The following is a 57,671-nucleotide window of genomic DNA, read 5'->3' on the forward strand; positions in this document are numbered from 1 at the left end:
CGCCCCGACCTGCACGACGAAGAACGCGGCAAGGGCAGTTTCGAAAAGACCGTGGCCGGCATGGAATGGCTGCGCGACAACGGGTTTCGCATGGCGGTTGCCGGTCGGACGGTTTGGGGCGACAGCGATACTGACAGCCGCGCCGGATATGCTGCATTTTTTGACCAGCACGGCTTTGACATCGACGCACAGAACCCGGCACTGACAGTGCTGTTCCCGGAAATGGACGAATCCGTCGAAGTGCCCGAGATCACGACGGCCTGCTGGGGCATTCTGGACAAGTCACCTGACGCAGTGATGTGTTCGAACGCACGGATGGTGGTCAAGCGCAAAGGTGCGGACAAACCCGCCGTTCTGGCCTGTACCATACTGGCCTATGAGCCCGAGTTCGAAATGGGCTCGACCCTGGCCGAGGCCGAGGCGGACGTGCATCTCAACCACCCTCATTGCGCCAAGTTCTGCGTATTGGGTGGTGCAAGCTGTTCCGGCTGATCAGTTCAGTTCCGGCGATTTCCAGTATTTGGTCCCGGTTGCACCAGCCGAGACGCGCCAACCCTTTTTATCAAGCATGAAAAACGATCGCCCGTCGGTGAATCTGATCGCCTCGTCAGTGCGCTCATCACCTTGCATGGTTCCTGCTTCGGCAGTGGCCTCGTATCCTTGTGTGATGAATTTATCCAAATCGGCCTGAGTTTCGAACAAGATCACATATTTCGATTCAAATCCGCCGATCCCAAGCGCGGCACCGACCCCTCCGGTCCCCATGTTCATATAGACATGTTGGTCTGTTTCCCTCGAAACCGCGACACCACGCCCGTAACCCGCAGAAACCGGAAAAACAGTCACCTTTCGGGAATCGAATGCGGCATATCCCGCACTGACCTGATAGAGCGCGTCCGCCTCGGGATTCTGCGCCAAAAGCTGTGTCAGCACTTCATCCGCCATTACATTCAGCTTCGCACGCGTTTCTTCAGGGGTCGCTTCGTTTTTGACAAGATCGGCTGTCGAATTCACGGTATTTTCAACACTTTCACCAACCTTTTGCGCCCCTTTCTTGATGTTGTCCAAAAGACCATCCGCGACGGCAGGGCCACAGAGCAGCGCGGTTATGGAAATGCAGAAAACAGTCTTGTTCATGTCGCCCCCGAAAATACACCAAACTGGTGCGATCATAGACAAGACAGGTCCAAAATCCACGGCATTGCATTCACAAATTCACAGTCTTTTTCAACTGTAACCGAAATCACTGAAGAAATGGTCGCCTCTCGATAGGTTAAGCTTCGGGTGACGTACAAAAAGGCTGCCAAAATGAGATGGATGTGGGTGATCTATTTGGTGTTTCTTGCCGTACCTGCGTGGGCGCAGGACCGGTTGGCGCTGGTCATCGGCAACAACCAATACGAGTCCGTCCCTGTCCTGCAAAAAGCCGTTGCCGATGCCGAAGCGGTGTCGCGGCAGCTTCGGGCATTGGGGTTCGAGACGTTCGAGGGGTTGAACCTGGACCGGCGCGGCATGAACCAACGAATCTCGGAATTCACCGCGCAGCTTGAGGCAGGGGATACAGCTTTTGTTTTCTTCGCCGGGCATGGAGTTGAAATTGACGGCGAGAACTATCTTCTACCCACGGATATCGAAACCCCCTTTGCTGGTGAGACCGATTTCGTCAAATCCGAATCCATCGCCCTGTCGAATCTGCTGAACCGCGTGCGTAGCACCGGGGCGCGGACATCAATCGCCATTATCGACGCCTGCCGAGACAACCCGTTTGAAACCACTGCCGGACGTAGCATCGGCGGCACCCGCGGTTTGGGTCGCATCGACGCGCCGCAAGGCATGTTCGTGATATTCTCGGCCGGGGCGGGCCAGATGGCGCTGGACCGGCTGCATGATAACGAGGCCGAACCAAACTCGGTCTTCACCCGCGCCTTGCTGCCACGTCTGGCGCAACCGGGGCTAGAGCTGCGCAGCATGGTCGCCGATCTCAGGCGCGAAGTCCGAGATCTGTCTCGCACCGTGCAGCACAATCAAGTCCCAGCTTACTATGATGAGCTGTTGGGCGAGTTCTATTTCACCCCGGCCGCTGTCGCCGCGCCTTCCGTCGATACGGTCACGCTGCCGATTGAAAAGATGCGCGCCGATCTGGAATTAGCCCGGTCCGTCGGTACGGTTTCGGCGCTGGACACGTTTCTTGAGACATACGCGGACCAGTCCACTGACTATACCTATGAAATCGCGTTGCAATTGCGTGCCGGGTTGCAGGACCCCGAGACCCCTGCACCCGCTGTCATTCAGGATTCAAAGCAGGTGATGCAGGCGACTCAAGCGGCCTTGAACGCGCTGGGATGCAATGCGGGCGGGGCCGATGGAGTCGCAGGTCCCCGTACCAAACGCGCCTTTGCGGATTACCGACGCGCCAGCAAATCCAATCTGGGTGCGGACGATCTGGGCACGCGGCACGCGCTGGACGAACTGGAAGGCAAAAGCGGCACTATCTGCGTCGCAGCACCTGCACCTACAGCCCCCCGCACCACAGCATCTTCGGCCGTGTCCCTAAGCGGAAGTTGGAGCTTCAAAGCAACCTGCGCGCTGGTCGTCAAAGTGACCGGTTCAGTTAGGTACACCAGAGCGGGTAGCAACAAATTCACGGGCAGCCTGACGGATTCGTTGGGGCAAAAAGCCAACACGGTCGTCTACCTGAACGAGCAAGAGCTTAACGGAACGGATTATTTCCCCGGCATCACCGTGACATGGCGCGGCCGCCTGTCCGAGGATGGCAACAGCTTTACCGGATCGGGATCGACCGGCTGCTCGGTCTTTGCTTGGCGGGTCGGCTAGTTTACCCGAAACTCACCCACCATGTTGCGCCATTCACCGGGCGCGATCATCTTGCGGTGCGTGTAGCGCACCGAATGCAGTGGACCTTCAATCTCACGCTGCCAGAATTCGATGAAATCGAACAGTTTCGGATGGTCCGGGGCAAGATCGTAATCCTGCCAGATGAACGTGTTTAGGACGTGGATATAGTCGGGCATATGGTAGAAGAATTCCGCCGTCGTCAGCCCGTACCCTTTCAGCATCAATTCGGTTTCGCTTTGCGTCATATAGACCCCCAATTTCTTGCAAGGTCTCTTCAGGGTAGCACGCAAACGCCCTAACAGGCTGATAACAATATGTTACCCAGCTGTTACCGTGGCTTTTTTGCCGGAAAGGATCAGCTTGCTTGCACCTTATGTGCCGGGTCTGATAGAGTGCATCCACAAGATATAGACCCAAGCTAAAGATCGGGCAGTTTACGTGAGCGATACGCCAGAAACCCCAGAAAACATGGATGAAACCCCGCCCGAGCGTCCCGTCTATGACGGTCCGACGGTGTCAATCGAATCCGAGATGCGCACCTCGTATCTGGACTATGCCATGTCGGTCATCGTCAGCCGCGCGATCCCCGATCTGCGCGACGGGCTGAAACCGGTGCATCGGCGGATTCTGTATGCCATGCACGAAACCGGGAACACCCACGACAAGGCCTATCGCAAATCGGCCCGTCCGGTCGGCGATGTGATGGGTAAATACCACCCGCACGGTGACAGCGCGATCTATGACGCGCTGGTGCGGATGGCGCAGGATTTCTCGATGTCGCTGCCACTTCTGGATGGTCAGGGCAACTTTGGCTCGATGGACGGCGATAACCCGGCGGCCATGCGCTATACCGAAGTACGGATGGACAAGCCTGCCGCTGCCCTGCTGGCCGATATCGAAAAAGAGACTGTTGATTTTCAGGACAACTACGACGGCAAGGACAAAGAGCCAACCGTCCTGCCTGCCCGGTTTCCAAACATGCTGGTCAATGGTGCTGGCGGTATCGCTGTTGGTATGGCGACGAATATCCCTCCACACAATCTGGGCGAAGTGGTCGATGCCACACTGGCGCTGATCGACGATCCGGACCTGACGTCGGAGCAACTGATCGAATACGTCCCCGGCCCTGATTTCCCGACCGGCGGCGTCATGCTGGGTCGGTCCGGCGCGCGCAAAGCTTATCTGGAAGGACGCGGCAGCGTCATCATCCGCGCCAAGACCCGCGTGGAAGAGTTACGCAAGGACCGTTACGCCATCGTCGTGGATGAGATTCCCTATCAGGTGAACAAGGCCTCGATGATTGAAAAGATCGCCGAGGCGGTGCGAGAAAAGCGCATCGAAGGCGTCGCTCATGTGCAGGACGAATCCGACCGCAACGGCGTGCGTGTTGTCGTTGAACTGAAGCGTGACGCAACGCCCGAGGTAGTGCTCAACCAGCTGTACCGCTTCTCACCGATGCAGACGTCCTTTGGCTGCAACATGCTGGCCCTGAACGGTGGTCGGCCCGAGCAACTGACCCTGCGCCGGTTCCTGACGTCGTTCATCGACTTCCGCGAAGACGTCGTCGCCCGCCGTACCGCCTATGACCTGCGCAAAGCGCGCGAACGCAGCCATATCCTGTGTGGTCTGGCCGTGGCCGTCTCGAACGTGGACGAAGTGGTTGCCACCATCCGTTCGTCGGCTGACGCGGCTGAGGCGCGCGAGAAACTGATGACGCGCCGCTGGCCTGCGGCCGAGATCGAAGGCTATCTGCGCCTGATCGACGATCCTCTGTCCAAGATGAACGACGACGGCACCTACAACCTGACCGAGGTTCAGGCCCGCGCCATTCTGGAACTGCGCCTGCAACGCCTGACCCAACTGGGCGTCAAAGAGGTCACGGACGAGCTGGAGCAACTGGCCGCCAAGATCAAAGAATATCTGGATATTCTGTCATCGCGCGAGCGAATCATGTCGATCATCGGCGATGAGCTACGAGAAGTGCGCGATCAGTTCGCCGTTCCCCGTCGCACCGAGATCGTCGACTGGTCCGGCGACATGGAAGACGAAGACCTGATCGAACGCGAAGACATGGTCGTGACCGTCACCTCGGGCGGCTATATCAAGCGCACACCGCTGGCCGATTTCCGGGCGCAAAAGCGTGGCGGCAAGGGACTTTCGGGGATGCAGACCAAAGAAGAGGACGTGGTCACCACCCTCTTCGTGGCCAATACCCATACGCAGCTTTTGTTCTTCACCACGGACGGGATGGTTTACAAGCTGAAGACCTGGCGCCTGCCGCAATCGGGCCGCACCGGCAAGGGCAAGGCGATCGTCAACATCCTGCCGATCCCGACCGGGGTCTCCATTGCGGCGATCATGCCGGTGGATGTTCCAGACGAGGAATGGGAGAACCTTCAGATCATGTTCGCCACCAGCGCGGGCACCGTGCGGCGCAATCGCCTGTCGGATTTCACCAACGTCAAACGCAACGGCAAGATCGCCATGAAGTTCGAGGACGAGCACGCCGAGACCAAGCTGATCAACGCGCGCATTTGTTCCGAAGATGACGACGTGATGCTGGTCACCAAATCCGGCCGCGCGATCCGCTTCCCATCCACGGATGTGCGGGTCTTCAACAGCCGCTCGTCGGTTGGTGTGCGTGGTGTGCGCCTGAACGGCGACGATGAGGTCGTGTCGATGTCGATCATCCGCCACTTCGACGCCAGCTCGGACGAGCGTGCAGCCTACCTCAAGATGCGCCGCCTGATGGCCGGTGTCACCGATGAAGCCGATAGCGATGAGGATGAAGGCAACGCCGACAGCGTGCTGCCGCAGGAACGTTACGCCGAAATGTCGGCGGCTGAAAACCTGATCCTGACGATCACCAAGGGCGGTGCAGGCAAGCTAAGCTCAAGCCACGATTACCCCGTGCGCGGGCGTGGTGGCATGGGTGTCGCAGCGATGGACAAGGCCATGCGCGGCGGCGATCTTGTGGCCTCGTTCCCGGTTGAGATCGACGATCAGATCATGCTGGCCACCTCCAAGGGGCAGTCGATCCGGGTGCCGGTTGACGGGATTTCCTTCCGGTCGCGCAGCGCAGGCGGCGTGCGGGTGTTCAACACCGGCAAGGGCGAAGAAGTCGTCAGCGTCGCTTGGATCGCCGATCAGGGCGATGAAGAGGCCGAATAGTCCAAAACCATCTGGTGACCTCGCCGCGCAACCCATGTTGAGCGGCGAGGTCATACTTTGACACACACGTAGCGGGATGGCTTGTTAAGCTTGTGCTCGCATAAGATCCTGAAGCACCCAAAGCCTGTCCTGACCCCAAACGCTTTGGCCGTTCAGATGAAAGCTGGGAACCCCCCAAAGCCCGATTTGGAGAAGACGTTCCTGGTTGGCCTCGACCCAGGTCCGCCAGTCAGAAGTGCCAATCAATGTCTTGGCCGTTTGCCATTCCAAACCCGCTTGACGCACGACCTCCGCAAGCCCGGTATCGGTGCTGGCATCCAATCCTTGGGCCCAAGCGCCGGTCATGAAAGCCGCGCAATATTCCGGCAGGCGACCCTCGGCTTCGGCATAATCCAATAGGGCGTACCCCCTTTCAATGCCCGCGCCCAAAGGGTCGCTAATACGACCAAACGGGATGGCCAGACGCCGCGCTTCGCGCGCGCAATCCCCTAAAATATATGATGATTTCGCTTTGGGAACGGGCAGTCCACGCATCAACATCGGAAGCACCGGACGCAAGATCAAACGCGCATTGGTCCGCGTGGCTAGATCGCGTACACGGTCGAAAGCCAGATAGGAATACGGGCTTCGAAACGAGAAAAAGAACTCCAGTTCCTGCCCTGTTGCATCTGGGAAGGGCTCGGAATAGTCCGGCACAATGGGCGGGTGCGACGGCCCAAGCCCAAGCGTCGCCAAACGCCCGTCCAGGTATCCAAGCCGGTCCGGCCCCCAATAGCATTCGCCCCCATACGCAAAGCTGCCGCCAAGGTAGTGCCCGGCGGCGGCAAGAGCCTGATCCCCTGCCCGCCGCGCCACATTCGGATCAGAGTGCGCCCCTTCGGGGATATCCAGACCGGACCACAGCGCAGTGCTGATTTGCAGTGCTTTTGAGGCGAAGTCCTGATCACCCAACAGGGCCGCAAGACGCTGCTCGGCTTGCGCAAAACCCGCGTCAGACGGGGCCGGCTGCTGTGGCGCTGCAAACCCTAAACGTCGCGCCCATCGCACAGTGTCGGCCCATGAATTCTGCCAGTATTCGGTGGGCAACGGCTGGATATCCGAAGCCGGGCGCGAGATCAGATGCGGCTCGATCTGGACATCAAATTTGTTCTGTAACTTAAGCAAAAGCTGCAGGCTGAGGTGGCAATAGGGATCAGCAACGTCGTGAAAATACTGTACGGTATGAGGCTCGCCGCTGAGCCTCCGTCGCACCTCGGCAATACGCTGCCTTGCGCCGTGCAGGCCCTCGCTGGTCAGCACAACCGCAGCTTGGGTTTTCAACTTGTTTTTGATCGACACGTGCCCCTCCCAAGTCGCCTCTGGGGCACTCTATCGTCTGGCACAAAGATTCCCACGGCCGAACACTGAAACGTGAGGGTCAGAGGCCGTAGAGCTTGCAGAATTTGTCTTCCAGATACGTCAGCAACGGCTCTGGCCCCGGTTCAACCCCACTGGCGCGGGTTATGACCTCGCGCGGGGCATAAAGCCCGCCATGGCGCTGCAGGTTCTCGCGCAGCCAGCCGGTTGCGCCCGTCGAGTCACCTTGCGCAAGCTGCGCGTCCAAATCTGGTAGCGCCGCGCGCAGCGCCTCATACAGGCATCCGGCGTAGACATTGCCCAGCGAGTAGGTCGGGAAATAGCCAAACAGCCCCACCGACCAATGCACATCCTGTAAGCACCCGTTTGAAGGCTTGTCGACCGCATAGCCGAAATCGGCCTTGAAACGGTCATTCCACGCGGCCTCCAGATCGCTGACCTGCAGGTCTTCGGCCATCAGGGCGCGCTCCAGATCAAAGCGCAGCATGATGTGCAGGTTATATTGCACCTCATCCGCCTCGGTTCGGATATAGCCGTTATGAACACCGTTGACGGTGGCATAGAATGCGTCGGCGTCACTAATCCCGAAATCGCCAAAGGCCGCTGTCATCTGATCGAAAAGCCAGCCGGTGAACGCACGCGAGCGGCCCAGCTGGTTTTCATAAATCCGGCTTTGGCTTTCATGCACGCCCATCGACACCCCACTGCCCAGCGGGGTCAGCGCATAAGCTTGGTCGATGCCTTGCTCATAAGCGGCATGGCCGACCTCATGAATAGTCGAGTAGAAGCAGTTGAACGGGTCGGTTTCGCTGGTGCGGGTGGTGATGCGCACATCCAACCCACTGCCCGAGCTGAACGGATGCACCGCCTTGTCCACGCGGCCCGTGTTCAGGTCATAGCCGAAGGTGGTCGCCAGTTTCTGCGACAGGCGCATCTGGGTTAGTTCGTCAAAAGTGCCGGTCAGGGCTTGCGGCGCGGGGCGATCCAGAACAGCGGCGCGCAGGGCCACCAGACGCGGGCGCAGCTGGTCGAATATCTCGGCAATTTGAGTGCCCGTGGTGTAGGGCTCATAATCCTCGACCATGGCGTCATAGACGTCACCGCCTTGCGCCAGCGCCGCGCCCTCTTCACGTTTCAGGGCAACGACCTCATGCAGCACGGGCAGGAACGTGGCCACGTCTTCGTCCGCACGGGCTTGCGCCCATGTGCCCTGCGCAGCGGATGTGACACGCGCAATCGACTTGGCCAGATCGGCGGGCACTTTGACCGTGCGCTCATAAGACCGGCGGATTTCTCGGATCTGCGCCTTGCCAGCTTCATCCTGCGGGTCGGCCTGTTCTAGCCACTCGGCCACGCGCGGATCAGACCGGCGCGCGTGCAGAACAGCTTCGATGGCGGCCATTTCTTCTGCCCGTTGCGGGGCCGCTCCGCGCGGCATCACCGTTTCCTGATCCCAGCCCAAACGCCCGGCAATCTGCCCCAGCGCCGAAGTTTCGCGTTGAAAGGCCATCAGGTCGTCAAAGGCGGTCATGTCAGACTCCGCGGATCGAGGTTGCGATTGGGTAAGCGGTCAGGAAACGCGCGCGCAGGATCAGGGTCCAGACGACCACGGCCATGAACTGATGGACAATCGCGATCTGCCACGGCGCAGCATAGACCACGGTCACAATCCCGATCACCACTTGCAGCGCCAGCGCTGCAAAAGCCGCGTTAAAGGCAAACCGCGTCTGCGGATGTGCGCTGGAGCCACCGCGCCTCCAGACGATGAAGCCGAAAATCAGCAGCAGATAGCCCGCACAGCGGTGAGTGAACTGCACCAGACCGGGGCTTTCGAAAAAGTTCCTCCACATCGGCTCTAGCATCGTTGCATCGGGCGGCAAAAGCTGCCCGCCGATCAGAGGCCAGTCGGTATAAGAGCGCCCCGCGTCTATCCCGGCGACCAGTGCGCCAATCAGAATTTGCAGGAATGCGAAATGCATCAAACCGGTCGAGAGCGAGAATAGCTTCGCCTCTTTCGCGCGGCGGGCCTGCATCAGGTCACGCTCCTCGCGGCCCAGCTCAAAGATGTACCACGCAAGGAACCCGAGGATCACAAAGGCCAGACCCAGATGAGTGGCCAGGCGATAGCTGGCGACGGCAGTCATCCCCTCGCCCTGCGTCACGCCCGAAGCGACCATCCACCAACCGACAGCGCCCTGAACTCCGCCCAGAACACCGGGGATCAAAAGCTTACTAGTCCAACCCGTAGGGATTTTCCGCGCGGCCAAGAAACCAAAGAACCCGATGGCCCAGACCAGACCGATCACGCGGCCCAGCTGACGATGACCCCATTCCCACCAGTAGATGAATTTGAAATCGTCCAGCTCCATCCACTGGTTCTGGATGCGCCACTGGTCGATTTCCTTGTACTTGTCGAACTCGGATTGCCAATCCGTCTCGGACATCGGCGGGATAGCCCCGGTGATCGGTCGCCACTCAGTAATCGACAACCCGCTATCGGTCAGGCGCGTCAGGCCACCCACAGCGATCATCACCACGACCAGCGCGAACAGCATCATCAGCCACGCCCGGATTGCCTTGCGCGCGCCGCCCCGGCCACGGTCGATCATACCGGGCTGAACCGCCTCTTGTTTCTGGTCGCCCGAGACCTCTTCGAAGATGCTGCGCTTGCCGCTCATGCTGTCCTCATGTCCTTGTTTTGTCGCACGCTAGGGTGAAGCGGAAGATAGGTCCAGCCTTAGCCCTTGTCCTTCCAGCGGACCATCTGCCGCATGATCCCGTGCAGCATCTGCACGTCCGCCCGCGTCATCCGCATACGCGACCACAGGTTGCGCAGGTTGGTCTTCATCCCTTCGGCCTTTTCGGGCGGGTAGAAAAACCCCGCCTCCTCCAGCCGGTCCTCGTAATGTTCGACCAGTTTTTCAACCTCGATCCCTGTCGCCCAATCGCCCTTGCCCAAATCAGTGGCCTCATGCACCACATCGGCGCTTTGGCGCATCCACTCATAAGCAGTCAGCAAAACGCATTGCCCGAGGTTGAGCGAGGCATATTCGGGGTTCACCGGTACCGAGATGATGGCGTTGGCCTTGGCGATATCTTCATTCTCAAGCCCCGCGCGTTCAGGGCCGAACAATACGGCGACTTTTTCACCCGCTGCGACCTTTTCGGCAGCGATCTGCATGGCGCGTTCCGGGCTGTAGACCGGCTTGGTCAACCCGCGCTGGCGTGCCGTGGTGGCGAAGACAAAGGTGCTGTCAGCCAACGACCCGGCCAGATCGTCAAACAGCTGCGCCTCATCCAGCAACCGCCCCGCCCCGCTGGACATGGCTACGGCCTTGGGGTTCGGCCAACCGTCACGCGGGGCAACAATCCGCATCCGGTCCAGCCCAAAATTCCACATCGCCCGCGCGGCAGCACCGATGTTTTCGCCCATCTGAGGGCGCACGAGCACAAAGGAAGGCTGGGATTTGTCGCTGGGCATGGCTGTCTCCGAAAGTTCCGCCTGCTGTAATCGGCACATTGGCGCAGGGCAAGCCGTCCGGGCGGCCAATTGCGCCAATATCCGGCTAAAAAGATTGCTTCCCCGGCCCAATCCGCTAAACCGCGCCAAAGACTGAAAGCGAAGGACGCGCCGATGGACACCCCCGAGCAGCCGCAGATTTACCTGATCACCCCGCCCACGATCACCCTGAGCACCTTCCCCGAGCAGTTGGGCCGCGTGCTGGACAGCACCGAGATCGCCTGCATCCGCCTCGCCTTGGCGGGTAGCGACGAAGACACCATCGCCCGCGCCGCCGATGCCTGCCGCGAGGTCGCGCACGCACGGGATGTGGCGATCGTGATCTCGAACCATGTCCTGCTGGCGCAGCGGCTAGGGCTGGACGGGGTGCATCTGGATGACGGTGCGCGCTCGGTCCGGGCGGCGCGCAAAGAACTGGGCGCGGATGCCATCGTCGGCAGCTTTTGCGCGGCCTCCAGCCATGACGGCATGACCGCAGGCGAGCATGGCGCGGACTACGTAGCCTTTGGCCCAGTGGGCACATCGGCCTTAGGCGACGGCACCATTGCAGAAAAAGACCTGTTCCAGTGGTGGTCGGAAATGATCGAGGTTCCGGTTGTGGCCGAAGGCGGTTTGACTCCCGACCTGATCCGCGAACTGTCGCCGCACACCGATTTCTTTGGCATTGGCGACGAGATCTGGTCGCAGGACGATCCTGTTGCCGCGCTGAAAGCCCTGACCGACGCGATGTGAGCGTTATCCCTTGCACCTGCCGTGACGCTGCGGCATGACACGGGCATGACTCAGACTAGCGAAATACTGTGTATCGGCTCGGTCCTTTGGGACGTGATCGGGCGGTCTGCCAGCGCCATGCGGCAGGGGTCAGACGTGCCGGGTCGGATCACCCGCCTGCCCGGCGGCGTGGCCATGAACATCGCCATGACACTGGTGCGGTTCGGTATGACGCCTACACTGCTGACCGCAATTGGCCGCGACCCTGAAGGCGACGAACTGGTCAATGCCTGCGCACGGCTGGGCATGGTCACGGATCACGTCTACCGCTCGCAGGATTTGCCGACCGACCGCTATATGGCTGTCGAAGGTGCCAATGGTCTGATCGCCGCCATCGCCGACGCGCATTCGCTTGAGGCTGCTGGGGCCAAAATCCTACGCCCGCTGATGCACGGACCGTTGGGCTACGAGAACACACCGTTCGAAGGCCCCATCGCATTGGATGGCAACCTGACGCTAACTTTGCTGGAAGAAATCGCCCAAAGCCCGGCCTTTTCAAAAGCCGATCTGCGCGTGGCCCCTGCCTCACCCGGTAAGGCCGAGCGCCTGTTGCCCTTCCTCAAACACGCCCGCGCGACGCTTTATGTGAACCTCGAAGAGGCAGGGCTCCTGTGTCAGCGCGAGTTCACCGATTCCGAGTCCGCCGCCAAAGGTTTGCTGGATCGCGGCGCCTTGCGAGTGCTGGTCACAGATGGCGGCAACTCGGCCACCGTGGGCACTGCAGATGAGATTCTGACCCAAACACCCCCGTCCGTTCTGGTGACACGCGTAACCGGCGCGGGCGACACTTTCATGGCGGCGCATATCGCGTCCGAGGCCGCCGGGGCCGCCCCCGACGCTGCCCTGACCCGCGCCTTGCACGCCGCCGCCACTTACGTTTCCGGAGAAACCCCACTGTGATCGACATCCACTACTCGGCCGAGGTCCGCGCCGCCAAAGACGCAGGCCAACCCATCGTTGCGCTGGAAAGCACCATCATCACCCACGGGATGCCCTACCCTCAGAACATCGAGGTCGCGGCGCAGGTGGAACAGGATATCCGCGACGCAGGCGCCGTGCCCGCCACTATGGCGGTGATCGACGGCAAGCTGCATGTGGGGCTTGAGGCCGATCAGTTGAAGGCGCTGGGTCAAGCGCAGGGCGTCGCCAAACTGTCCCGTGCGGACATGGCCGCTTGCATGGCCACTGGCGGGACCGGTGCCACCACCGTCGCAGCCACCATGATCGCCGCGCATCACGCTGGGATCGAGGTCTTTGCCACCGGCGGCATCGGCGGTGTGCATCAAGGGGCCGAGACCTCGTTCGATATCTCGGCGGACCTGCACGAATTGGCGCAAACCCCGGTGACGGTTGTGGCCGCAGGCGCCAAAGCGATCCTTGATCTTGCGAAAACGCTTGAAGTGCTAGAGACGCTAGGCGTGCCCGTCATCGCTTATGGTCAGGACGCGTTCCCCGCCTTCTGGTCGGCGCAATCGCCTTATGCGGCCCCCCTGCGCATGGATAACGCCACAGATATCGCCAAGGCCCATGCGACACGCCGCGCCCTTGGGCTGCCCGGCGGGCAACTCGTGGCTAACCCGATCCCCGCCGAAGACCAAATCCCGGCGCAAGAACTGGCCCCGATCATCGCCTCCGCCCAAGCGGACGCCGACGCGCACCGGATCACCGGCAAAGGTGTCACCCCTTACCTGCTGCAGCGCATCTATGAACAGACCGAGGGGCGTTCACTGACCGCAAACATCGCATTGGTTAGAAATAACGCAAAATTGGCCGCCAGAATCGCCCGCGCCCTGTCCGAGTGAGCAAAGCTATTGTACCAAGGCCCCGGACTGCTTAACTAAATCGGCAAATCACTCAGGACCGCAATGAACACGCCCTTTGACGAAGAACCTCACCGCGGACCGGGCCTGTTTTCCCGGCTGCGCGCGTCATTTCTGACGGGCATCGTTGTCATTGCGCCGGTCTGGCTAACCGTCTGGCTGATCTGGTCCGTGGTTGGCTGGATCGACAGCGCCGTTCTGCCGCTTGTGCCGCAGCAATTTCACCCGGAACAGTATGTAGGAATCAATCTGCGCGGCGTCGGCGTGGTGATATTCCTGATCTTCACGGTGATCGTCGGCTGGATCGCCAAAGGCATTCTGGGCCGGTCGCTGATCCATTTCGGCGAAAGCGTCGTGAATCGGATGCCAGTGGTTCGGTCGGTCTATTCCGGGATCAAACAGATCTCGGAAACGGTTTTCGCGCAAACCGAACGGTCGTTTGAAAAAGCCTGTCTCATCCAATATCCCCGCCGTGGTATCTGGGCTATCGGCTTTGTCTCGACCACCGCGCGGGGCGAGGTCAGCGACCGTGCCGAAACCGGCGGTGCACTGCTCAGCGTCTTCGTGCCCACAACACCGAACCCGACCTCCGGTTTCTTGCTGTTTTTCCCTGAAGAGGACGTGATCCTGCTGGACATGTCCATTGAGGACGCCGCCAAACTGGTCATTTCAGCCGGTCTGGTCTACCCGAACGAAAAAGACCCGACCCAGCCGCCCGAGTGATCAGCCGAACATCTCCGGCAGGTTGACAGTGCTTTGCTGGCCCAAATCCGCCTTGTGATCGGTCAGAAACCGATTAGCAGCCTGACGCCCAGCCTCTTTAAGCTTATGTAGGATGACCGGGTTCGGCACCGTCTTGGTCGCCACGGAAAGATCATTCATCAGCTCATCATCCGCGATCATATGCACCAACACGCGGCTCATCTCACCCGCCTGCAACTTGCCCTCGGCCAACAGACGCTGTACGAAACTGATCGCTCGCAACTCCCGAAACAGGGACGAGTTGAAACTGATCTCATTCACCCGATTCTGGATTTGCTGCGGGGTCTTCGGCACCTCGTCCCGCTCCAGAGGATTGATATTCACGATCACAACATCATCGGGCAAACCCCTGTCAAACAAAGGGTAAAGCGCCGGATTGCCGGTATACCCACCGTCCCAATAGGCCTCAGTCCGCCCCGTTTTTGGATCGAAAATCTCCACCGCCTGAAACAAGGTCGGCAAACAGGCCGAAGCCAAAATCGCATCGGTCGAAATCTCGTCCCCCGTAAACACTCGGATCTTGCCACTGCGCACACAGGTCGCACACACAAACAGGGCTGGTCCCAGATCCGCACAGACCTCATCAAAGTTGAAGCGATCAATCACCGACTCCAACGGGTTCTTGTAGAACGGCCCGTATGCATAAGGCGACACCAACCGCGACCACGTATCCCCCACGGAAAACGGCAAGGAATACTCCATCGCCTGCGCGACCGGAGCAGGCTCAACGGCCTGCATCCAATTGGCCAACCGCATGTCGCCCACGGCCCCCATACGCGCCCAAAGCCCGTTCAGGTTGGCACGCGCCCCATCGCGCCCATCCCGAACCATTCCTGACTTGTACGCGGCACCATTCAAAGCCCCGGCCGAAGTCCCAGTGATCGCAGCGACCTCGATATCCTCTTCGTCCAAAATCCGGTCCAGCACACCCCAGGTAAACGCCCCATGTGCACCACCACCCTGCAGGGCCAGATTGATCCTCTTCACAACGCTCACCCCTTCTTCTGTTCAAAAATACCTCGGGGGTGTGGGGGCCAAGCCCCCACGCAGTCTCACAACGCCGTCCAACCGCCATCCACGGAAATCGTCGTGCCGGTGATTTGCGCTGCAGCGTCCGAGCACAAAAACACCGTTGTGCCTCCCAACTGCTCAACCGTGGCAAATTCTTTCGACGGTTGCCGCTCCAGCATGACGTTCTTGATCACGTCATCGCGACTCATGTCATATTCCTTCATCGTATTGGGAATTTGCGCCTCGACCAGCGGGGTCAACACGTAGCCCGGACAAATGGCATTGCAGGTAATCGGCTCTTGTGCCGTCTCCAGCGCCACGGACTTGGTCATACCCACTAAACCGTGCTTGGCTGCGATATAGGCCGCCTTGTAGGGCGACGCCGTCAAACCATGGGCAGAGGCGATGTTGACCACACGCCCCCACCCGGCCTTGCGCATCATCGGCAAAGCGGCGGCCGTAGTGTGAAAAGCCGAGTTCATGTTGATCGCAATGATCGCATCCCATTTGTCGACTGGGAACTGATCAATCGGCGCCACATGCTGAATACCCGCATTGTTGACCAGAATATCGCATACGCCCACGGTCTCGATCAGCGCCCGGCATTCGTCGCCTTTAGACATATCGGCCTTGACATAGCGTGCGTTTGTTCCCGTCTGATCCGAGATCTCGGCAGCCAGCGCGTGATCCTCGTCGCGGTCGGTGAACGAGTTCAACACCACATCCGCCCCGGCCTTCGCCAACTCGCGTGCGATACCCAATCCAATACCTGAATTTGACCCTGTGATAATTGCCGTCTTGCCCGAAAGGCTCATGGTCGCTCTCCCTCGAAAACCGAATTTCAGCCACAGTGCCATGCTGCACCTGCAAAGAAAACGGCGAATGACAAAAGCACGAAACAGCGCCAAAAATCTGCACAAAAAAAACGCCCGCACGAAGCGGGCGTTAAGTTATTGAGGCAGGTTTCATACAGGCAAGAAACCTATCGAGCAGTGCACCCTTTATAAGCAATTCCACGCCTCCGTCCAAGCTAAAAGTTTGAAAATAAGAAAAATCATCGGTACGATGAATCCCAACAAAATAAGGCCAGAGCAGGATTGTTTCCAAAATGCGCCCCAATATTCTCCGCCCCATTCGCTCTGTGATCACGGGAATCACCCTGCTTTTGAGCAGTGCTATCGCTAACGCAGAATCGGCTCATGGCATAGCTATGTATGGCGCGCCCGCGCTACCACCGGATTTTGTGTCATTGCCTTACGCGAATCCCGACGCGCCAAAAGGCGGCAAAGTCGTTTTTGGAAATACCGGCGGCTATAACAGTTTGAACCCGTTTGTGCAAAAAGGCACCCCACCCTGGCAATTGCGATTTTGGACCCATGAAAGCCTCATGGGGCGATCCTGGGATGAGCCATTCTCGTTATACGGGTTGTTGGCCGAATCGGTTGAAACAGCACCAGACCGTTCTTGGGTCGAATTCACCCTGCGCGAAAACGCCCAATTTTCAGACGGAACTCCGGTGACTGTCGAAGATGTGATCTGGTCGTACGAGATTTTGGGCACCGAAGGCCACCTGCGATATCGCGGATTGTGGGGCAAGATCGACAGTATCGAACAGACTGGCCCGCGCTCGGTTCGGATCACCTTTAACGACCCCGACCGAGAGCTGGCGCTCATCGCCGGTCTGCGCCCGATCCTTCAAAAGGCACAGTGGGAGGGCAAGGATTTCGCAGACGCCACCCTGCATGACATCCCCGTCGGCACCGGCCCCTATGTGATCGATGACTATGAGGCCGGCCGCTATGTCACCCTGCGCCGGAACCCGGACTATTGGGGCGCGGACATCCCGTTCCGACGCGGAACCATGAACTTGGATGAGATGCGGATCGAATTCTACGGAGACGGCACGGTCCTGTTCGAGGCCTTCAAGGCCGGTGCTCTGACCGCCGTGCGCGAATTCAACGCCGACAAGTGGGACACGCAATACACCTTCCCCTCGATCCAGCGTGGCGACGTGATCAAAACTGAAATCCCGCATGGCAAACCTTCGGGAATGACAGGCTTTGTCATCAATACCCGCAAGGCCTCGTTCGATGATTGGCGTGTGCGCGAGGCGTTGACCCTTGCCTTCAACTTCGAATTCATCAACGACACGATCACGGGTGGCGCACAGCCCCGGATTACCTCGTATTTCTCGGGCTCGGATCTTGCCATGCAACCAGGCGAAGCATCGGGCCGAGTCGCTGAATTGCTGCAACCCTTTGCAGACACGTTGCCGCCTGGCGTGCTTGAGGGTTACAGCCTACCCGAAAGTGACGGATCAGCGCGTAACCGGTCCAATATCCGCAAAGCCACCGCTCTGCTGGCCGAGGCTGGTTGGACCATTCAGGACGGCGTGCTGCGCAATGCAGCTGGCGATGCCTTTACCCTCACCGTCCTTCTGCAACAGGGTGACACCGAAAGCGAAACGGCGATCGAGATTTACAGTCGCGCGCTGGAGCGTCTGGGTATTCAGGTCACGACCGAGATGGTCGACAGCGCCCAATATACGGGTCGCACTTCCGAGCTGGACTTCGACATGACCTTCTTCCGCCGGGCACTGTCACTGTCTCCAGGCAACGAACAGCGGCTCTATTGGGGCAGCGAGAACGCCGACACGCCGGGGACGCGTAACCTGATGGGCGTTGCCTCGCCTGCGGTAGATGGGATGATCGACGCCATGCTTGCCTCGGAAAGCCGCGAGGATTTCGTGGCCGCCACCCGCGCCTTGGACCGGGTTCTGACCGCCGGGCGCTATGTCATCCCGATCTGGAATTTCGACGTTGGCCGCATCGCCCACGCGAAAGAGCTAAAATTCCCCGACACTCTGCCGATTTACGGGGACGGGCCGGAATACATGCCGCAGGTCTGGTGGTTCGAAGAATAGCCCAAATGGGGCGCTTTCGCGCCCCATTCCGCCCTCCGAGCCAAGGTCTGATCTCGCCCGTCGCAGCCTGTCGGCGAAAATTGGCACATTCGGTTTTCTGACGACATAGAGTAGTCACTGTTTTCACTACCACAAAATCTGCGGGTCCGCGAATTTTCGTCCAAAATCGGCGCAGTCTCAAAAAGAGCTTTACCGAATACATCTTTGCCGCTAGCCTTCGGCCTATACTTCGCTCTGTGTGATAAGATTTTTGCTTTTATTCTTGAACTTTAGCCAATTTCGTACCCCGCAGCGCGTCTGAGAAACGGACCTGCCTCCACTCACTCCAACCTTAGGTCCGACAGCCCGTTGCGGTGCGGCTGCAACGGGCATTTCCATTCCGAAAATACGCAAGCGCAAGGTGCGACATTTTGTCATGCAACGGGTCGCGCAGGGGCTTCGTAACCTGAATATAGGCCGGGCAGCCTTGAAACCTGGAAACCGGAAAGCTTGCACATGCTGAACTGGACTGACCTGACGCAAGACTGGGATGCGATGTATGCACGCGCCAAACGGCGGTTTCCGAACCTGCGCGATCAGGATAAGCCAAAGCTGGGCAAGGATCGCAAAGGGTTCGAAGCCTATCTGGCCGAGCGGCACCAACTGACCGTAAACGAAGCCCATGAAGAGCTAGAGGATTTTCTGTTCACAGAAGGTCTGAACCGGGAATTCAGCAGCACTTTACGTAAGTGATGTTACCCACAGGATCGTTGCGTCCTCATCGCTGACAGACACGACGTTGTGGCCCATGCTGCCGTCGTAATAGGCGCTATCACCGCGACGCATCTCAACCGGTTCATAGAATTCCGTATACAGCCGCACGACGCCGGTCAGGACATACAGGAACTCTTCACCATCATGGCGTACCCAGCCCTCGAACTCGTCCATCGAGCGGGCCCGTACGCGCGCACGATAGGGCAGCATCTGTTTCTTGGTCAGTGTTTCCGCCAGCAACTCATGTTCGTAAGTCGCGGTCGCATGTGCCGCACCCTGACCCATCCGGGTGACAGACATCCGCCCGATCACCTGCTCGCGTTGCGGGGGCGTGAACAACTGCGGCACCGAGATCTCAAGCCCAACCGCCAGCTTCTTCAGCGCGTCATAGGTGGGCGACATCTGACCGTTTTCGATCTTGCTGAGCGTCGAACGCGCCAGCCCTGCCTGCGTGGCCGCCTGTTCCAGCGTCCAGTTGCGTGCTTTGCGCAATTCGCGGACACGGGCGCCCAGATCCAACGGCTCAAGCTCGGTATGGTCTCCGGATTCCCGCGCGATGCGGATCAGCGATGTCTGCTCTCGGGTGCTCATGCGTTTTTCTATAGGGCCAGCCCGTCCTGCTTGCAACGCGTCAGACGTCACGTTAGCCAAGGTCCATGATGTCTGTCTTCGATCAAGGCCCGCCACCAGCTTGCCCCGTACCATTCAATTTGGCTGCGCATGTGTTGCGTCACGCGGATGATTTTGCGGAAAAGACCGCTTTGTCAGTGCTGGGTGCGCAGGGCGCGCAACATTGGACTTATGCCGCGTTGAAACGCGCCATACTGGGCACAGGCGCCGGCTTGCTGCAGGCGGGTCTGTTCCCGGGTGATATCGCGTTGATGCGGTTGGGAAACACGGTTGATTTTCCGATTGCGTATCTGGGCGCAATTGCGGTGGGGATTGTCCCCGTTCCAACCTCGTCTCAACTGACCGAGCCAGAAACGACGAAAATCATTCAGGATCTGAAACCAGCGGCTGTGCTGCGTGACCCATCGGTGGCTTGTGCTCCTCATCCGGTTCAAGTTTCCTTGTCCGACCTGATCATGATGCGGGACCTCGCACCCGCCACAGTCCAGATGGGCGACCCCGAGCGTTTGGCTTATGTCGTCTACACCTCTGGCACTTCGGGCAAACCCCGCGCCGTTGCCCATGCCCATCGAGCGATCTGGGCGCGGCAGATGATGGTCGATGGCTGGTACGGGTTGCGCGAAGATGACCGGTTGTGCCACGCGGGCGCCTTCAACTGGACCTATACGCTGGGCACCGGGTTGATGGATCCCTGGACAATCGGTGCCACGGCGCTGATCCCAGAACCGGGCACCGATCTGACCGCCCTGCCCGGCTTGCTGCGCGACCACCAAGCCACGATCTTTGCCGCCGCTCCGGGGGTGTTCCGCAAGATCGTATCGTCCCGTGATGACCTGCACCTGCCCGATTTGCGCCATGGATTGTGCGCCGGGGAAAAGCTGTCGCCTACGCTGCACCATGCCTGGATGCGCGCCACGGGAACCGAGCTGTTCGAAGCTTACGGTATGTCCGAATGTTCGACCTTCATCTCCTCCAGCCCTAACCATCCGGCACGGGGAGAGTCATTGGGACAACCGCAACCCGGTCGTCGCGTTGCGATTCTGGGGCCCGACGGCCCTGCACCGCGGGGTCAGGCAGGCATCATCGCCATCCACCGTTCGGACCCCGGCCTGATGCTGACCTATCTGAACGCCCCGGACGAGGCGCAGGCGCGAATGCAGGGCGACTGGTTTTTAACCGGAGATCAGGGGGCGATGGCCGTTGACGGCCAGATCACTTATCTGGGGCGCGACGATGACATGATGAACGCGGGCGGCTATCGGGTCTCACCGATTGAGGTCGAAGCGGTGCTGTCGCAATACCCAGGCATCGCGCAGGTCGGAGCGGCAGCGGTTGAGGTCAAACAGGACACTTTTCTGATCGCCGCTTTCTATACCGGGCCGGAAGAACTGGACGAGGCGGACCTGCGCACCTATGTGGAAGCAAATCTGGCGCGCTACAAGCAACCGCGCGCCTTTATCTATCTGCCCGAACTGCCGACCGGTGGGAACGGCAAACTCCTGCGCCGGGCGCTTCCGGCCTACTTCAAGGCGAGCCAACAATGACCCAGACCGTCAAGCTTGATATCATGTCCGACCCGATTTGCCCGTGGTGCTATATCGGCAAGACCCATCTGGACAAAGCGCTGGCCGCGATCCCCGACCACCCCTTTGTCATCGAATGGCACCCGTTTCAGCTGAACCCCGACATGCCTGATAACGGCATGGATCGTCGTGAATATCTGGAGCGTAAATTCGGCGGCAAAGAAGGCGCCGTGCGGGCCTATGCGCCGGTGGTCGAACATGCCGAGAATGCCGGGCTGAAGATCGACTTCGAAGGCATGAAGCGCACCCCAAATACGCTGGACGCGCACCGCCTGATCCATTGGGCCGGGATCGAGGGCAAGCAAACCGAGGCCGTGGACGCCCTGTTCGACGCCTATTTCGTCCAGGCGCGCGATATCGGAGACCATGAGGTTCTTGGCGATATTGCAGACAGCATCGGCATGGACGCCGCCGTAGTGTTGAAACTGTTGAAGTCAGACGCAGACCGTTCGGATATCAGCAACCGCGACAGCCACTCGCGCCAAATGGGCGTGAACTCGGTCCCGACCTTCATCGTGGCCAACCAGCACGCCGTTCCCGGTGCGCAGCCGCCCGAGATGTGGGAGCGCGTGATCGCGGACATCATGTCTCAACTTGAGGCCTCCCCTGCAAATTAGCACAGGTCTGTGTGCATTGGCATGACTGGCGCCCCCTGACCGCGCGTGATAGCGCGAACGGGTCAGGAGGGCACCATGGCCAGTCGCATGTCTCGCGGAGAGTTCGTCGCACTTGTCGCAATGATGTTTGCAACAATTGCGTTTTCCATCGATTCGATATTGCCTGCGCTGCCCGATATCGGCGCACAGCTTAGCCCCGATGACACCAACAAGGCGCAACTGATCCTGACATCCTTTGTGCTGGGTATGGGTATCGGCACCTTTTTCACCGGCCCGTTGTCGGACGCTTTCGGGCGCAAACCTGTAATCTATGTAGGCTCGGCCCTTTATATCCTTGCCGCTGCCGCCGCATGGGCAAGTTCTTCGCTGGAAATGCTGCTGCTGGCCCGCGTTCTGCAAGGTGTCGGCAGCGCCGCGCCGCGTGTGGTCGCCATGGCCATAATCCGCGATCTCTATTCCGGGCGCGAGATGGCGCGGATCGTCTCCATCGCCATGATGATTTTCACTTTGGTCCCGGCCATTGCGCCCATGATGGGCGCCGGCGTGATCGCCTTGGCCGGTTGGCGCGCGGTCTTTGTCTCCTTCATGCTGTTTTCGCTGATCACCATCATATGGATGGGCCTGCGTCTGCCCGAGTCGCTGACGCCCGAAAACCGCCGCCCCTTGCGCTTGCCGCTAATGCTGGATGCCGCCCGCGAGATGTTCAGCCACCCCACGGTGCGCCTGTCAATCATGGTGCAGACCCTGTGCCTTGGCATGCTGTTTACCATGTTGACCATGGTCCAGCAGGTCTATGACGAGATCCACAACAGCGCCCACAGCTTTCCCTTCTGGTTCGGCTTTGTGGCACTGATGTCGGGCTCGGCCAGTTTGCTGAATGCGACCCTTGTTGTGCGTCTGGGCATGCGGCGGTTGGTGACTTGGGGGCTGGGCGGTCAGATTCTGTTCACCTCATCCGTACTGCTGCTGAATTCGTTCGACCTGTCGGCCAACCTGTCCTTTGCGCTATTCGTCAGTTGGCAGACAGCGGTGTTCTTCATGGCCGGAATGACCATGGGCAACCTCAACGCCATCGCGATGGAACCGATGGGCCATATCGCGGGCATGGCGGCTTCGGTGATCGGTTCGGTTTCAACCGTTCTGGCCGCGCTGATCGCTGGCCCAATCGGTCTGCTCTTTGACGGTTCGATCCTGCCTCTGGGCGCGGGTATACTGACCATGAGCACATTGGGTTTCGGCCTGATGCTGCATATGGGCCGGATCGAAAACAGACTACTCGTCTGACCTGTGCAGCTTGATTGAAACGCGCTAACCTCCGCTCGACCCGAGGGGAGACTGAAATGAGCGACTATTACGATCTGGGCCCATATTCCTGCCCGATCACTACGACTTCACCCGACGCGCAGCTTTGGTTCGATCGGGGGCTGAACTGGACCTACGGTTATAACCATGACGAGGCCGTCGCCTGTTTCCAGCGCGCTGCCGAGGCCGACCCGGACTGTGCCATGGCCTTTTGGGGTATCGCTTATGCGGCGGGTCCTAACTATAACCTTCCCTGGGATTTGCGAGATGACCGCGGGAAGAAAAAGTCGCTCGAGCAAGCCTATGACGCAGCGCAGCAGGCACTGGCTCTGGCCTCAATCTGCAACCCGGTCGAACAAGCGCTGATCAGCGCCCTACCCGCCCGCTATCCACAGCGCGAACCAATTCCCGACATGCACAGCTGGGATCATGACTTTGCTGAAGCCATGCGTGACGCCTTTGCCGCCCAGCCCGGCAATCTGGACCTGCGCACCATTTATGTCGAAGCGCTATTGAACCTCACCCCTTGGAAAATGTGGGACCTGAAGACAGGCCTACCCGCCGAAGGTGCAGCAACGTTTGAGGCGCAAACCACGCTGGAAGACGCCATGGCCGACGATCCCGCAGCCATGTCTCATCCCGGCCTGCTGCACCTTTACGTGCACCTGATGGAAATGTCGCCAACCCCGGAAAAAGCGCTCAAGGCTGGCGACGTGCTGCGCAGACTGGTTCCCGAGGCCGGGCACCTGGTACACATGCCCACCCATATCGACGTTCTGTGCGGCCACTACCACAATGTCGTTCAGTGGAACCAGCAGGCTTCGGTCGCGGACCTGAAGTATTTCGAGCGCGAAGGCGCCTTCACGATCTATACCGGCTACCGGCTGCACAATTACCACTTCACAATATATGGCGCGCTCTTTCTGGGTCAGATGGCACCGGCTCTGGCCGCAAATCAGGCAATGTGGGACACTACGCCGGAAGAGATGCTGCGGATCGAAAGCCCTCCGATGGCCGATTTCTTCGAAGCCTATCTGTCCATGAAACCTCACATCCTGATCCGCTTTGGTCGCTGGGCCGAGGCCAAAGCGCTAGACCTGCCGGATGACCCCGACCTCTACCGAACGCTCACGGCCACAACCCACTATGCCCGCGCACTCGCCCATGCTGCGACCGGAGAGGTTGCCGAAGCCGAAGCGGAAGAAACCCAGTTCCACGCCGCCAAAGCCCGCGTGCCCGAGGCCCGCCGCCTGCACAACAACCGGGTCATCGACCTACTGGAAATCGCCAGTGAAATGCTGCGGGGTGAGATCGAATACCGCAAAGAAAACTATGAAGCGGCATACGCGCATCTGCGGCGTTCGGTCGAACTGGATGATACGCTGCCTTACGACGAGCCATGGGGCTGGATGCAGCCCACCCGCCACGCGCTTGGGGCGCTTTTGTTCGAACAAGGTCACGTGACCGAGGCTGAAGCCGTATATCGGGCAGATCTGGGTCTGGGCGGAACACTCAGCCGCGCCTCGATCCACCCGGACAATGTCTGGAGCCTCAAAGGCCTGCATGATTGCCTCAAGGCGCGGAATGAAACGCTCGAAATCCAACAGATCAAACAACGGCTGGACCTCGCTCTAGCTCGGGCCGATCGGGCGGTCGCAGCCTCGTGTTTCTGCGCCCAAGCCGCGATGCAAAGCTAAATCGCGCTAAAGCGCGATGCCTCCGGCGGGGATATTTTTAGCCAGATGAAGCTGGGATCCCCTGTTCATCTGGCCTTAAACATTCCGGGGGAGTCGCGCGACACGCGCGACGGGGGCAGCGCCCCCTTCCACCGGTTTCAACTGGTTTTGGACTTCTTGTTCTGGGCGATGACTTTCTCGGCCAGATCACGGGCAATCGCAAACGCCCCCTTGATCTTGTCACCGTCATTCTTCCAGTCCCGCCGCACCACAATCTTGTTGTCTTTGACCTTAGCCATGCCACGTTGGTTTTGGATGAACTCGACCAGCCCTTGCGGAGACGCGAATTTGTCGTTGTGGAACTGAATGGTAGCACCCTTTGGGCCCCCATCCAGCTTGGCGATACCTGCGCGTTTGCACATGGCTTTGATGCGAACGACCAGCATCAAGGTGTTTACCTCTTTCGGCAATTTGCCGAACCGGTCGATCAGTTCGGCGGCGAAGCCTTCCAACTCGACCTTGGTCGACAGCGAGGACAAACGGCGATAAAGGCCCAGACGCACGTCTAGATCGGGTACGTAGTCGTCGGGTATCAGAACCGGGACACCCAGATTGATCTGCGGCGCCCATTGATCATCGGCATCCGACAGCCCTTCCATCTCGCCCGCTTTGATCTTGGCAATCGCCTCTTCCAGCATCGACTGATAAAGCTCGTAGCCCACGTCGCGCATCTGGCCGGATTGTTCTTCGCCCAGCAGATTGCCCGCGCCGCGAATATCCAGATCCTGAGAGGCCAGCGTGAACCCGGCGCCCAGCGTGTCCAACGAGCCCAGAACCCGCAGACGTTTCTCGGCTGTGGCTGTCAGGCGGGCACGAGGCTTGGTGGTCAGGTAGGCGTAGGCGCGGGTTTTTGAACGTCCCACCCGGCCTCGGATTTGGTAGAGCTGCGCCAGGCCGAACATATCGGCGCGGTGTACGACCATCGTGTTCGCGGTAGGAATATCAAGCCCGCTTTCCACAATCGTCGTAGCCAGCAACACATCGTATTTGCCATCGTAAAAGGCGTTCATCCGATCATCAAGCTCACCTGCCGCCATCTGACCGTGGGCGACCACATAGGTCAGTTCCGGCAGTTGTTCCTTTAGGAACTCTTCGATCTCAGGTAAGTCCGAGATACGCGGAACCACGTAGAAACTCTGCCCACCGCGATAGTGTTCTCTCAGCAAGGCCTCGCGGATGGTGACCGCGTCGAACTCACTGACATAGGTGCGGATGGCTAGACGGTCGATGGGCGGCGTGCCAATGATCGACAGGTCGCGCACGCCTGTGAGGGAAAGTTGCAATGTCCGCGGGATCGGCGTGGCTGTCAGGGTCAGGACGTGGATGTCGCTGCGCAGCTGTTTCAAGCGCTCTTTGTGGCCGACGCCGAAATGTTGCTCTTCGTCAATGATCAGCAGGCCCAGATTGTTGAACCGAATACCTTTGGCCAGCAATGCGTGAGTACCGATCACGATATCCACGGTGCCGCGTGCCAGCCCGTCGCGGGTTTGCTGCGCTTCTTTCGCTGAAACGAAACGAGAGAGTTGCCGCACTTCAAGCGGGAAACCCCGAAATCGTTCTTTAAACGAGGCCGCGTGCTGTCGGGCCAGCAGCGTTGTCGGCGCGATCACCGCGACCTGAACGCCTGACATGGCGGCGACAAAGGCGGCGCGCATTGCGACCTCGGTCTTGCCGAAACCCACATCGCCACAGATCAGGCGATCCATCGGCGCGCCGGAATGCATGTCTTCCATCACCTCGGAAATCGCGCGCAGTTGGTCGTCTGTCTCTTGATAGGGAAAACGAGCGCTGAACTCTTCCCATGCGTGAGGCGGCGGATCCATCACAGGAGCCTTTCGCAATGCGCGTTCGGCTGCGATACGGATTAGCTTGTCCGCCATCTCGCGGATGCGCTCTTTCAGCTTGGCCTTTTTGGCCTGCCATGCGCCGCCGCCCAGACGATCCAGCAGACCTTCGTCATGGCCGTATTTCGACAGTAGTTCGATGTTTTCGACCGGCAGGTACAGCTTGGACTGTTCGGCGTATTCCAGCAGCAAGCACTCATGGGCAGCACCAGCGGCGGTGACGACCTCCATCCCCTGATAGCGGCCGATGCCGTGATCCACATGCACCACGAGATCACCGGGGGTCAGGGATTGAGTCTCAGTCAGGAAATTTTCGGCCTTGCGGCGCTTCTTTGGCTGGCGGATCAGGCGGTCGCCCAGCACGTCCTGTTCAGCGATAACGGTCAAGTCGGGGGTTTCAAACCCATGCTCCAGCGCCCAGACGGCCAGATGCAGGCCCCGTTTGCCGACGCGGGTGCCGTCGGTAACGGGGATCGCCTCGGCCAAACCTTCGTCTTCGATCAACCCGGTCAGACGTTCGCGCGCGCCTTCGGAATAGGAGGCGATCAGCACCGGGCCTTGGGCCATCTTGTCGGTGATGTGCGCGGCCAGAGCGCCAAACAGGCTGATGCTTTCCTGCTGCCGCTCAGGCGCAAAGTTACGCCCGATCCGCCCGCCCGCGTCGATCACACCCGGCCCACTGGCCTGTGGCAGCGGGCTGAATTGCAGCACCCGACGATCACCGACCGCTTGCTCCCATGCGGCATCATCCAGATAGAGCAATCCAGGCGGGGTCGGCTTATAAACCGTATCCATTCGGGACCGGTTTTCCAGCGCCAAACGCCGGGTCTCATACTGATCAGCAATCGTATCCCACCGCGCCAGACGCGCGGGTGTGACCTGATCATCTACGGTGATCGTTGCGTCGGGAAGGTAATCGAACAGCGTTTCCAGCTTTTCGTGAAAGAAGGGCAGCCAGTGTTCAATGCCTTGATGTTTGCGCCCTGCGCTGACCGCCTCGTACAGAGGGTCATCGGTGCCCGCCGCGCCGAACTCGATACGATAGTTCTGGCGGAAGCGCGTGATGGCGGCATCGTCCAGAATGACCTCGGACACCGGAGCCAATTCTACTACGTCCAGCTTTTCGGTGGTGCGCTGCGAGACGGGATCAAACCGGCGTGCGCCGTCCAGAACGTCTCCGAACAGGTCCAGCCGCACGGGGCCGGATTCGCCCGGAGGGAAGATGTCGATGATGCCGCCGCGAATGGCATAGTCGCCGGGTTCCATTACCGTGGGGCTTTGGGTGAAACCCATGCGGACAAGGAAGTTGCGCAGCGCGGCCTCATCCACGCGGTGATCGACGCGGGCGGTAAACGCGGCCTCGCGCAGAACTTCGCGGGCGGGCACCCGCTGGGTGGCCGCGTTCAACGAGGTCAGCAGCACAAACCGATCGGGCATCTGATGCACCAACGCCGCCAACGTCGCCACGCGCGCGGCTGCGATATCTGCGTTGGGCGAGACCCGGTCATAGGGCAGACAATCCCAGCCGGGAAACACAAAGACCGGCATATCCGGCGCAAAAAAGGCAAGGGCTGCTCGCATCGCCTCAAGCCGTTTGTCGTCGCGCGCCACATGACACACCGGCCCGCCGGACCGGGCGATCTCGTTCAGGACAAGCTGTGCGTCAAACCCTTCGGGGGCGCCGCCGACCGTGACATGGTTCGGAGCCTTCATCGCCTAACCTTTCCGAATTCTCTATCCCAGAACGCCGATGGAAAAGTTCTGATACATACCCCAAAGCGAGGTGATCAAGATCGAAATCATCCCCACGATCTGCGTATAGATCCTACACCGCGTGAGGGTTTTCGCCACAAAGGCCAATTCAGGTTCAACCCGGCTCAACTTGCGCGCGGCCGAGATATTGATGAGCGTTACCAACACCAGTGGAAACATCAGTAAAAACACCGCCTGCGCAAATTCCACGCCATAGACAAAGCCCAGCATGGCCAGCCCGGTGAAGAAAAAACAACTTAGCCCCAGCAGCGCAAGTCCCGACACCTCGACAATATAAAGCAGCCGATTGCGGTTGATCCGGACGATGTCCAGCAGATCCTGCTCGCTTTGCCCCCCGATCCGGCGGGCGCGCTGAACCAGATCAAACGGCACACCCATCGACCAATGGCTGGCGGTCGACCACAAAACGGCCAGCCCAATCCAATACCACAGGTTCGAAAAGCTGCGCATATCGATGATTTCGAAAATCGAAGAAAATAAGTCCACGCGTCAGCCCTTTAATTCACTGTCCTGAGGGACCCGCGTCGATCGTTACCCTTGAGACTACGCCGAATTCATGCCACCCAATGCACGAATATTCAAGGAGAGCGCGACATGAAACCGACCATCGCCCCTTATCCCCTGACGCGCTTTCGCCGGGCCCGCCAGTCTGAAGCCATCCGCGGGCTGGTGCGCGAGAACAGCCTGTCGACCGATGATCTGATCTGGCCGGTGTTTGTGCGCGATGGGGAAGGCGTGGAAGAACCCGTGCCTTCGATGCCCGGTGTCGTCCGCCGCTCGGTCGATATGATCGCAAAAGCCGCTGTTGAGGCTCAAGCATTGGGGATTCCGGCGATTTGCATCTTTCCCTATACCGACCCAAGCTTGAAAACCGAAGATTGCGCCGAGGCGTGGAACCCCGACAATCTGTCGAACCGGGCGATCCGGGCCATCAAGTCCGCCGCCCCTGATATCGCGGTTATGACGGACGTCGCGCTGGACCCTTACAACATCAACGGTCACGACGGATACTTCGTGGATGGCGAGATTGTGAACGATCAGACCGTCGAGGCACTGGTCAAAATGACGCTGGCGCAGGCCGAGGCCGGGGCTGATATCATCGGACCATCGGACATGATGGACGGACGCATCGGGGAAATGCGCCGTGCTTTGGAAAACGCCGGGCATCACAACGTGATGATCCTCAGTTATGCCGCGAAATATGCCAGCGCTTTTTACGGGCCGTTCCGCGATGCCGTGGGCGCATCGGGTGCGCTGACCGGAGACAAAAAAACTTATCAAATGGATCCCGCCAACTCGAACGAGGCTTTGCGATTGATCGAGCGCGATCTGACCGAGGGCGCAGACATGGTGATGATCAAACCGGGGATGCCCTATCTCGATATCTGTCGCCGTGTGAAGGACGCCTTTGGCGCGCCCACTTATGCCTATCAGGTGTCAGGCGAATACGCGATGGTTCAAGCGGCGGCGCAAAACGGTTGGATCGATGGAGAAAAGGTGATGCTGGAAAGCCTGCTGGCCTTCAAGCGCGCGGGCTGTGACGGCATCCTGACCTATTTCGCGCCCACGGTCGCACGCCTCTTGCAAGGATAAAATTCCAGTGTGACGCGGTTTTTCGCCGATTGTGATGAGTGCGGCGGCAGCTTTCCCGTGACAGGACGCCGCAATCGGCGTAGTCTTGCACATAAGATCGGGATCACCCGGCAAATCAGGCAGTTATACAGAGAAAACATATGAGCAGTTCCAACCTTCCCCGACTGAACCGTCGTGGCTTTGCGCTTGGCATGGCCGGTCTGACCGTGACCGCCGCCTGTGGTAATGGCGTCGGCAATTCCAATGCGGCAACGATCGACGCTCGCGTCGATGCGACGTTGACCGAAATGTATGCGAGCTATCCCAACACTGTTGAGATCGCCAACAAGGCTAATGGTATGCTAGTCATGCCACTGATCACCGAAGCAGGTTTTGTCTTCGGCGGCGGTTTTGGGCGTGGCGCGCTGCGCATCAACGGGGCAACAGTAGACTACTACTCAGCCGTCAAAGGCACCGCCGGCTTACAGATCGGCGCCCAGCAGTATGCGCATGTTCTGTTCTTCATGACACAAGATGCGCTGAACGACTTCCGCCGCGCCAGCGGTTGGACCGCCGGAGCCGACATCGGCTACGTGGTCAGCGATCAGGGTGACAGCCTTTCGACCGACACGACGACACTGCGCTCGCCTGTTCTGGCGGCTGTGTTTGGTCAAGCGGGTCTGCAAATCGGGGCGACCGTCGAGGGCACAAAATATACGCGGATCATTCCGTAAAGCTGAAATACCAACCCCTCGCTAAGTGCCCGTCATGGCCCAACGGTTGTGGCGGGGTTTCGCGTTTCTAAAGCAGAGTTAACCCTGCATATTTCGTGGCGTTCCTCTTTCGGTTGGTACAGCCTTCCTTTACTCTGCGAACAAGGTTTGACGGAACGGATTATGGACCGCAGATGGGTATAGTTTTTCGCTGGTTGGTGCGTATCACCTCGGCCCTTGTCATGTTGACGCTGGGGGCTGTGCTTCTGGTTTATTTCTTGGCCAGCCAATCCCTGCCCGAGTATAACCAGACCGTCGCCGTGCGGGGCGTGACCGCTCCTGTCGAAATCGTACGAGACACCGCAAATGTACCCCATGTTCTGGGTCAATCCGACCCGGATGTGTTCTTTGGGCTGGGCTACGCCCACGCGCAGGATCGTTTGTGGCAGATGACCGTCATGCGCCGCACCGCCCAAGGTCGCCTGTCCGAGGTCTTCGGTGCACGCACGGTCAATATCGACAAGCTGCTGCGCCGGTTGGACCTGTACGGTCTGGCGCATCGCTCGTTTCAGGTACAGGACGACTATACCAAAGCCGCCTTGCGGGCCTATGCGGCGGGCGTGAATGCGCGTTTGGACGAGATCAACGAAATGGCCCTTGGCCGCGGCGCGCCCGAGATGTTTCTGTTCAACGCCCCCGTTTCGCCTTGGCAGCCCGGAGACAGCCTTGCCGTCATCAAGCTGATGGCGCTGCAACTGTCCGGCCACCTTGAGGACGAGGTGCTGCGAGCGCGCACTTCGCTTATGCTGAACGACTCGGCTCGGTTGGCCGATATCCTGCCCGATGTACCCGGTGCAGGGATCGCGGCTCTGCCGGAATATGCCACGCTCTTTCCCGGACTTCCGCGCTATGCCCATGGCACGCCGATGCCCGATAGCCCGCTGTCACCTTTCCCCAAGCGCGGCCTTGCAGGCGCGTCTAACGCGTGGACAGCTGCCCCCTCACGCTCGGCTATTGGCGGCACGCTGTTGGCCAATGACCCACATCTGGGTTTCACCGCACCCGGCGTCTGGTATCTGGCGCGGTTGGAGCTGGCCAAAGGCGGCGTGATCGGCGCGACAATCCCTGGTGTGCCTGCGGTCATGGCCGGGCGCAGTGATCGGCTGGGATGGGGACTGACCTCGTCCTATCTGGACGATCAGGATGTGCATATCGAACGGCTCAACCCCGACAACCCCGAGGAATACGAAACACCGGACGGGTTCAAAGCCTTCCGCGCGCGCCCCTCGATCATCGAGATCAAGGACGAAGCCCCGATCACCCTGACCCTGCGCTGGACCGAGAACGGGCCTGTGCTGCCCGGCAGCCACTATGATCTGGAAACGATCACTCCACCCGGTCACGTGACTTCATTGTCGTGGACCGCGCTGAGTGCGCAGGACACCTCCATGTCCGCCGCATTGGCCCTGATGAATGCCGACAGCGTGCGTCAAGGGATCGAAGCAGCCGAGGGCTATATCGCTCCGTCACAGAACCTGTCGCTGGTCGATCGGACCACCATCGGGATGAAACTGATCGGGGCCATGCCACGCCGCGCCCTGCGCAACCAAAGCCGGGGCCGTATCCCGACGCCCGGCTGGCTGAACGAGAACCGCTGGCAAGGTCGCCTGCCCTATGCCGACAACCCCGAATTTGTGGCCCCGGCGGGCGGCATTTTGGGCAATACCAACAACAAGATCATCGACCGTCCCTTTCCCGAACATGTTTCATACGAATGGGGCGACACACAGCGCATTCACCGCTGGCAGCGTTTGATGCAATCGCGCGAAGTGCACACCCGCGACAGCTTTATCGAGGCGCAGCTAGACACGGTCAGTTTCACAGCCCGCTCGCTTCTGCCGCTGATCGGTGCGGACCTGTGGTTCACCGGTGCCTCTGCACCCGAAGGCACGCCCGAACGCCTGCGCCAGATCGCGCTTGGTCTGCTGGCCGAATGGAACGGCGAGATGAACGAGCACCTGCCCGAACCGCTGATTTATGCCGCCTGGTTGCGGGCGCTACAAATCCGCCTGATCTCGGACGAGCTGGGCCCGCTAGCCGCGGAATACAAACATGTCGAGCCGCTGTTCATCGAGCGCGTCTACCGCGACATCGACGGCGCGGCAGTTTGGTGTGACGTCCGTCAAAGCGCACCGGTCGAAACCTGCACTGACATGGCGCGACTGGCGCTGGACGATGCGCTGATCTGGATTTCCGAGAAATACGGTGGCGCGCTGGAATCTCTGCGTTGGGGCGATGCACATCAGGCCACCCATGATCACCCGGTTCTAGGCTCGGTTCCGGTTCTGCGGTTCTTCGTAAATATCCGTCAATCCACCAGCGGCGGCGACAATACTTTGCTGCGGGGGCGTACCTCGGGCGAAGGGCCGGACCCATTCCAGAACGTACATGGCGCGGGGTATCGGGGCGTCTATGATTTCGCCGACCCTGACAGCTCGGTCTTCATCACGGCCACAGGTCAGTCGGGCCATTTCCTGTCGCGCTACTATGACGATCAGGCGCAGCTGTGGCGGCGCGGGGAATACATCCCGATGTCGCTGGATCTTGATCTGGCGCGTGCGGCGGCGGTCGGCGTGACCCATCTGACCCCGCGCTGACACCGGGTTTTAGGCAAGACATTGCCCTGAAAACAAGGTTTCGTGGACGCAGACCCTTGTTCTGGCTTACGATCTCAAGGTGAAACGATTTGAGACCGGGGGAATTGATGGCCAGTATTAGAGATACGATGAACAATCTTGCGCGCGACTATGCAATCGCGTGGAGTTCAGGCGACCCGGACGCCGTTGCAAGTTTCTATGCACCCGACGGGCAAATCATCATCAATCGGGGCGAGCCCATTGTCGGTCGCGCTGCGGTGGCCGAGATGGCACGCGGGTTCTATGCCGACTTCCCGGATCTTGAAGTGCGCTGCGACATGCTGCGTTGGGCGGGGAGCCACGCCATCTTTGTTTGGACCCTTGAAGGGCACCACGCACAGACCGGCAACCACGTCGTTGCCCGAGGCTGGGAAGAATGGGAACTGACCGCGGATAACAAGGTAAAATCCTCGCTAGGCTGGTTCGATGCTGACGATTACCAGCGGCAGATCGACGGGGCATAACACCTAGAGGGCGGCGAACTGCGCCGACTGCTTATCCGTCCACAAGACGGTTATCTGAAAGCCATCCTCAGTCTGCTCCTCGGACCGCACGACGTCCTGACGGAACAGCCACGCGCGTTTGTCGCCCTCGGCAAAGCTGAGCGTCAGGGTGATCTCGTGACGGACGCCTTGCAGCTTGGTGGCGATCTCGGTCAGCAGCGCGTCAACCCCGTCGCCAGTCACCGCCGAGATGGCAAAAACCGCAGGATCACGCTCGGCGCGGGCTATGGCGGCTTCGCGATTGTCGGCGGTCAACAGGTCGATCTTGTTCCAGACCTCAAGCCGAGGGCGCGCGTCATCCACACCCAGCGAGGTCAGGATCGTTTCGACATCGCGGGCCTGTTCGTCAGTCTCTTCATGGCTGATGTCGCGCACATGCACGACGATATCCGCGCCCAACACTTCCTCGAGCGTGGCGCGGAAAGCCGCCACCAGCTCGGTCGGCAGGTTCGAGATGAAGCCCACCGTGTCCGACAGGATCACCTCGGGGCCGTCGGGCAGTTCTACCCGGCGCATGGTCGGGTCAAGCGTGGCGAACAACATGTCCTTGGCCATCACCTCGGCCCCGGTCAGACGGTTGAACAGAGTGGACTTGCCCGCGTTAGTATAACCCACCAACGCCACAATCGGATACGGCACCTTGGCGCGGGCCGCACGGTGCAGGGTGCGGGTCTTGACCACCTTCTGCAACTGCCGCCGCAAGCGAACAAGTTGTTCGTCAATGGCGCGCCGGTCGGCTTCGATCTGCGTCTCGCCGGGGCCGCCGACAAAACCCAATCCGCCGCGCTGTCGTTCAAGGTGGGTCCAAGCGCGCACAAGACGGGTGCGCTGGTAGCTGAGCGCGGCCATCTCGACCTGAAGCACACCCTCGCGGGTACGGGCGCGGTCGCTGAAAATCTCAAGGATCAGCCCGGTCCGGTCGAGGATTTTGACCTTCCACGCTTTTTCGAGGTTTCGTTGCTGAACGGGTGTCACCGGGCCGTCGATCAGCACCAACTCAATTTCATTGTCATGTAGCCGCTCGGCCAGTTCTTCGATCTTACCACTGCCGAACAACAACCCGGCCTGCGCCCGCGGCAGGCGCACGATTTCAGAGCCGACCACGTCGAGGTCGGGCAACGCAGCGGCCAGTGCAACCGCCTCTGCCAGCGCCGGTTCGGGGACACGACGCTGTTCATCTGACTTGATTTCCGGATGCAGCACCCAGGCACGGGTGCGCGTCCTGTCATGTTCCATCAAGAGGCGTCTTCGCCCTCATACAGGTTGATCGGCTGTGATGGCATGATGGTCGAGATCGCGTGCTTATAAACCAGCTGCGACTGTCCGTCGCGGCGCAACAACACGCAAAAGTTATCAAACCACGTGATCACACCTTGCAATTTCACACCGTTGATCAGGAAAATTGTGACCGGGACCTTTGCCTTACGTACGTTGTTCAGGAACGCGTCCTGCAGATTCTGTCTGTCCGAAGCCATATTTTTATAAACTCGCCATTGTTCTTGCTACGCGCTGCGGACCAACGCGCTCCCTCTGGCGGAGTATGGAGTGTCGTTAACCGAGTTTCCAGATGAAAAATCAATCATTAACACGAGTGTTGATTCTCAGTCCCGCCAGAGCGTGGGCGTAATCAAGGCAATAATGGCCAGAGTCTCCAATCTGCCAATCACCATCGCCGCGCACATGGTCAGCTTCGCGTTTGACGAAAGGTCAATCAGGCGCAGAGGTACATCGGTTGCCAGTTCGATCAGCGGACCCGTGGTGCTGAGCGCCGCGACCGTCAGCACCATCGCCTGTTCGAACCCCGCCCCCATCGCGGCCAGCAACATATTGAACAGCGCGGCGGTCAAAGCGAACATCATCAAGAAGATCCACGCAATGAATGCACCATCGCTTTGAATACGTCGGTTACCGCCGCCCACCCCACTGACCGAGGATGGGTAGATCAGCCGGTCAATCTCGCGCGCGCCGTTCAGATAGAGCGCAAACACGCGCAGCAGTTTGACCCCACCAGCGGTCGTGGCGACCCCGCCGCCGATCAGGGCAATGCCCATCAGGATCAGACCCGGCGTGCCAAGGCCAGACAGTTGCTGCGCATCGTTCCAGTTCGCGCTTTCAAACCCTGCCGTGGTCAAAAAGGACAAGCCTGTAAAGAGCATACCCCAAATCACATTGACCGCCTGCATCGGTTCTAACCGGTTGCCGATCTCATTGACCCCCAGCCAAACCCGGACGAACAAAAGCGCAGCGACGGCGCCAACGATCATCAGTCCGATGCGAAATTCCGGGTCTTTGTCCAGGCGCGAATAGCCGGTTGTTGCGGTGTCGGTCGAAAAGGTTAGGCGCGACAAGGCGAAGAACAGAAACAAGAACAGGATCGCCTCGCCCGTGATTCCGGCCTGCGCGCCCTCCATTCCGCCGACGGGGGAAATCCCCGAGGTCGCCATCGTAGACATGGCGTGGCAGATCGCCGTCAGACCCTGCTCGCCCGCAATCAACAGCAGCAGGCAGATCACAAGCGTCAGACCGGCATAGATCGGTGTCAGCGTCCGCGCGACCCGGATTAGCCGCCCGCGCGGGTCAACCTTTTCGCTTTGCGCCACACCCGAGACCGGACGACCGGGTTGGCCACGCGCAGTAACCTCGAACCCGCCTAGCGACAAAGGGGCCAGGATCGCGGCAGCTGAAATCCACATCAGCAGGCCACCCATCCACCCCACTTGCGCGCGCCAGAAATGCAGAGGCGCGTTCAGACGATCGGGGTCGGGAAACAGGTCGGCGCCGGTTGTGGTCAAGGCGCTGACCATATCGAAATAGGCGTTCAGAAAAGTGGTATTCCCCAAAGCGTCATGCAGCGGGATTGCCAAATAGAGGGGCAAAACGGTGAAACAGGCCAAAAGCACCGCCAACTGCCCCAAGGTCCCCCTGCGCGGCACACGGTTCGATGAGGCCAAAGCAATGATGGCCACAATAAATAGCCCAAGAAACCCGGAATAGAAGAACGAGCGCGAGGTGTCGTGATCATCCAGAACCAGCGCATAAATCGCGGGTATCCACATGGACAGCGCGGCAATGGCCCAGATCAGCAGAAACAGCGGCAAGCGCCGCACCAATCCGATCCGCTGTGTCCGCGCGCGCTCCATCAGAAGAAATCAATCGAAACCTGCATCAAGCGCTCGACCTCGGGCACGTCCTTGGCCATGGCAAAAATCGCCAGCACGTCTTTCTCTTCGATCCGCAGGCTGCCCGTGGGGCGCAGCAACTCATCACCTTTGCGAACAGCCCCGACCAGAACGCCCTCGGGAAAGTCGATGTCACGCAGCTTTTGCCCCGCCATGGGAGAGGTCGACAGAACCTCGGCCTCGATCACCTCGGCCTCGGCATCGCCGATGGAATAAACCTGCCGCACGCGCCCATGGCGGATGTGGCGCAGGATCGAGCTGACAGTGGTGGCGCGCGGGTTGATATAGGCGTCAATGCCCAAAGGTCCCATCAAGGCCACCATGCTGGGATCATTGATCAGTGCAATCGCCAGCGCACAGCCCTCGGCCTTGGCCCGCACGGCGGCCAGCAAGTTGGCGCGGTCGTCGTCAGTGACGGCCAGCATAGCGTCGGCACGCTCGATCCCGGCCTCGCGCAACAGCGCGGAGTCCAAGCCATCGCCGTTCAGAACAATCGTGCGCTCCAACGCTTCTGCGGCCAGTTCGGCACAGCTGCGGTCGCGTTCGATGATCTTGGCGCGCACCCGGCTTTCGCGTTCCTCAAGCGTCCTCGCAACCTCGAGCCCGACATTGCCGCCGCCCACGATGACCACGCGGTCCTGTTTCTTTTGCGCCTTGCCGAAAACCTCCATCGTGCGGTCGACGTCTTTTACGTTGGCAAAGACATAGCATTCGTCACCAACGAACAGCTGGTCCTCGGACTCCGGGGCAAACAGAGTCCCCTCGCGCCGCACCCCAACCACGATCGAGCTGAGGGTCGAGAACAGATCGGTCAACTGACGTAGGGGCGTGTTTACGATCGGGCAATCCTCGTCAATGCGGATGCCCAAAAGCTGCGCCTGCCCGTCCATGAACATCTCGGTATCAAAGGCCGAGGGGGCCGAAAGGCGGCGCATGGCGGCGGCGGCCACCTCGCGTTCAGGGCTGATGACCACGTCGATGGGCAAGTGATCGCGGCGATACAGGTCGGAATGGATGGCCTGTAAATAGGATTTAGACCGCAATCGGGCAATCTTGCGCTGGATCGAAAAGACAGAATGCGCCATCTGACAGGTGACCATGTTCACCTCATCGGAATGGGTGGCGGCGATGATCATATCCGCATCACGGGCGCCCGCGCGCTGAAGTACATCAGGATAGCTGGCAAAGCCGGCAATACCCTGAACGTCCAGTGTTTCCGTGGCGCGACGCACCAGGTCCGGGTTGTTGTCAACCACTGTAACGTCATTCAGTTCGCCCGACAGATGCCGCGCAATCTGCCAGCCAACCTGACCGGCCCCGCAAATGATGACCTTCATATACCTGGCCCTTCTGCCTGAAAGGATTGAATGACAGATGGCCCCAAAACGGTCAATCGAATTGTCATTTCCGCCTGCCGAGGGCAAGATAAGCCTATGAAAACAGTTGCCCGTTTCCTGATACCTGTCTTTGCGTTGACCTCATGCGGTCCGCTTTCGATGTATTACCAAGAAGGCGCAAGCGTTTCGCGTGTGCAGACCGAGACTACACAATGTCAGGTTCAGGCACTGGATGACGCTCCGGTGGCGACCCAGGTGCGTCAAGGCCCCCCCACCTATTGGCCGGGCCGTACCCGCTGCGACGGGCGCGGCAATTGTTATCGCACAGCGGGATGGTGGCAGCCTGGGCAGATCTACACCGTGGACGTCAATAAAGGCCTACGCGACCGTGTTGAAGCACAGTGCATGGCGGCCAAAGGGTATCGCCCGATCAGCCTGCCACCATGCAAGCAACGGATAAAAGCCAGTGTACCACCCGCACGCACGACCCAATTTCCGCCGATCGGAACCGAGTCCTGCTTTGTTAAATTCGACGACGGATCGTTTCAGATCATCACACCCGGCCAGACGGGGTGAAGGACCGGCGGATTATTCCGCCGGCTCCGGTTCGTCCAGTTGCGCCACCCTTGCGCCCGATTTGTTCGACGTCACCACACCCAGTGATTTCAGCTTGCGGTGCAGCGCGCTGCGCTCCATCCCGACAAAGCTGGCGGTGCGGCTGATATTGCCGCCAAAGCGGTTGATCTGGGTCAGCAGGTATTCCCGCTCGAACGCCTCGCGGGCTTCGCGCAGCGGCAAGGTCGCCAGCGCGCCAGACAGAACAACGCGGCCGGAATCGTCGGCCTTTTCATCCTCGGTCGGCAGCTCCTTAGCCTCGATCGGCCCCGTGCCGTCGCCCAGGATCAGCACCCGTTCGATCAGGTTTTTCAACTGACGCACATTACCCGGCCATGTCATGGTCTGCAGCAAGGCCACCGCTTCTTCGGAAATCTCGCGAACCGGCAGGCCCTGCGTTTCGTTGCACATCTCGATGAAATGCTGGGCCAAAACCGGAATATCTTCGCGCCGATCCTCAAGCGAGGGCACGTCGATCGGCACCACATTCAGCCGGTGATACAGTTCCTCGCGGAAGCGATCAGCGGCAATCTCGGCATCCAGATCCTTGTTGGTGGATGAGATCACGCGCAAATCCACCCGAACCTTGTCCGACCCGCCGACACGTTGGAATTGCTGGTCGACCAGCACGCGCAGGATTTTAGATTGCGTGCCCAACGGCATATCCGCGACCTCGTCGAAATAGACCACACCGCCATGCGCCTCTTCCAACAGACCTGATTCCACCCCCCGGTCCGAGGATTCGCGGCCAAACAGAACTTCTTCCACGCGCTCGGGTTCGATCCCGGCGCAGTTTACGGTCACGAAGGGCGCGTTGGCACGGTTTGAATGCGCGTGGATATAGCGCGCCGCGATCTCTTTGCCCGACCCTGCCGGGCCGCTCAGCATTACGCGGCCGTTCGATTTTGTGACCTTGTCCAACTGCCCCTGCATCGCTCGGAACGAGGCGGATTTGCCGATCATGTCGGAATTTGTCACCTCTTTGCGCTTGAGCGAGGCATTCTCGCGGCGTAGACGCGATGTTTCCATTGCGCGGCGGATGACCACCATCAACTGGTCAATATTGAAGGGTTTTTCGATAAAGTCATAAGCCCCCTGCTTGATCGCCGCGACCGCAATTTCGATGTTGCCGTGGCCGGAAATAATCACCACCGGCACATCCGGGTTGTCACGTTTGACGGCTTTCAAAATATCGATCCCGTCCATCCGGCTATCCTTCAGCCAGATATCCAGAATCAACAGCCCCGGCGGTTCCGAGTTGATCTGGGCCATGCACTCATCCGAGTTGCCCGCCAAGCGGGTCGTATAGCCCTCGTCCTCCAGAATGTCGGACACCAGTTCGCGAATATCGCGTTCGTCATCTACGATCAGAATGTCGCTCATCTTTGGCCTGCTTTCAGTTTGTTTGTTTGAATTGCCTGCTTTTGGGGCGCGTCAGACGGGGAAAAATTACCCGCTGGTAAACGGATCACGGCCATCGCGCCAAAATGGTCCTGTCCGTCGAAGACCGGCGCATCTTCTAAAGTCAGCGCGCCGCCATGCTCTTCGATAATCTTTTTGACGATGGGCAGGCCCAAACCTGTCCCGGCGTCCCGCGTTGTCACATACGGCTCGAACAGGCGCGCCCGATCTTCGGGCAAGCCAATGCCGTTGTCTGCAATGGTGATGACGGTACCCGCGTCATCGCGTTCTACGTCCACTTTGATTTGTGGCTTCAGGTTCTCGGGGGGGCCTTTTTGCTTAAGGGTTTCTATGGCTTCCCCGGCATTCTTGATCAGATTCGTCAGAGCCTGGTTCAACATCGTCGCATCTAGATCAGCTGGAATCGGATCATCTGGCAATTGCGCTGTGATCTCGACATCGGGCTGCCCTGATTGCTGCAACAAAACCGCCTCGCGCACCAGATCGACAACGTTTTCCTCACGCCGATCGGGCTCGGGCATCCGTGCGAATTTCGAGAATTCGTCCACGATCCGCCGCAGATCATTGGTCTGCCGTACGATCACATCGGTCATGGATACAAGGCTATCGCAATCCTCTTCATCCAGCTTCCGCGAGAATTTACGTTTGATCCGCTCGGCGCTCAGTTGGATCGGGGTCAGCGGGTTCTTGATCTCATGCGCAATGCGTCGCGCCACATCGCCCCACGCGGCCATCCGCTGCGCGCTAACCAGATCGGTCACGTCATCAAAGGCGACAACATAGCCTTCTAGCCCGCCATCCTCACCCCGTCTGGTTGCCATCCGCACCAGCAGGTTTTCAAGACGGCCCTTGCGCGTCACCTTGACCTCACCCTGAACGGATTCCTGCCCGCTTTCCTTAAGGCTTTCGAACAAGGGCAGAAACTCGGGCACCGCTATGCCAATCGCCAGCGTTTCGTCCCCGCGCGACCAGTCCAACAATCGTTCCGCCGAACGGTTCACCAGTGTAACGCATCCATCAGGATCGACACCAACAACGCCCGACGTGACCGAACTGAGCACCGAATCGAACAACCGACGACGACGTTCGATCTGGCGGGTATTTTCTAGCAGAGTGTCGCGCTGTGCATTAAGTTGCCGCGTCATCTGGTTGAAATAACGTCCCAATATGGCAATCTCATCGTCGCTGGCCTCTTCGATGACTTGAACGCTCAGATCACCGGCCCCCACACGTTGCGCCGCTGTAGTAAGCCGTCCGACGGGACGCGACAGGCGCTCGGCAAACCACATACCCAGCGACATCGCCGCCAAGATCAAAATGACCGCAAATCCCAGATAGAGCAGACCAAATTCGAACAGTACCCTGCCCCGTTCGCTTTCAAGCTGTTGATAGAACTGTACCGTTTCCTTGGTGTCATCCAGCAGCGTCAACAACTGACCATCCACCTCGCGGCTGACATAGAGATACCGGTCCAGATAGGCGCGTAGCGGCACGAGCGCCCGGAATTCACTGTTTTGCCAATCGTCGATGATCAGAAGGCCCGTGTCAGAGGCCTCTACGATCTGCTCGGGCGTCGGTGCCTCATAGTTGAACAGGTAAGACCGGTCGCCGCGCGACTTTATTTCCCCTGCTCCGTCAATGACATAAGCCTCACGCAGCCCACGCTGAATTTGCGATTGCCCTTGCGCAAGAACCGCGCGCAATTCCGCGTCCGAGATATAGAAATCCACCGCGCGCGCATTGTTGAGGTACAGCGCCAGAACCGTCGCGTCCTGCCGCAAACCTTCGCGGTGCTCCTGCTCATAGGCTTCGGCTGCGGTCAGGGATGAGCCAACAACCTGCCTCACCCGGTCCGAGAACCAGCCCTCGAGACCGATATTCACCGTCAGGCCAGCGAAAATCGCCACCGTCACTGTCGGCACCAGTGCGAGCAGGGTAAAGGCACCAATCAGACGCAGGTGCAGACGCGATCCGGCCGATTTCGCCCGGCGCGCGGCGATCAAACTGCCCAATTGGCTGAGAACCAGCGCAGCAACCACCAGCACATAGACCAGATCGGCCAGCAGAATCAGGCGCAGCGACGGCGCGGTTGTGCCCAAGTCAAAGGGACCGATGACCAGATAGGTCACCAACGCCAGAACCGGGCCCAGAAGAACCAGACCCAAGGTGCTAATATTGCGCAGCTTTCGGGATTTCCGCCACCGATTAATCGATAGGATCAGCCCGCTCTGTGCTCGGGATGCCACCGTCTGCCCTCATCCTGATGCGCCGTTTTCACGGCAAACCGCCATATTTCGTGGTCCTTGTCGGGGTCGAACCCGAATGCCACGCTTTGTGTGGCGATATTACATCAGTTTGCGGCGGCGTGTCACCTGAATATCGAGGTCTGTGATCTTTTTCCGCAGCGTATTCCGGTTAATCCCCAGAAGATCAGCACATTTTGCCTGATTTCCGCCGGTTGCATCCAGGGCCAACTCGATCAGAGGGGCCTCTACCTCGCGCAGGATGCGTTGATACAGGCCCGGCGGCGGCAGAATATTGCCGTGCAAGTCGAAATACCGCCGCAAGTGACGCGCGACCGAAGTCGACAGTTTCTCGCGCTCACCATCGCCCAGAACAGGTTCGGCTTCGGGCTGGCTGCCCAGAACCGCCTCGACCTCGGATTTCGAGATTTCATCGGCGCGGCTGGTCAGGCTGAGGCGGCGGATCGCGTTTTCCAACTGTCGCACATTGCCCGGCCACGAATAGCGCCGCACCAGCTCTACCGCATCCGGGCTGAGCCAGCGTTTGGTGCCGTGTTCGCGCTCTTCCCGCGCCAGAAAGTGGTCGGCCAAAAGGGTGATGTCATCCACACGTTCGCGCAGCGCAGGCACGTGGATTGTCGCGCCGCACAGACGGTAATACAGGTCCTGACGCACGCGCCCGCTCTCCATCGCGTCGGTCAGGTCCGACTGGCTGGTGGCCATAAAGCGTGGGACGTGGTCGCCGGGCGTGTCCATCATGCGGACGATGCGAGCCTGCAGTTCGTCCTCGATATCGGCAATCTCGTCGATCAGCAACGTCCCACCTCGAACCCGCGCCATCACCCGTGCAGGACCTTCCAGATCGCGCAAATCAGCGGCTGTCGCCGTGACAAAGGGCAGTGTGCGACGGTCCGAGAAATCATGAATAGCCCGTGCAATCAATGATTTACCTGTTCCACTTTCACCAGATATCATCACCGAAAGATCAGTGTTCATCACCCGTGCGACCAACCGGTACAGCGCCTGCATCACCGGGGTCCGCCCGACTAGGGGCAGTTCTTCTGGGCGGTCCTGCGCCGGTTCGCTGGCGTCGGTTTGCACGCGCTGTTTCTGCTCCAGCGCCCGCGCGGTCCGTTTCATCAGATCAGGCAGGTCAAACGGCTTGGGCAGATAATCATAGGCATCGGCCTCGGCCGCCTGAATCGCCGTCATGATCGTGTTCTGGGCCGAGATCACGATGACAGGCAGGCCGGGTCGGTCCTGCGCGATCTTGGGCAGCATCTCCAGGCCATTGCCATCCGGCATAACGACATCTGAGATCACCACATCGCCTTTCCCTTCGCCAACCCAGCGCATCAGCGTGGTCAACGAAGAGGTCGCGTGCACCTTGCACCCCGCCCGCGTCAGGGCCTGTGTCAAAACGGTGCGGATCGTGCGGTCGTCATCTGCGACCAGTACTGTTCCATCCATTGGGTGCTCTCCTTAAGCTCTTCTCGGCTTTGTCCTACGTTGCATCCTTCGGTGCCCGCCTCAGCGAGATACGAAACACCGTGCGGCCCGGCACCGAGTCGGCGGAAATCCAGCCGTCATGGTCCGAGATGATCTTGCTCACCAGCGCCAGCCCAAGGCCGGTGCCGTTTTCCTTGCCCGACACGAAAGGGTCGAAAATATCGCTACGGATTTTCTCGGGCAGGCCCGGACCATCGTCGATGATCTCAACCTGCAGGGGCAACGAATGGCCCGAGCCATCGCTGCGCCGCAGGCGGAAGGAATGTTCGAAATACGTCCGCAGACGAATGGTTCCGCCTTTGGAATCAGCTGCTTCCGAAGCATTCTTCAACAGGTTCAGAATGACTTGGAGAAATTGATCGGGGTCGCCATAGGCCAAAGGCAACGAGGGATCGTAGTCCTCGATAATCTTCATATGCGCGCCGAACCCCAGCAACGCGGACCGTCGCGCGCGGTCCAGAACGTCGTGGATATTGACGGGTTTGAAGTCAGGCTCCGACAGGTTTCCGAATTGCTCAACCTGTTCCAGCAGCTTTACGATCCGGCGACTTTCGGCGACGATAAGATCTGTTAACTCAAGGTCTTGCTGAGAGATATTCATGCTCAGCAACTGCGCCGCCCCAGTGATGCCGGCCAGCGGGTTCTTGATCTCATGCGCCAACATCTCGGCCATACCAATCGCCGACTGCGCCGCCGATTTAACCGTATTGCCCCGCGTCATCCGTCCCGCCAACTCGCGCGGTGAGATGATCATGATCATCGACCCCGGATGCCCGACCAAAGGGGCAATCTGTAGCGCGCATTGCAGCGGCGCACGATTACCCGATCCCGCATCTACATCATTCACGAACAGGGGTGTTCCCTGTGCCCGCGCCCGCTCGAACGCTTCCTCCAGGGGGGCATCAACCGCGATCTGATCCCACACCGGGTGCCCGATCACCGATTTACGCGAGGCGTTCAGGAAGCCCTCTCCGGCTGAATTGACGTCGGATATCCGATCGTCGCCATCAATGATGAAGGCTGGTACCGGAAGCGAAGTCCAAATACTCTGGTCCGAATTCATGCAACCGCCTCCACTTGCGTCCCAAGCGCGTCACCCAGCAGGCGGATCACCTCATCCGTATCGCGAGAAGTCAGAACAGCGCGGCGCAAGGCTGCGGGCGTTCTAGCCTGATCCATGTACCAACCCAGATGCTTACGCGCGATGCGCAGACCCAGATCGGTACCGTAAAAGCCCAGCATCGCCTGATAATGCGTTCGCACCATCTCGATCAGGTCATCGCCCTGCGGCACCACCGGTGCGGGCGCGCCATAAAGATCGTGGCATACCTGCGCCAAGACCCAGGGCTGACCCTGAGCGCCCCGCCCGATCATGACGCCATCCGCGCCTGACTGGTTCAGAGCTATTCCCGCTGTTTCTGTATCCACGATATCCCCGTTTGCAATAACGGGGATATCGACCGCCTCTTTCACCGCACGGATGGCCTGCCAGTCCGCCTGCCCCTTGTAGAACTGACAGCGCGTGCGCCCGTGGATCGTCACCATTTGCACCCCTGCCTCCTGCGCGCGCCGCGCGACGTCCGGCGCATTCAGTAATTTGTCGTCCCACCCCAACCGCGTTTTCAGCGTGACCGGCACATCAACCGCCGCGACCACCGCCTCGATCAATGTCAGCGCATGATCCGGCGTTTTAAGCAGCGCCGAGCCGGAATAGCCATTCGTTACCTTTTTGGCGGGACACCCCATGTTGATGTCGATCACCCGCGCGCCCCGATCAACGACCTGCCGGGCGGCCTCGGCCATCCAGTGCGCCTCGCGCCCGGCCAGTTGAACGGCGGTGTTTTCCACGTCGGCCGACAGCTCGGCCCGTTCGCGCACGCCGGGTTTGGCCTGCACCATTTCCTGACTGGCGACCATCTCACTAACCACCATGCCCGCGCCAAAGCGCATCACCAGATCGCGGAACGGGCGGTCGGTGATTCCGGCCATCGGGGCCAGCAGAACCGGAGGGGTCAGGTCTTTTTCAGCGAGTTGCAGTGTCAACGTGCTTAATCCTTGGGCAGATGCGACTTAGATATCGAATTGAGCGTATATGAACAACAAATCGGCAACTGAAAAGCCCGCAAAATCATCACATGCTTAATTTTTAGGCGGGTTAACGCGGGTGATTGCCTCTGCATTCACCGCACCCTAAACATTGCCCTGAAATTGCCGGAGACACTCCTTATGACCACCGCCGCCATTATCGTTGCCGCAGGACGCGGCCTGCGCGCCGGAGGGGGTATCCCGAAACAATGGCGGCCTCTAGCCGGACGCCGCGTCGCGGACTGGACGATCGAGCGGTTTCGTGAGCAGGTCGATCATATTGCGCTAGTTCTATCACCTGATGACCAAGAAGCGTGGGCAGAGCTCGCCGAGTCGGGCCTGATTCTGACCGCAGGCGGCGAGGATCGCGCGGGATCGGTGCGCAAGGGGCTGGCCGCCCTGAGCGGTTTGGATGTGACCCGCGTTCTGATCCACGACGTCGCCCGCCCCTGTGTCAGCACGCAGATTATTCGCAACGTGTTGCAAGCGTTGGAAACTCGCCCCGCAGCAGCCCCCGGATTGGCGATGACAGACGCGCTCTGGACCGGAGATGGCGCAACCGTCACCGGCACACAAGACCGCAGCGGCCTGTTCGCCGCGCAGACGCCGCAGGGCTTTCACTATGACGCTATAGTCGCGGCCCATGCTGCGTATTCCGGCAGTGCCGCAGATGATGTCGAGGTTGCTCGGGCCGCAGGTTTGGACGTGGCCATCGTGCCTGGCGATGCGGACAATATCAAAATCACACGGCCCGAGGATTTTGCCCGGGCGGAACGCATATTGGGAACGAAAATGGATGTAAGGCTGGGCAACGGGTATGACGTGCATCGCTTTGGCGACGGGGATCATGTAATCCTCTGCGGCGTGCAGGTGCCGCATGAACGCGGGCTGCAGGGGCATTCGGACGCTGATGTGGGAATGCACGCCGTAACCGATGCGATCTATGGCGCGCTGGCGCAGGGCGATATCGGCCAACACTTCCCGCCCTCGGACCCAAAATGGAAAGGGGCCGCCAGCGAGATTTTCCTGCGCCATGCGGTCGAACTGGCCGCGACGATGGGATACGCGATCTCAAATGTCGATTGCACGCTGGTCTGCGAATACCCCAAGATCGGCCCCCATGCCGAAGCGATGCAGTTCGAGATGGCCCGGATTATGGGGCTGCGGACCGATCAGATCTCCGTCAAGGCGACCACATCAGAGCGGCTGGGCTTCACTGGCCGCAGCGAAGGTATTGCCTCTCTGGCTACAGCCTGTCTGGTGAAATCATGAACGCGGCACAATTGATCGGAACCGTCTGTGGCGTGGGTTATCTACGCCCTGCGCCCGGTACATGGGGATCGCTCGCCGCCCTGCCCTTGGCGTGGGTCTTGCATACACTGGGCGGCTTTCCCCTGCTGGTGATCGCCACGCTTGCGGTGTTCTTCGGCGGCCTCTGGGCCACCCGCGTGATGACCGCAGGGCAAGAGGATCACGACCCGTCCGAGATCGTCGTAGATGAGGTCGCAGGCCAGTTCATCGCGCTTTGGGCGATCTCTTACCCCTCCTGGGTGCATGGGATCGAGATCACGGCCCTCTGGCCCGGCTGGGTTGCAGGGTTCGTGCTGTTCCGACTGTTCGACATCACCAAACCCGGCCCGGTGGGTTGGGCGGATCGCAAGGGAGATGCGATGGGCGTGATGCTGGACGATGTGATCGCCGGGGTGTTTGCCGCCATCGGCGTGCTGATCCTGGCCGGGATCGCGCACGGGGTGTTGGGACTTTGATCGTCGCCGCGTTACTGGACCGCGCCAAGGCGCAAGGTGTGATGATTGCCACTGCTGAAAGCTGCACTGGTGGCATGGTGGCGTCTGCCCTGACTGATATCCCCGGCAGCTCGGCCGTAGTGGACCGCGGCTTTGTCACCTACACCAACGCCGCCAAACAACAGATGCTGGGCGTGCAGGCCGCGACGCTGGATGCTTACGGCGCGGTCTCGGAAGAGGTCGCACGCGAAATGGCCGAAGGCGCGCTGCATCATTCACAGGCACAACTTGCCGTGTCGATCACAGGCATTGCAGGCCCCGGCGGGTCCGAGTTCAAACCCGAGGGCCGTGTCTGCTTCGGCCTTGCCGCCGATGGTTTGCACACACGGTCTGAGACAGTTGAATTTGGTCCGTTGGGTCGGGAAAACGTCCGGCGCGCGGCTCGAGATCACGCGCTGGGCCTGCTTTCTCAGGCGCTTTCTAGTATTGCTCAAAAATAGGGCATGTCGCTCTGATCGCCGCCTATTTAATCACCTTTTCACAAAAAGCCCCGAAAACAGGCTGCATTTTGTGATGTTGCCTCTTTTTTCCTCGTCCTTGATCCGCTTCAAGCCGCGCCACGCAAGTTGAAGAGGAGACCGGCCGATGAATGGAGCCGATACAGCCTGGATCATTGTGGCAACCGCCTTGGTCCTGTTCATGACATTGCCGGGCCTCGCCCTGTTCTATGGCGGCCTTGTGCGCGCCCGCAACGTGCTGAGCGTGTTCATGCACTGTTTCTCGATCGCTTGTTTGATGAGCATCCTGTGGCTGGTCGCAGGCTATTCCATCGCGTTCGGCGATGGCGGATCAGGCTTGTGGGGCGGTCTGGGCAAGGCGTTTCTGAACGGTGTCGATGCAGACAGCCTATCGGGCACGCTGCCCGAGGTTCTCTTCTTCGCATTCCAGATGACCTTTGCCATCATCACCCCTGCCCTGATCGTCGGCGCTTATGTCGAGCGCGTGGGCTTTGGCTTTGTGCTGACCTTCTCGGGCCTGTGGATGTTGCTGTGCTATGCGCCGGTGGTGCATTGGATCTGGGGTGGTGGCATTCTGACAGATGGCGGCATTTTGGGCGAGGTCGGCGTGCGTGACTTTGCAGGCGGAATCGTGGTGCATGAAACCGCCGGTCTGGCCGCGCTGATTATCGCCGTGGTTCTGGGCCCGCGCCGCAACCGCACGACGCCCCCACACAATCCGGGCTTTGTCATGATCGGTGCCGCGATGCTGTGGGTTGGCTGGTTCGGCTTCAATGGCGGTTCGCAACTGGCCGCTGACGGCGGTGCTGCGATGGCGATGACCGTGACGCATATCTCGGCCGCGACTGCCTCCCTGACTTGGGCGCTGTATGAGCGGATCAAGTACGGCAAGGCCTCGATGGTCGGTCTAGTGACAGGTACGATCGCCGGCTTGGCCTCGATCACACCCGCCTCGGGCTATGTGGATCCGGTTCAGGCGCTGATCATCGGTGCCGTGGCCGGTGTGTTGTGTCAGGAAGCCGTCAATGTCATCCGCAACGTTCTGAAAATCGACGATACGCTGGATGTATTCGCCGTGCATGGCGTCGGCGGCATCTTTGGCACGCTTATGATCGCCGTCTTTGGCCTGGGCGCCTGGACTGCACAGTTGGGTGGCCTGGTCATCGTAGGTGTGTTCACAGTCGTTGTGACCTTTGTACTGATCAAACTGGTCGCGCTGATCACTCCGCTGCGGGTGGATGCAGAGACCGAGACCAATGGCCTCGATCTGTCGGTGCATGGTGAGCGCGCTTACGACATGACAAGCTGATCGCGCGTCAATCTGAATGTGCATAGCGGGCCCCTTGCGGGTCCGCTTTTCTTTTGTCCGCCCCCTCGACTCTGTGCCCTGCGGCGGGCTATCAGCCCGCAACGTGTTATCAGCCCAGAGGTTTGCATCATGATCCCCAGCTCGTACCCCGACAGCACCGAAATCGCCCGCCTGACCGCGCGCATGCTACTGGAGATCAAAGCCGTCCACTTCAACGCGCGCGAGCCGTTCACACTGGCCTCTGGCCTGCCCAGCCCGACCTATATCGACTGCCGCAAGCTGATCTCATACCCCCGCATCCGCTCGACCCTGATGGACTTCCTGACCGTCACCGTGATGCGCGAAGCTGGGTTCGAGGCGTTCGACAACATCGCAGGTGGTGAAACCGCAGGTATCCCCTTTGCCGCCATGGTCGCCGAGCGGATGGCCCTGCCGATGACCTATGTGCGCAAAAAGCCCAAGGGCTATGGCCGCAATGCCCGGATCGAGGGTGCAATGTCCGAGGGTGAGCGCGTTCTGCTGGTCGAAGATCTGACCACCGACGGCGGATCAAAGCTGTCCTTCGTGGATGCGATCCGCGACACCGGGGCGACCTGCGGCCACACGGCGGTGATCTTTTACTACGGCATCTTCCCCGAGACCGAGAAAACCCTGGGCGATCACGGTGTGAAACTGCATCACCTGTGCACTTGGTGGGATGTTTTGGCCGAAGCAAAAGCGCAGAAAGCCTTTGATGCAGAGACACTTGACGGTGTCGAAGCCTTCCTGAACGACCCGCGTGGATGGCAGGAAGCCAACAAACCCTCCTAAAGTGCCTGTGCATAAGCTGGGGGTAACTTGGCAAAGAATCGCCCCCTCAGCGCTCGCATCTAGTGCTGCCGCGATGAAGCTGCACTAAATGTTGCGCCGCGCGGTGTTCTTTGGCAAAGTTGTCCAAACTTATCCCAAGCTGAAGTCGAGTTATTCGCGACTTATCTTCAGAGATTTACAGATGGCCCAACGGGTGCCGGATTGATTAGAACTGTCGCACGGGCAGCGGGGACAAAATGAACGAGATAAGCAGTATCGAGCAGGCGGCGGCGCAGATTCAGAACGCTGAAACCATGCCGCATTCCATCGAGGCCGAGCAGCAGCTTTTGGGCGCGATTCTGACCAATAACGATCTCTATGATCGCGTCGCCTCGATCATTGGGGCCGAGCATTTCTATGACCCGGTCCATGCCCGCATCTTCGAGGTGGCGGCCAATCGCATCGCCAAGAATGCTTTGGCCTCACCCGTGACGCTGAAATCCTTCATGGCCGAGGATGAGGGCCTCAAGGAACTGGGTGGCCCCGCCTATCTGGTCAAACTGGCGGGTGCGTCGATCAGTGCCTTTGCGGTGCATGACTATGCCCAGATGATCTATGACCTCGCCATCCGGCGCGAGCTGATCCGGCTGGGCCGCGATATCTCGGACAAGGCGGCGCGGGTGGATGTCAGCAGCGAGCCCAAGGAACAGATCGTCGAGGCCGAGCAACAGCTTTATCAGTTATCCGAGCAGGGCCAGACCGAACAGGGATTTCAATCCTTCCTCAAGGCGGTCACAGAAGCCGTCAACGTCACCAACGAAGCGTATCAGCGCGGTGGTGGCATGGCAGGGATTTCCACCGGTCTGGCCGACTTGGACAAACAGCTTGGGGGCCTGCACCCGTCCGACCTGATTATTCTGGCCGGTCGTCCGTCGATGGGGAAAACCTCATTGGCGACCAACGTCGCGTTCAACGTGGCCAAAGCCTACAAACGCGGCACCAAGCCAGATGGGTCTGAGGGTGCGATTGACGGCGGAGTGGTCGGTTTCTTCTCGCTGGAGATGAGCGCCGAGCAGTTGGCAGGCCGGGTTCTGGCCGAAGCCTCGGAAATCTCCTCGCACAAGATCCGTCAGGGCGACATGACCGAAGCCGAGTTCCGCCGCTTTGTAGACGCGGCGAAAGAGTTGGAAGCCTGCCCACTGTTCATCGACGACACCCCGGCTTTGCCGATCTCGCAACTTGCTGCCCGCGCGCGGCGGTTGAAGCGGACGCACGGTTTGGACCTGCTGGTCATCGACTATTTGCAGCTGTGTCGCGGCATGGCCGACAATCGCGTCAACGAGATTGCCGAGATTTCGATGGGCATGAAGGCCATCGCCAAAGAACTGAACATCCCGGTCATCGCCCTCTCCCAGCTGTCGCGCCAGGTGGAAAACCGCGACGACAAGCGTCCGCAACTGTCAGACCTGCGGGAATCGGGCTCGATCGAACAGGATGCCGACGTGGTGATGTTCGTGTTCCGCGAGGAATACTACAAAGAGCGCGAAAAGCCCGGCGATCATGAGCTGGAAAAGATGGAAGAGTGGAAACAGGCCATGGACCGCCTGCATGGCAAGGCCGAGGTCATCGTCGGCAAGCAGCGCCACGGCCCCATCGGCACGGTTGAACTCTCGTTCGAGGCGCAGTTCACCCGCTTTGGCAATCTGGTCAAACCCTGGCAGCAGGACGGCCAGATCGAGGGCTACTGACCTACCACATCTCTGGCACATCGAAGGCAGACACGCAGCGTGACGAGCCTGCCAGCGGCGTCAGGTCCGATTTGGTGAGCGATTGCCCCTGCCATCCATGTGGCATGCTCAGCGCGTGGGGTGGGCTGGCGAACTCTATCGTCATTGGCTGGAATCCTGCTTTGCTATAGTAAGCGGGATCGCCATAGGTAACGACAACATCCAAACCCGCCTGACGCATCTGGTCCAGACCATAAGCAATCAGTTTTCTCCCAATCCCCTGCCCCTGATAGTCAGTACGAACCGCGACCGGAGACATCATAACCACGTCGCGCGGATCATCTTCGTAAAAAAGCCGAGAAAAAAAGATACAACCCTTCAGATCACCAACCTCGCCAGCAGTGACGCAGAACAGGGCTTCGGGGGGCGTGGTGTCCATTAGGGCTTGCGTCAGCGCAAAAAGCGCATCGCCTTCCGCTTCGCCCTCGGATGCTGCGAACACATCGCGGTAGAATTCAGGAATTGCGGCCTCTTGCCCGGTAAGCCCCGAAGATAGCATCATAATTTCACCCTTGCCCGCTGCATAACACCGTTTAGCATGATTCCTCGCCTAACCCTGCGACTGCTGTTCGGCAATTTCAATGGGATTGAGATTTTTTGCGATTTCCTGCGCGCTTTTCCCTGATCCGTGGCCAATCCCTGCCCACGTTCCTGTCAAACCGGGCAATAAACGGTGCGTACCCCCTTGACCTGCCGCGATCCAATGTCATGAACAGTGCCATGAGTACCGCACGTTTGACTATCAACCTTCTTGCGCTGGCCAATAACTGGCGCGCCTTGGATGCCAAGACGAATGCCGAGACCGCTGCGGTGGTCAAGGCCGATGCCTATGGACTTGGGGCTGGCCCCGTTTCCGATGCGCTGGCCGAAGAAGGCGTGCGCACCTTTTTTGTTGCCGCTGCCGAAGAAGGTGCCGAGGTCCGTGCCGCCGTAGGCCCCGGTCCGATGATCGGCGTGTTCTCAGGCCATATGGAGGGCGATGCAGATCTGTTGCAGGCCCATGACCTGACGCCGATGCTGAACTCACCCGAACAGGTCCAGCGCCACGAACAAAGTCTGCCCGGCCACGCCTTCGGCATTCAGCTCGACACGGGCATGAACCGTCTGGGTCTGGAACGCTCAGATTGGGCTGAACTGCGCGAACGGATCGAGGCACAAAACCCTGCGCTGATCATGTCGCATCTGGCCTGCGCCGATGAGCCCGACCACCCAATGAACACCTATCAACTGCGCAATTTCCGCGAGATGACCGAGGGTGTCACTGCACGACGCTCCTTGGCAGCAACCGGTGGGATATTGTTGGGAGCCGAATTTCACTTTGACCTCTGCCGCGCTGGCGTCGGCCTTTACGGCGGCATGCCCTTTGCTGCGGCGAAACCCGTGGTGACAGCGGACCTGCCCGTCATTCAGGTCCGTGAACTGGCCGAAGGTGAGACGGTCGGCTACGGCAACAGCTGGACCGCGCGTCGTCCGTCCCGAATCGCCACCGTCGCGGCCGGATATGCCGACGGGCTGCATCGCGCGATTGGGGGCGGCATCGACGCCTTTGCAGGCGGTCAGCCCTGCCCGGTTGTTGGGCGCATTTCGATGGACCTGATCACCGTGGATGTCACCGACCTGCCCGAAGACCCCGAACGCCTGCGCATCCTGAACGGCCACCAGACCGTGGATGATTTGGCCGAGGCCGCAGGCACCATCGGCTATGAAATCCTCACATCGCTGGGCGCGCGCTATTCCCGAGGCTACGTGGAATGAACCCTTTGTATATGCTGGGCGGGCTGGGTCGCGTCGTCCTGTCCCTGTTTGCGAACTTCGGCAAGGTATCGCTTTTCACGGTCGATGCGATCTCGCACATTTTCCGCCCGCCTTACTACCCGCGCGAATTTGTCGTAGCACTGATGAATATCGGCTGGCTGTCGCTGCCGGTTGTCGGTCTGACTGCGATCTTCACCGGTGGCGCGCTGGCGCTGCAGATCTACGCCGGTGGCGCCCGTTTCAACGCCGAGGCCGTGGTGCCGCAAATCGTTGCCATCGGCATGGTACGCGAACTGGGCCCGGTGCTGGGCGGGTTGATGATCGCAGCGCGCGTCACCTCGTCTATCGCGGCGGAAATCGCGACGATGAAAGTGACCGAGCAAATCGACGCGCTGGTCACGCTTTCCACCCATCCGATGAAGTACCTGACCGCTCCGCGCGTATTGGCCGCAATCCTCACCGTGCCTGTTCTGGTGGCCGTGGGCGACGTGATCGGCATCGCCGGCGGCTATGTGGTCGCAACGCAAAGCCTTGGCTTCAACGCCGCCGTCTACCTGCAAAACACAGTCAACTTTCTTGAGCTACACGACGTGATCTCGTCCCTAACCAAAGGGGCCGCCTTCGGCCTGATCACCGCCGTGATGGGCTGCTACTACGGCATGAACTCGGGCCGGGGCGCACAGGGCGTCGGGCGTGCCACCAAGTCTTCGGTCGAGGCTGCAGCCATTATGATCCTGGCCGCCAACTTCATTCTGACAGGGGTGTTCTTTTCGGTATGATACGGCTTGAGAATGTACACAAGGCCTTTGGCGACAACCGCGTGCTGCAGGGCATGAACCTTGAGATCCCCCAGGGCACCTCAATGGTGATCATCGGCGGCTCGGGCACCGGTAAGTCCGTGGCGCTGAAGTGTATTCTGGGTCTGATCAAACCCGACAGCGGCATGATCTACGTGGATGGCAAGGATGCCGCCAAGGGCGACCGGGACGCGTTTTTAGCGCGGTTCGGGATGCTGTTTCAGGGTGCGGCGCTGTTTGACTCGCTGCCCGTCTGGCAAAACGTCGCCTTCCGCCTGTTGCGCGGCCCGTTGAAACGTCCCCCGGAATATGCCCGCGAGATCGCCATCGAGAAACTGCGCCGCGTGGGCCTGAAATCCGATGTGGCCGACAGGTTTCCGTCTGAGCTGTCGGGTGGGATGCAAAAACGCGTGGGCCTTGCGCGCGCCATCGCTGCCGAACCCGAGATCATTTTCTTTGACGAACCTACCACGGGCTTGGACCCAATCATGTCGGGCGTCATCAACGACCTGATCCGCGAAATCGTGACCGAGATGGGCGCCACCGCCATGACCATCACCCACGACATGAGTTCCGTCCGCGCGATTGCCGACAATGTGGCGATGCTGCACGGAGGGGTCATCCAGTGGACTGGGCCTGTTGGTCAAATGGATGCCTCGGGTGATCCCTATGTGGAGCAGTTCATCAATGGCAGTGCAGAAGGGCCGATTGAGGCGGTGCGTTAATCTTCGTTCTTTGCCATCCAATTTTCCGAACGCTCGACAATTTCCTGCGGAATGACTTCAGCGCGCCTCGTCTGCAAATTGAGCAAAACGCATTTGAAAACGGTCGTAAATGCAGGTTCTCCATCAGCAACGCGAACTAGTTTGTGGCTGAAAGTCATAGATTTCGTTCCAACCTCTAGAATCTCGCTTTCCATCTGGATGGCTTCGCCAGCACTCAATTCCGCAAGAAAATTGCTGTCTGCATGGACCACCGCAAAGGACAGCTTTCGTCCCGACCGCATGTCGTCGGCCGTAAGCCCCAACTCAGCCTGCAGCGCAAAAACGGAATCCGAGCAGGCTGCAAAATACTTGGACACATTCATGTGCCCAAGAAAATCACAGTCCGATGGGTCGACAATTGACTTGTAGGCTACAAAACCCGACATCGTTCCTCCCTTCAAAAAATAACTCTGTGGTGAGTGCTGATTTAGGTTAAGCATAGCAGAACATCGCAGCGAATTTTTAATCTCGCCAAGACGCCCTGTCATGACCCTCCGCCTCGCCACCCTCGCCCTCCTGATCCTCTACCCCATCGCGTGGTTCGCCCCGCTGATGCGCGCAGGTCTCCTGCCGATCTTCGGCCTCAGCGAAATCAGCGTCATCACCGGGCTCCAGTCCCTCTGGCAATCCGACATTTTCCTCGCATTGGTCGTCACCGTCTTCGCCCTGTTTGCGCCCTATATAAAAACCATCGGCACCGCCCTGATCCAATGGAGCCTGCTGGACCCGCGCGTTCAACCCGCGCTGAACATCCTTGGTAAGTTGGCCATGGCCGATATTTTCCTGATCGCACTCTACATCACGCTGGCCAAGGGCATCTCTTACGCCACCATCGAAACCGCCTGGGGTCTTTACCTGTTTACAGGCTGTATTCTGGCCTCGCTGGCATTGGGACATATTACAGAGATGACATCCGCCTCACGAAAAGCTTAAAGCTAATTGATTGAAAACATTTACCCCAGTATCATCTTAATATTTCGAGCAGCAACAAATAGTAGTTTTCGGGTCCGTGGCGGATCTCTGTCTGTACGTTAAGTCTACTCCGCTTCGGCTCCGGTGTGTTCCGGTTCTAGAAGGAGATCGACAACCATGGCCGCCCTCCACAACATAACATTGCAATTTCAGAATGCCTTTTTAAGACTGACTTTTTTCCTCATCTGCATGGCTGCGCTTGCGGCCGTGGCAACCACCGCATTATCCGCACTCGGGGTCCTACCCTGGCTGACCATGCAAGCTGGTTTCGGCACCGCGCCGACCGCAGATGCGGGCATGTTCATACAGATCGGATTGACCGCACTGATTCTCATGCTGGCCTTCTACCTGCCCGCAAATAGCCGGATGATGGCGCTTGAAAATGCGCATCGCAAGTTTGCGATGAACATGCAGGACATAACTTACGCTTACCAACTGGCTCATGCCGCGGATCGGGGTGACACATTCATGATGTCGTCCGAGTTCGATGCCGTCAAAGAACGTATCGCCTTTTTGCGCCAACATCCCGACCTGCAAGCTCTGGAGCCTGAAATTCTGGAACTCGCCGCTCAGATGAGTCAGATCAGCCATGAATTGGCCGTCACCTACAGTGATGAACGCGTGGCCCGAGCGCGCACCTTCCTGCAACAGCGTCAGGAAGAGATCGAACAATTCCAGCAGCGCATCGGTGACGCTCAAACCATCCAGCAAGAACTGCGGCAATGGACCCGCGATGTCGAAATCGAAGAATCCATCGCCAAATCGCAACTGGCACGCCTGCGGGACGAGTTGTTCGACCTGCTGCCCGAACTTTCGACCCAGCTTCAGGCCCCGGTCGAGGATCGCAAAACGGCGACATCCAGCGTCATCGCCATGTCGCCTTCACGCGCCGCAGAGTAGGCGCCCTTGGGCGCCCGCCGCGGACGATGGCCC

The 57,671-nt window shown here is 59.5% G+C and carries 51 protein-coding genes (1 of these 51 running past the window's edge); 29 read left to right on the forward strand and 22 right to left on the reverse strand.

Going from position 1 to position 57,671, the window contains the following annotated elements; genetic code table 11:
- A protein-coding gene (locus GOV79_RS03805) for a radical SAM protein (protein WP_170788659.1) crosses the window boundary here: on the forward strand, window positions 1–492 show its 3' portion. It extends 462 nt beyond the left edge of the window; only the last 492 of its 954 coding nucleotides appear in the window; its start codon lies off the left edge, out of view; the stop codon is at window positions 490–492.
- On the opposite strand, the gene GOV79_RS03810 is transcribed toward GOV79_RS03805, so the two are convergent.
- On the reverse strand, window positions 493–1,137 hold the full coding sequence (locus tag GOV79_RS03810) for a lipid-binding SYLF domain-containing protein (protein ID WP_170788660.1): 645 nt from the start codon (window positions 1,135–1,137) through the stop codon (window positions 493–495).
- A 171-nt stretch (window positions 1,138–1,308) separates the two neighbouring features.
- On the opposite strand from GOV79_RS03810, the gene GOV79_RS03815 reads away from it, so the two are divergent.
- Entirely contained in the window at window positions 1,309–2,835 is a 1,527-nt protein-coding gene (locus GOV79_RS03815; protein WP_170788661.1) for a caspase family protein, read from the forward strand.
- Here GOV79_RS03815 and GOV79_RS03820 read toward each other — a convergent pair.
- Window positions 2,832–3,101, reverse strand: coding sequence for an usg protein (locus GOV79_RS03820; RefSeq protein ID WP_170774269.1), 270 nt, complete (start codon window positions 3,099–3,101; stop codon window positions 2,832–2,834). The genes GOV79_RS03815 and GOV79_RS03820 overlap by 4 nt on opposite strands.
- A gap of 193 nt (window positions 3,102–3,294) precedes the next feature.
- Here GOV79_RS03820 and gyrA point away from each other — a divergent pair, with 193 nt between their 5' ends.
- On the forward strand, window positions 3,295–6,027 hold the full coding sequence (gene gyrA / locus GOV79_RS03825; RefSeq protein ID WP_170774271.1) for a DNA gyrase subunit A: 2,733 nt from the start codon (window positions 3,295–3,297) through the stop codon (window positions 6,025–6,027).
- Between the two features lie 84 nt (window positions 6,028–6,111).
- On the opposite strand, the gene GOV79_RS22565 is transcribed toward gyrA, so the two are convergent.
- The 4 genes from GOV79_RS22565 to GOV79_RS03845 form a co-directional block, all read right to left on the reverse strand.
- Window positions 6,112–7,365 carry a DsbA family protein gene (locus tag GOV79_RS22565; protein WP_170788662.1) on the reverse strand — a complete coding sequence of 418 codons (1,254 nt, stop codon included), beginning with the start codon at window positions 7,363–7,365 and terminating at the stop codon, window positions 6,112–6,114.
- A 79-nt stretch (window positions 7,366–7,444) separates the two neighbouring features.
- Window positions 7,445–8,914, reverse strand: coding sequence for a carboxypeptidase M32 (locus GOV79_RS03835; RefSeq protein ID WP_170788663.1), 1,470 nt, complete (start codon window positions 8,912–8,914; stop codon window positions 7,445–7,447).
- Between the two features lies 1 nt (window position 8,915).
- Window positions 8,916–10,061 (reverse strand): heme A synthase, encoded by a 1,146-nt coding sequence (ctaA, locus tag GOV79_RS03840; RefSeq protein WP_170788664.1) that lies wholly within the window; start codon window positions 10,059–10,061, stop codon window positions 8,916–8,918.
- Between the two features lie 59 nt (window positions 10,062–10,120).
- Window positions 10,121–10,864 (reverse strand): RNA methyltransferase, encoded by a 744-nt coding sequence (locus GOV79_RS03845; protein ID WP_170752876.1) that lies wholly within the window; start codon window positions 10,862–10,864, stop codon window positions 10,121–10,123.
- 153 nt (window positions 10,865–11,017) lie between these two features.
- Here GOV79_RS03845 and GOV79_RS03850 point away from each other — a divergent pair, with 153 nt between their 5' ends.
- The 4 genes from GOV79_RS03850 (at window position 11,018) to GOV79_RS03865 (ending at window position 14,217) form a co-directional block, all read left to right on the forward strand.
- The gene (locus GOV79_RS03850) at window positions 11,018–11,635 is read left to right on the forward strand and encodes a thiamine phosphate synthase (protein WP_170788665.1); all 618 of its coding nucleotides are present in this window, start codon (window positions 11,018–11,020) and stop codon (window positions 11,633–11,635) included.
- Window positions 11,636–11,680: 45 nt separating this feature from the next.
- Window positions 11,681–12,574 carry a PfkB family carbohydrate kinase gene (locus GOV79_RS03855; RefSeq protein WP_170788666.1) on the forward strand — a complete coding sequence of 298 codons (894 nt, stop codon included), beginning with the start codon at window positions 11,681–11,683 and terminating at the stop codon, window positions 12,572–12,574.
- Complete coding sequence (locus tag GOV79_RS03860) at window positions 12,571–13,476, forward strand: pseudouridine-5'-phosphate glycosidase (RefSeq protein ID WP_170788667.1); 906 nt, start codon at window positions 12,571–12,573, stop codon at window positions 13,474–13,476. Before GOV79_RS03855 ends, GOV79_RS03860 begins: the two co-directional genes overlap by 4 nt.
- Window positions 13,477–13,539: 63 nt before the next feature.
- Window positions 13,540–14,217 carry a DUF502 domain-containing protein gene (locus tag GOV79_RS03865; RefSeq protein ID WP_170774285.1) on the forward strand — a complete coding sequence of 226 codons (678 nt, stop codon included), beginning with the start codon at window positions 13,540–13,542 and terminating at the stop codon, window positions 14,215–14,217.
- Here the strand turns inward: GOV79_RS03865 and GOV79_RS03870 are convergent, their stop codons facing one another.
- Together GOV79_RS03870 and GOV79_RS03875 are read right to left on the reverse strand one after the other, a co-directional pair.
- Window positions 14,218–15,243, reverse strand: a complete 1,026-nt coding sequence (locus GOV79_RS03870) for a patatin-like phospholipase family protein (protein ID WP_170788979.1) — start codon at window positions 15,241–15,243, stop codon at window positions 14,218–14,220.
- A 65-nt stretch (window positions 15,244–15,308) separates the two neighbouring features.
- Entirely contained in the window at window positions 15,309–16,082 is a 774-nt protein-coding gene (locus GOV79_RS03875) for a 3-hydroxybutyrate dehydrogenase (RefSeq protein ID WP_170788668.1), read from the reverse strand.
- A 293-nt stretch (window positions 16,083–16,375) separates the two neighbouring features.
- Here GOV79_RS03875 and GOV79_RS03880 point away from each other — a divergent pair, with 293 nt between their 5' ends.
- Window positions 16,376–18,190 carry an extracellular solute-binding protein gene (locus GOV79_RS03880; protein WP_170788669.1) on the forward strand — a complete coding sequence of 605 codons (1,815 nt, stop codon included), beginning with the start codon at window positions 16,376–16,378 and terminating at the stop codon, window positions 18,188–18,190.
- 495 nt (window positions 18,191–18,685) lie between these two features.
- A complete protein-coding gene (locus tag GOV79_RS03885) occupies window positions 18,686–18,922 on the forward strand; it encodes a hypothetical protein (protein WP_170774290.1) in 237 nt (78 codons plus the stop codon).
- Here the strand turns inward: GOV79_RS03885 and GOV79_RS03890 are convergent.
- Window positions 18,911–19,534: a helix-turn-helix domain-containing protein gene (locus GOV79_RS03890; protein ID WP_170788670.1), complete on the reverse strand. Its 624-nt coding sequence runs from the start codon at window positions 19,532–19,534 to the stop codon at window positions 18,911–18,913. The genes GOV79_RS03885 and GOV79_RS03890 overlap by 12 nt on opposite strands.
- 65 nt (window positions 19,535–19,599) lie before the next feature.
- Here GOV79_RS03890 and GOV79_RS03895 point away from each other — a divergent pair, with 65 nt between their 5' ends.
- From GOV79_RS03895 to GOV79_RS03910, 4 genes are all read left to right on the forward strand, one after another.
- The gene (locus GOV79_RS03895) at window positions 19,600–21,117 is read left to right on the forward strand and encodes a class I adenylate-forming enzyme family protein (protein WP_170788671.1); all 1,518 of its coding nucleotides are present in this window, start codon (window positions 19,600–19,602) and stop codon (window positions 21,115–21,117) included.
- Window positions 21,114–21,773 carry a DsbA family oxidoreductase gene (locus GOV79_RS03900; RefSeq protein WP_170774296.1) on the forward strand — a complete coding sequence of 220 codons (660 nt, stop codon included), beginning with the start codon at window positions 21,114–21,116 and terminating at the stop codon, window positions 21,771–21,773. The genes GOV79_RS03895 and GOV79_RS03900 overlap by 4 nt, the downstream gene beginning before the upstream one ends.
- A 75-nt stretch (window positions 21,774–21,848) precedes the next feature.
- Window positions 21,849–23,057, forward strand: coding sequence for a multidrug effflux MFS transporter (locus GOV79_RS03905; RefSeq protein WP_170788672.1), 1,209 nt, complete (start codon window positions 21,849–21,851; stop codon window positions 23,055–23,057).
- A 56-nt stretch (window positions 23,058–23,113) separates the two neighbouring features.
- On the forward strand, window positions 23,114–24,772 hold the full coding sequence (locus GOV79_RS03910) for a hypothetical protein (RefSeq protein ID WP_170788673.1): 1,659 nt from the start codon (window positions 23,114–23,116) through the stop codon (window positions 24,770–24,772).
- 137 nt (window positions 24,773–24,909) lie between these two features.
- On the opposite strand, the gene mfd is transcribed toward GOV79_RS03910, so the two are convergent.
- The gene (gene mfd / locus GOV79_RS03915; RefSeq protein ID WP_170788674.1) at window positions 24,910–28,368 is read right to left on the reverse strand and encodes a transcription-repair coupling factor; all 3,459 of its coding nucleotides are present in this window, start codon (window positions 28,366–28,368) and stop codon (window positions 24,910–24,912) included.
- A gap of 21 nt (window positions 28,369–28,389) precedes the next feature.
- Window positions 28,390–28,914 carry a component of SufBCD complex gene (locus GOV79_RS03920; protein ID WP_170774303.1) on the reverse strand — a complete coding sequence of 175 codons (525 nt, stop codon included), beginning with the start codon at window positions 28,912–28,914 and terminating at the stop codon, window positions 28,390–28,392.
- A 108-nt stretch (window positions 28,915–29,022) separates the two neighbouring features.
- Here GOV79_RS03920 and hemB point away from each other — a divergent pair, with 108 nt between their 5' ends.
- The 4 genes from hemB (at window position 29,023) to GOV79_RS03940 (ending at window position 33,873) form a co-directional block, all read left to right on the forward strand.
- A complete protein-coding gene (gene hemB, locus GOV79_RS03925; protein WP_170788675.1) occupies window positions 29,023–30,021 on the forward strand; it encodes a porphobilinogen synthase in 999 nt (332 codons plus the stop codon).
- Window positions 30,022–30,161: 140 nt separating this feature from the next.
- A complete protein-coding gene (locus tag GOV79_RS03930) occupies window positions 30,162–30,734 on the forward strand; it encodes a lipid-binding SYLF domain-containing protein (protein WP_170774306.1) in 573 nt (190 codons plus the stop codon).
- A gap of 173 nt (window positions 30,735–30,907) precedes the next feature.
- Entirely contained in the window at window positions 30,908–33,370 is a 2,463-nt protein-coding gene (locus GOV79_RS03935) for a penicillin acylase family protein (protein ID WP_170788676.1), read from the forward strand.
- A 107-nt stretch (window positions 33,371–33,477) separates the two neighbouring features.
- Complete coding sequence (locus GOV79_RS03940; protein WP_170774310.1) at window positions 33,478–33,873, forward strand: nuclear transport factor 2 family protein; 396 nt, start codon at window positions 33,478–33,480, stop codon at window positions 33,871–33,873.
- A 3-nt stretch (window positions 33,874–33,876) separates the two neighbouring features.
- On the opposite strand, the gene hflX is transcribed toward GOV79_RS03940, so the two are convergent.
- From hflX to trkA, 4 genes are all read right to left on the reverse strand, one after another.
- Window positions 33,877–35,148 carry a GTPase HflX gene (hflX, locus tag GOV79_RS03945; protein WP_170788677.1) on the reverse strand — a complete coding sequence of 424 codons (1,272 nt, stop codon included), beginning with the start codon at window positions 35,146–35,148 and terminating at the stop codon, window positions 33,877–33,879.
- Window positions 35,148–35,387 (reverse strand): RNA chaperone Hfq, encoded by a 240-nt coding sequence (gene hfq, locus GOV79_RS03950; protein ID WP_005982826.1) that lies wholly within the window; start codon window positions 35,385–35,387, stop codon window positions 35,148–35,150. Before hfq ends, hflX begins: the two co-directional genes overlap by 1 nt.
- A gap of 126 nt (window positions 35,388–35,513) precedes the next feature.
- Window positions 35,514–37,052 (reverse strand): TrkH family potassium uptake protein, encoded by a 1,539-nt coding sequence (locus GOV79_RS03955; protein ID WP_170788678.1) that lies wholly within the window; start codon window positions 37,050–37,052, stop codon window positions 35,514–35,516.
- Complete coding sequence (gene trkA, locus GOV79_RS03960; protein WP_170788679.1) at window positions 37,052–38,428, reverse strand: Trk system potassium transporter TrkA; 1,377 nt, start codon at window positions 38,426–38,428, stop codon at window positions 37,052–37,054. The genes GOV79_RS03955 and trkA overlap by 1 nt, the downstream gene beginning before the upstream one ends.
- Before the next feature lie 96 nt (window positions 38,429–38,524).
- Here trkA and GOV79_RS03965 point away from each other — a divergent pair, with 96 nt between their 5' ends.
- Window positions 38,525–39,004: a hypothetical protein gene (locus tag GOV79_RS03965; protein WP_170774318.1), complete on the forward strand. Its 480-nt coding sequence runs from the start codon at window positions 38,525–38,527 to the stop codon at window positions 39,002–39,004.
- Window positions 39,005–39,016: 12 nt separating this feature from the next.
- Here GOV79_RS03965 and ntrX read toward each other — a convergent pair whose 3' ends face one another.
- From ntrX to dusB, 5 genes are all read right to left on the reverse strand, one after another.
- On the reverse strand, window positions 39,017–40,426 hold the full coding sequence (ntrX, locus tag GOV79_RS03970; protein WP_170782496.1) for a nitrogen assimilation response regulator NtrX: 1,410 nt from the start codon (window positions 40,424–40,426) through the stop codon (window positions 39,017–39,019).
- Window positions 40,423–42,711: a sensor histidine kinase NtrY-like gene (locus GOV79_RS03975; RefSeq protein ID WP_170788680.1), complete on the reverse strand. Its 2,289-nt coding sequence runs from the start codon at window positions 42,709–42,711 to the stop codon at window positions 40,423–40,425. The genes ntrX and GOV79_RS03975 overlap by 4 nt, the downstream gene beginning before the upstream one ends.
- A 99-nt stretch (window positions 42,712–42,810) precedes the next feature.
- Window positions 42,811–44,178: a response regulator gene (locus GOV79_RS03980; protein WP_170774324.1), complete on the reverse strand. Its 1,368-nt coding sequence runs from the start codon at window positions 44,176–44,178 to the stop codon at window positions 42,811–42,813.
- 34 nt (window positions 44,179–44,212) lie between these two features.
- Window positions 44,213–45,280 (reverse strand): two-component system sensor histidine kinase NtrB, encoded by a 1,068-nt coding sequence (locus GOV79_RS03985; protein ID WP_170788681.1) that lies wholly within the window; start codon window positions 45,278–45,280, stop codon window positions 44,213–44,215.
- Window positions 45,277–46,260: a tRNA dihydrouridine synthase DusB gene (dusB, locus tag GOV79_RS03990; RefSeq protein WP_170788682.1), complete on the reverse strand. Its 984-nt coding sequence runs from the start codon at window positions 46,258–46,260 to the stop codon at window positions 45,277–45,279. Before dusB ends, GOV79_RS03985 begins: the two co-directional genes overlap by 4 nt.
- A 183-nt stretch (window positions 46,261–46,443) precedes the next feature.
- Between dusB and GOV79_RS03995 the strand changes: the two genes are divergently transcribed.
- From GOV79_RS03995 to GOV79_RS04020, 6 genes are all read left to right on the forward strand, one after another.
- Window positions 46,444–47,574, forward strand: coding sequence for a bifunctional 2-C-methyl-D-erythritol 4-phosphate cytidylyltransferase/2-C-methyl-D-erythritol 2,4-cyclodiphosphate synthase (locus GOV79_RS03995; RefSeq protein WP_170788683.1), 1,131 nt, complete (start codon window positions 46,444–46,446; stop codon window positions 47,572–47,574).
- Window positions 47,571–48,068 (forward strand): phosphatidylglycerophosphatase A family protein, encoded by a 498-nt coding sequence (locus tag GOV79_RS04000; RefSeq protein WP_170788684.1) that lies wholly within the window; start codon window positions 47,571–47,573, stop codon window positions 48,066–48,068. The genes GOV79_RS03995 and GOV79_RS04000 overlap by 4 nt, the downstream gene beginning before the upstream one ends.
- Window positions 48,065–48,547, forward strand: a complete 483-nt coding sequence (locus GOV79_RS04005) for a CinA family protein (protein ID WP_170774335.1) — start codon at window positions 48,065–48,067, stop codon at window positions 48,545–48,547. The genes GOV79_RS04000 and GOV79_RS04005 overlap by 4 nt, the downstream gene beginning before the upstream one ends.
- 145 nt (window positions 48,548–48,692) lie before the next feature.
- Window positions 48,693–49,874, forward strand: a complete 1,182-nt coding sequence (locus GOV79_RS04010; protein WP_170774337.1) for an ammonium transporter — start codon at window positions 48,693–48,695, stop codon at window positions 49,872–49,874.
- 129 nt (window positions 49,875–50,003) lie between these two features.
- Window positions 50,004–50,684, forward strand: coding sequence for an orotate phosphoribosyltransferase (locus tag GOV79_RS04015; protein WP_170774339.1), 681 nt, complete (start codon window positions 50,004–50,006; stop codon window positions 50,682–50,684).
- A 236-nt stretch (window positions 50,685–50,920) separates the two neighbouring features.
- Window positions 50,921–52,411, forward strand: a complete 1,491-nt coding sequence (locus tag GOV79_RS04020; RefSeq protein WP_170782502.1) for a replicative DNA helicase — start codon at window positions 50,921–50,923, stop codon at window positions 52,409–52,411.
- Window position 52,412: 1 nt separating this feature from the next.
- Here the strand turns inward: GOV79_RS04020 and GOV79_RS04025 are convergent, their stop codons facing one another.
- Window positions 52,413–52,952 (reverse strand): GNAT family N-acetyltransferase, encoded by a 540-nt coding sequence (locus tag GOV79_RS04025; protein ID WP_170788685.1) that lies wholly within the window; start codon window positions 52,950–52,952, stop codon window positions 52,413–52,415.
- A gap of 218 nt (window positions 52,953–53,170) precedes the next feature.
- On the opposite strand from GOV79_RS04025, the gene alr reads away from it, so the two are divergent.
- Genes alr through GOV79_RS04040 form a run of 3 tightly spaced genes read left to right on the forward strand, consistent with a single transcriptional unit; the run spans window position 53,171 to window position 55,727 of the window.
- Window positions 53,171–54,205: an alanine racemase gene (gene alr / locus GOV79_RS04030; RefSeq protein WP_170788686.1), complete on the forward strand. Its 1,035-nt coding sequence runs from the start codon at window positions 53,171–53,173 to the stop codon at window positions 54,203–54,205.
- Entirely contained in the window at window positions 54,202–54,984 is a 783-nt protein-coding gene (locus tag GOV79_RS04035) for an MlaE family ABC transporter permease (protein ID WP_170788687.1), read from the forward strand. Before alr ends, GOV79_RS04035 begins: the two co-directional genes overlap by 4 nt.
- Entirely contained in the window at window positions 54,981–55,727 is a 747-nt protein-coding gene (locus GOV79_RS04040; RefSeq protein ID WP_170788688.1) for an ABC transporter ATP-binding protein, read from the forward strand. Before GOV79_RS04035 ends, GOV79_RS04040 begins: the two co-directional genes overlap by 4 nt.
- Here the strand turns inward: GOV79_RS04040 and GOV79_RS04045 are convergent.
- Complete coding sequence (locus GOV79_RS04045) at window positions 55,724–56,254, reverse strand: acyl-CoA thioesterase (RefSeq protein ID WP_170788689.1); 531 nt, start codon at window positions 56,252–56,254, stop codon at window positions 55,724–55,726. The genes GOV79_RS04040 and GOV79_RS04045 overlap by 4 nt on opposite strands.
- Here GOV79_RS04045 and GOV79_RS04050 point away from each other — a divergent pair.
- Both GOV79_RS04050 and GOV79_RS04055 read left to right on the forward strand, forming a co-directional pair.
- Window positions 56,253–56,699, forward strand: a complete 447-nt coding sequence (locus GOV79_RS04050; protein WP_170788690.1) for a paraquat-inducible protein A — start codon at window positions 56,253–56,255, stop codon at window positions 56,697–56,699. The genes GOV79_RS04045 and GOV79_RS04050 overlap by 2 nt on opposite strands.
- 156 nt (window positions 56,700–56,855) lie before the next feature.
- Entirely contained in the window at window positions 56,856–57,638 is a 783-nt protein-coding gene (locus GOV79_RS04055; RefSeq protein ID WP_170782506.1) for a DNA repair protein, read from the forward strand.
- Window positions 57,639–57,671 lie beyond the last annotated feature (33 nt).

Origin of the sequence: Ruegeria lacuscaerulensis (genome assembly GCF_013034745.1) — a bacterium.
In the GTDB taxonomy this organism is placed as follows: Bacteria; Pseudomonadota; Alphaproteobacteria; order Rhodobacterales; family Rhodobacteraceae; genus Ruegeria; species Ruegeria lacuscaerulensis_B.

Excerpts from the sequence above, each read along its gene's own strand:
- GOV79_RS03820 (WP_170774269.1), bottom strand. The coding sequence starts at position 3,101 with ATGACGCAAAGCGAAACCGAATTGATGCTGAAAGGGTACGGGCTGACG.
- hfq (WP_005982826.1), bottom strand. The coding sequence starts at position 35,387 with ATGGCTTCGGACAGACAGAATCTGCAGGACGCGTTCCTGAACAACGTA.
- GOV79_RS03935 (WP_170788676.1), top strand. The coding sequence starts at position 30,908 with ATGGGTATAGTTTTTCGCTGGTTGGTGCGTATCACCTCGGCCCTTGTC.
- GOV79_RS03895 (WP_170788671.1), top strand. The coding sequence starts at position 19,600 with ATGATGTCTGTCTTCGATCAAGGCCCGCCACCAGCTTGCCCCGTACCA.
- GOV79_RS03955 (WP_170788678.1), bottom strand. The coding sequence starts at position 37,052 with ATGGAGCGCGCGCGGACACAGCGGATCGGATTGGTGCGGCGCTTGCCG.
- hflX (WP_170788677.1), bottom strand. The coding sequence starts at position 35,148 with ATGGAACATGACAGGACGCGCACCCGTGCCTGGGTGCTGCATCCGGAA.
- GOV79_RS03850 (WP_170788665.1), top strand. The coding sequence starts at position 11,018 with ATGGACACCCCCGAGCAGCCGCAGATTTACCTGATCACCCCGCCCACG.
- GOV79_RS04025 (WP_170788685.1), bottom strand. The coding sequence starts at position 52,952 with ATGATGCTATCTTCGGGGCTTACCGGGCAAGAGGCCGCAATTCCTGAA.
- GOV79_RS03940 (WP_170774310.1), top strand. The coding sequence starts at position 33,478 with ATGGCCAGTATTAGAGATACGATGAACAATCTTGCGCGCGACTATGCA.
- GOV79_RS03965 (WP_170774318.1), top strand. The coding sequence starts at position 38,525 with ATGAAAACAGTTGCCCGTTTCCTGATACCTGTCTTTGCGTTGACCTCA.
- GOV79_RS04050 (WP_170788690.1), top strand. The coding sequence starts at position 56,253 with ATGACCCTCCGCCTCGCCACCCTCGCCCTCCTGATCCTCTACCCCATC.
- GOV79_RS03880 (WP_170788669.1), top strand. The coding sequence starts at position 16,376 with ATGCGCCCCAATATTCTCCGCCCCATTCGCTCTGTGATCACGGGAATC.
- GOV79_RS03995 (WP_170788683.1), top strand. The coding sequence starts at position 46,444 with ATGACCACCGCCGCCATTATCGTTGCCGCAGGACGCGGCCTGCGCGCC.
- GOV79_RS04055 (WP_170782506.1), top strand. The coding sequence starts at position 56,856 with ATGGCCGCCCTCCACAACATAACATTGCAATTTCAGAATGCCTTTTTA.
- GOV79_RS03900 (WP_170774296.1), top strand. The coding sequence starts at position 21,114 with ATGACCCAGACCGTCAAGCTTGATATCATGTCCGACCCGATTTGCCCG.
- GOV79_RS03810 (WP_170788660.1), bottom strand. The coding sequence starts at position 1,137 with ATGAACAAGACTGTTTTCTGCATTTCCATAACCGCGCTGCTCTGTGGC.
- GOV79_RS03910 (WP_170788673.1), top strand. The coding sequence starts at position 23,114 with ATGAGCGACTATTACGATCTGGGCCCATATTCCTGCCCGATCACTACG.
- ntrX (WP_170782496.1), bottom strand. The coding sequence starts at position 40,426 with ATGAGCGACATTCTGATCGTAGATGACGAACGCGATATTCGCGAACTG.
- hemB (WP_170788675.1), top strand. The coding sequence starts at position 29,023 with ATGAAACCGACCATCGCCCCTTATCCCCTGACGCGCTTTCGCCGGGCC.
- mfd (WP_170788674.1), bottom strand. The coding sequence starts at position 28,368 with ATGAAGGCTCCGAACCATGTCACGGTCGGCGGCGCCCCCGAAGGGTTT.
- GOV79_RS03980 (WP_170774324.1), bottom strand. The coding sequence starts at position 44,178 with ATGGATGGAACAGTACTGGTCGCAGATGACGACCGCACGATCCGCACC.
- trkA (WP_170788679.1), bottom strand. The coding sequence starts at position 38,428 with ATGAAGGTCATCATTTGCGGGGCCGGTCAGGTTGGCTGGCAGATTGCG.
- GOV79_RS04010 (WP_170774337.1), top strand. The coding sequence starts at position 48,693 with ATGAATGGAGCCGATACAGCCTGGATCATTGTGGCAACCGCCTTGGTC.
- GOV79_RS03845 (WP_170752876.1), bottom strand. The coding sequence starts at position 10,864 with ATGCCCAGCGACAAATCCCAGCCTTCCTTTGTGCTCGTGCGCCCTCAG.
- GOV79_RS03930 (WP_170774306.1), top strand. The coding sequence starts at position 30,162 with ATGAGCAGTTCCAACCTTCCCCGACTGAACCGTCGTGGCTTTGCGCTT.
- ctaA (WP_170788664.1), bottom strand. The coding sequence starts at position 10,061 with ATGAGCGGCAAGCGCAGCATCTTCGAAGAGGTCTCGGGCGACCAGAAA.
- GOV79_RS04020 (WP_170782502.1), top strand. The coding sequence starts at position 50,921 with ATGAACGAGATAAGCAGTATCGAGCAGGCGGCGGCGCAGATTCAGAAC.
- GOV79_RS04035 (WP_170788687.1), top strand. The coding sequence starts at position 54,202 with ATGAACCCTTTGTATATGCTGGGCGGGCTGGGTCGCGTCGTCCTGTCC.
- GOV79_RS03985 (WP_170788681.1), bottom strand. The coding sequence starts at position 45,280 with ATGAATTCGGACCAGAGTATTTGGACTTCGCTTCCGGTACCAGCCTTC.
- GOV79_RS03865 (WP_170774285.1), top strand. The coding sequence starts at position 13,540 with ATGAACACGCCCTTTGACGAAGAACCTCACCGCGGACCGGGCCTGTTT.
- GOV79_RS03875 (WP_170788668.1), bottom strand. The coding sequence starts at position 16,082 with ATGAGCCTTTCGGGCAAGACGGCAATTATCACAGGGTCAAATTCAGGT.
- GOV79_RS04045 (WP_170788689.1), bottom strand. The coding sequence starts at position 56,254 with ATGACAGGGCGTCTTGGCGAGATTAAAAATTCGCTGCGATGTTCTGCT.
- GOV79_RS04000 (WP_170788684.1), top strand. The coding sequence starts at position 47,571 with ATGAACGCGGCACAATTGATCGGAACCGTCTGTGGCGTGGGTTATCTA.
- alr (WP_170788686.1), top strand. The coding sequence starts at position 53,171 with ATGAGTACCGCACGTTTGACTATCAACCTTCTTGCGCTGGCCAATAAC.
- GOV79_RS04015 (WP_170774339.1), top strand. The coding sequence starts at position 50,004 with ATGATCCCCAGCTCGTACCCCGACAGCACCGAAATCGCCCGCCTGACC.
- GOV79_RS03855 (WP_170788666.1), top strand. The coding sequence starts at position 11,681 with ATGACTCAGACTAGCGAAATACTGTGTATCGGCTCGGTCCTTTGGGAC.
- GOV79_RS03835 (WP_170788663.1), bottom strand. The coding sequence starts at position 8,914 with ATGACCGCCTTTGACGACCTGATGGCCTTTCAACGCGAAACTTCGGCG.
- GOV79_RS03890 (WP_170788670.1), bottom strand. The coding sequence starts at position 19,534 with ATGAGCACCCGAGAGCAGACATCGCTGATCCGCATCGCGCGGGAATCC.
- GOV79_RS04040 (WP_170788688.1), top strand. The coding sequence starts at position 54,981 with ATGATACGGCTTGAGAATGTACACAAGGCCTTTGGCGACAACCGCGTG.
- GOV79_RS03815 (WP_170788661.1), top strand. The coding sequence starts at position 1,309 with ATGAGATGGATGTGGGTGATCTATTTGGTGTTTCTTGCCGTACCTGCG.
- GOV79_RS03885 (WP_170774290.1), top strand. The coding sequence starts at position 18,686 with ATGCTGAACTGGACTGACCTGACGCAAGACTGGGATGCGATGTATGCA.
- GOV79_RS03905 (WP_170788672.1), top strand. The coding sequence starts at position 21,849 with ATGGCCAGTCGCATGTCTCGCGGAGAGTTCGTCGCACTTGTCGCAATG.